Below are 57,671 nucleotides of genomic sequence, written 5' to 3' on the forward strand. Positions count from 1 at the left end.
CACATTAGCTCTGGGGGCTACCTTGACCGTGTCTTCACACGCCTGGCAGGCATACTTTTTCCGGACGTACCGGATGACCTGAAGTTTGGCCGGAATGATCTCCAGTTGCTCACTGCTGTCTTCACCAATCTCACTTAACTGACAGCCACAGGCGCACACCCGTTCGGCTTCCGGCAATTCAATCAGCTTGTGGATGCGGGGCAAATGTGCCGGCAATGGTCGGCGGGCTTTGCGTGTAGTCGTCGCCTGAACCGGGGTGTCTGAGGGTGTGGAACCATCGGTATCGGGTGGCGTCTGGTCACATCGCTCAAGCGTCTCCTCGACCTCATCAAACAGCTCACCTTGTCCGGGTGCTTTTTCACTGGAGGCCCCAAAGCGCTGTTGCCGGGCCAGCCGGATCGCTTCGAATAATGTCTGAACCTGCTTTTGTAAACGCTCAGTGGTACTGCGCTCTGCCAGCAGCAGCGCCTTCAGTGAGGCCACATCATTCGGTAAGGGGTCAGCAGGTCGTTTCATGGTGTGGATTATACCGGAAAACCCTATCCCACTGTGCGGTAGTTCAAGGTTTGATGCGGTTTATTGCGCCAGAGATCAAAGCCGTCCAGCAAGCGGTTGAGCTGCTCACCATCCATCACACAGGTCGGTGTGGTGACCTCATCCGGCCATTTAAACCGCTCCTGCTCCAGACTTTTATACCACAGGCAAAACCCGTTCTTCTCCCAGTACAGGATTTTCACCTTATCCCGGCGCCGGTTGGTAAACACATACAGCGCCGGTGCAAACGGATCCAGCTGCAGAGACTGCTCCACCAGGAGCGACAAGCCGTTAATGGACTTTCTGAAGTCCACGGACTGGGTGCACAGATACACCCGGGGTAATTGGTCCGCCGGACGCATCATGACCGGACACCCGAGAGCAGTGTGGACAACCAATCCGGATCAGGTAATCGATCAAACCGCAACGTGGCGTCACCCAGCACGATTGTCAGCGGGCTACCGGAGACAGTGGTGGATGACACCACCTGCGTAAACTGAGTCTGCGTGGAGGCAGTGACCGACCGGCCTTTGAGTGTGCTGCGCCATTGATATAACGTCTGCGGTTTGAGCTGATTGGCTTTGGCGTAGTCAGCGATACTCAATCCGGAACGCGCTGCGGCATCCCAGGTGAGTCTTCCAGAATTGCTGTTTTTGAGTCAGTGTGTTGTTCATACTTGTCTCCGGTTAATAGAGAGACAGAATGACCGAATAGCTGAGCGGCTGGTAGATGGGGTTTACCTGACGCTTACTTTAGTCGCGCATACTTTTAGAGATGAAGACGAAATAGAAGTGATTCGGATAATCTCGGCCCGACCAGCTACGTCTACGGAGAGAAAACGTTATGACAAAGAAAACAGTAATTTATAAAACAGATGGTAGTGATCAACCAGCGCTAACTGAGCAAGAGAAAGCTGAGTTGGAGGCGTTGTCAAAGTTGTCTGATAACGACATTGATACAAGCGAAATTCCACAGCTTGACGAAGGCTTTTGGAAAGTGGCTGAGCAAGGTGCTTTTTACAAACCTGTTAAAAAGCAAATCACAGTGCGTGTTGATGCTGACGTACTTGCTTGGTTGAAGTCGCAAGGCAGTGGTTATCAAACACGAATGAATGATATTTTGCGTCAGGCTATGATTAAGAAAGTGAGCTGAAGCATAATTTATGATTACCTACCAATCAGGCAATATATTTCACGATCAAGTAGACGCTATTATCAACCCAGTTAATACGGTAGGTGTGATGGGTAAGGGCTTAGCGTTACAGTTTAAAAAGGATTCATCAGCTGAATATCCAGTCCTTCAAAGTCTTTAATATTCCGAGTCACAATAGTCAGATGATGTACCTTAGCCGTACCCGCAATCAAAGAGTCAGCTAAGTGCAGCACTTTGCCTTGTTGTTTCATCATCGCTCGTAACAGTGCCGCTTCCTGAGCTTCTACTTGCCCAACAGGGATAATGTAGTCGCCATAAGTACTGACTAATCCAGAGACCATTTGTTTGATAGCCGCTTTTCTAGCACCATCAGGTATTAACGTTACGCCATACTCAAGCTCATGTAGCGTAATGGTTGATAACCAAGCGATAGGTGTAGAGGCGACAAAATCAACTACGCTTTTTTGTGGCTCAGGTCGACTGAGTTCAGAAATGATGTTTGTATCTAACAGGTAATTGGTCATAGTGCTTTACTGAAAGGGGATTTCACGAGAAGGCTCTTTTCTGTCAGGCAGCTCTAGCTCACCAAGGTTAGCCATGTTCTTGACCAGCCATTCGCCCATTGATTCTTTGGGTTTTGTTAGTGCTTCCCACTGTTCAACTGAAATCAACACATAGGGCTTTCTCGCGCCTATATATTGTGGTCTTTCATCTGCGCATCTAAGTAGCTCTGAAAGCTTTGCTTTTGCTTCAGCGACTGTCCAAGCGTCTTCGGATTGGGTGTTAGGCATCGTTTGATCTCCTAATGAATATATATAGTCTATATTGGACTATATTTATGGGTTTGTCGATAGATGAACTTTTTAGTAGATGTTGATGTTAGAGAAAACACCCATTATTTGTCTAATTGTTGTACCATAACAACCTGTTGTACTGGCTTAAAATACCCCAACAGGAAGCAACCGCATGAACAGAATCTTCGGTGGCGATAAGACCACAGAATTCACCTTCCAAAATGACATGATCCAGCAGATGCTAGCCAATGGCTGGAAGCTGGGTAACCCAAACAAGTACGACCGTGAACTCGCTTTATATTCCGAAGATGTTTTAGGTTTTATCAAAGACACGCAGGACGAGCAGTGGCAAAAGTTTTGTAAGTTGTACCCAAGTAATTCAGAACAAAAACTCTTAGAGCGCGTAGCCTCGCAGCTTAATAAAGCAGACCCCAATGCTGCAAACAAAACGGTTCGCACCTTCGGTACCTTAGGCGTCCTTCGCCATGAGTTACGTGACCGTGGTACACGCTTTAGTTTGTGCCAATTCAAGCCCGAACATGACTTAAACCCTGACACTTTAGCCCGATACAAAAAGAACCGTCTGCGTCTTGTACCAGAGCTGGTGTATAGCCCGTGGGCAACGGATGAGCATGAAGCGGCAACAGGTGTGCGTGCGAAAAAATGGCGTATTGACTTGGTGTTGTTTGTTAACGGTTTACCTGTGGCGACAATGGAGCTTAAGTCTGAGTTTAAGCAGCCCGTGAGTAACGCGGTAAAACAGTATAAAACCACGCGCTTTTCAATTGACCCTGAAACCAAAAAGCCTGAGCCATTGCTGACCTTTAAGCGTGGTGCGCTAGTGCATTTTGCGGTGAGCCAAGATCAGGTTTACATGGCGACGCGTTTAGAAGGCGATGACACGTTCTTTTTGCCGTTTAACAAAGGTACGAAAGAAGGTGGCGCAGGGAATGACATTCCTGAAGACCAAAACGAATATGCATCGGGCTATCTTTGGAATGAGGTGCTACTGCCAGATAATCTTCTGAATATTCTCTCGCGCTTTATGCATTTACAGATCGAGGAAAAGGAAACAGCAGAAGGGCGTCAGTTTAAGAAAGAAACACTGATCTTCCCGCGCTATCATCAGTGGGATGTGGTGCGAAAGTTGATTGAAGCAGCGAAGACTGAAGGGCCCGGTCATAAGTATTTGATTCAACACAGCGCGGGGTCGGGTAAGTCCAATTCGATTGCGTGGTCAGCACATCAGTTGTCAGCGATTCACCAAGATGATGGGAGTAAGTTGTTTGACTCGGTGATCGTGGTGACCGACAGAACGGTACTGGATGACCAGTTACAAGAAACGATTTCACAATACACGTCTGTTGAGGGTGTGGTTGGTCGTGTCAATCGCAAAGAAGGCGAGGGTTCTAAGTCAGAGCAGCTCGCAACGGCCTTAGAAAACTCGCAGCCGATTATCATTGTGACGATTCAGACCTTTCCGTATGTATTAAAAGCGATTGAAAACAGTGTGAGCCTGAAAGAACGTAACTATGTGGTGATCGCGGATGAGGCGCACAGCTCGCAAACGGGTAGTACAGCGCGTCAGCTAAAAGAAGTGTTGATGATAGATACTACTGGCAAGGGCAAAGGTGAGGATGAAGTCTTAAGCACCGAGGATATTCTGGACGCTGCGGTGGCCTCCCGTCGTGTGTCGAGTAACTTGAGCTACCTTGCGTTTACAGCAACGCCTAAGGATAAGACCTTGCAGTTGTTTGGTCGTGTACCCAACCCAGCAGAACCTGCGTCTAAGACCAATATGCCGGAGGCGTACCATGTTTACAGCATGCGCCAAGCGATTGAGGAAGGCTTTATTCTTGATGTGCTCAAGAACTACACCAACTACAAAGTGGCTTATCAGCTTGCGATGAAGATTGCAGGGAGTGATGAAGAGGTTGAGAGTAAGAAGGCCAAGGTTAAGTTGAATCAGTGGGTGCGTTTGCATGATCACAATATTAGCCAGAAAGTGAAGGTGATTATTGAGCACTTTAAAGACAACATCATGGGTTTATTGGCTGGCCAAGCGAAAGCGATGGTGGTGACGAGCAGCCGTAAAGAGGCGGTGCGTTATAAGTTGGGTTTTGATAAGTACATAAAAGAACAAGGCTACGACAGAATCACGGCAATGGTGGCGTTTTCGGGGGAAGTTGAGTTCAACGAGGATGACCCGAATTCGGCTGCGTTACTGGGTGATAAGTTTACCGAAACTGGCATGAACCCTGACCTGAAAGGGCGTGACATGCGTAAGACGTTTAATAGCGATGATTACCAGGTGATGATTGTGGCGAATAAGTTTCAAACAGGTTTTGATCAGCCGAAACTGTGCGCGATGTATGTCGATAAAAAGCTAGGCGGTGTGGAGTGTGTGCAGACGTTGTCGCGCTTGAACCGAACGTATAAGGGAAAAGCAGAGTGCGGCACGTTTGTGTTGGACTTCTTTAATGATCCTGAGGATATTTTGGAGGCGTTCCAGCCTTATTATCAAACCACTGAATTGGCGGATGTCTCTGATCCTGATTTGATTTTTGACTTGCGTGAAAAGCTGGATGCGGTGGGTATTTACCAGTGGCATGAGATCAATCAGTTTTGTGATGCGTTCTTTGTTAAAAGCAAAAGTAATGCGGCGATTTCGAATATCTGTAAGCCAGCGGTGGAGCGTTGGCAGAAGCGTTATAACTCAGCGGTTGAGGCATATCGAAAAGCTAAAGATGAGTTTGAACGCATAAAAGATTTTAACGACCCCGTAGTTACAGCGAATAGAGAGAACCACCTAAAAGAATGTCAGCAAGAGAAGGATACCTTAGAGATATTCAAAAAGGACTTAGGGACGTTTGTACGCTTCTATGAGTTCATGTCGCAGATTGTGGATTACGATGATAAAGACTTGGAAAAACTGAGTCTGTATGCGCGTAATCTTAGACCGCTACTGCGTGAAGCGGTGGTTGATGAAGATGATATTGACTTGAGCAATGTGGAGTTGAGTCACTACCGACTCACGGCGATTCGTCAGCAGCATATTAAGCTAAAAGATGATTCGGCGGATTATGCGCTTGAGCCGGGTGATAGTGTGGGCAGTGCCAAGCCCAAGGATAAGAAAGCGGAGTTTTTGTCGCAGATTATTGAGCGCTTGAATGAGATTTTTGTAACGGATGGTTTGACAGATGATGACTTGGTTAATTATGCACAGACGATTCGGGACAAGATGAGAGAAAACACGGTGGTGATGAATCAGGTCGCGAATAATTCGCCTGAGCAGGCGATGCTGGGTGACTTCCAGAAAGCGGTCGATGACGCGATTATGGATAGCGGCCAAGCGCATGAAAATCAGATGATGCAGTTGTTGTCTAATCCTGATCGGGCGGTGGCGTTTTCGCGGCTTGTGTTTGAGATGTTGAAGATGGGGCGTTAGTTGGCACGCAAGTAATTTAGAAGCATTTTATGTGATGGGATGTAGGTGCTGTTGGCCGTTTAAAGGATTAGAAACTTCTTAAGCTCATTAATCACAGAACCCCATTATCTTGACTATACTCATTTTGGAGATCAAATTTTTCGATATAAAAAGTGAGGGAGAATGATGGCTAGTTCAGATTGGCATCCAAAAGGCTTCGAAGCCTACGCCAAAAGTGATTACACCTACGATGATGCTGCGATGCTTGCATCACTGTGGAATATACCGATTGTTGAGGCAAAACAAGTACTCGGTCATAAGATTATCAATAATATTCAGGATCTGTTACCAGAAGGCTTACAAACACCGAGTGGTGCGAAAGCGGACCCAAAACTGGATCCGAAAGCCGAACCAAATGGTACTGATGTGAAGTTTCAGGCCTACGTTCACAGTCGTTATGACTACACTGATGCAGAACTTTTAGCGTCACTCTGGAATATGAGTATTATCGAAGCTAAGCATGAAATCGGTTATAAAGTTAAGCATGGTCTTGAGCAGAATTTGCCAGATAAACTACGTGAGAATGACCACGTATCACCCCACCTGAGTCCTGAAGATAAAGCATATGAAGCATATCGGCAGAGTCATTATGACTATGATGATGCTGAACTACTGTCTGGTGTTTGGGGATTATCGATCGTTGAAGCCAAGCATATGATTGGTGTGACCGTGGCCACTAAAATGGAAACCTTGTTACCCGGCAAAATATATCGTGAGAGCTGATGGATAAGTTTGTATGACAGCACACTTATGTTTGGTCAAATCAGAGAGTGTTAATGCATTGTCAATAGATGCTGCCGAAACACTGCCGAACTGTCCTGAGAAGTATGGGGTGGAGGTGGAATTGCTGGCACCCTCTGGTTCAGACCGACGCGCCTTAGCACAAGCAATTGCGACGAAGCTCAATGGCGTGGTTGAGCCTTTTTTTCATCTTGATTCTGAGCCAAGTCGTGTTAAAGACAAACCGGTGTTTTACCACCTGACACAAGCGTTTAAGGTGTTGAATGTCTCCGGGGATGTATTGCTGCAATGTCTGGATGATATTACGCTGCAGCAGGGCTTAGTCAAAAGCACAGAGGCTAAAGCGGGTTGGTATCGCATTCTCAGCGATGACATTCGTTTGTTGCGCTTAGCCAGACAGCAGGTCAATCCTCATGATTCTATAGAGCAGTCACTCACTGGTATCGCCAGTTTATTCGGTGTAGATGTTGATGCGGCTAAAGGTGGCGTATACCGTGTAGCAGACCAAGCAGGCGCATCGATTGCTCTGGCGGCACCCCTACCGGGTGAGCGTGAACGACCCTGTGAGATGGTCACTGCACCACTGGCTGCTCATGACACTGAGTCGTTACGCGTCTATTTGGATACTGCTAATGAGTTAGGTTTTGAAATCCCCGAAGAAGGAGCGACTCATCTTCATTTTGATGGCGCATTCTTTTCAGAGCCATCGATGTTTCTTAAGATAGCCAGATTTCTTCACCAGTATCGCTTAGTGTTACGGCGGATTATGAATACCAATCTGAATTGTCGTCGTATTGGTGATTGGCCTCATGAGTTTCTGGAGCTGATCAAAACCGACGAGTTATTAGCATTAGATTGGCAAGCATGTCGCGAACGAGTTGCACAGACGGGAATCACAAAATACTGTGATTTTAATTTGAGAAATCTGATTTTTAATTCGCCGGATAAACATACCTTAGAGATCCGCATGCTGCCGTCTGTGTTAGACAGCGAATATCTATTCAGAATGCTACGCTGCTTCAATCAAATATTTATCTATCTGCATGGTTTGGTATCGTTTGACTATCAACGGTTTATGGAACCAACGCCAGAAAATGCGCAGACTTTGCTAGAGGCTTTAGGGCTGGATGAGGAAGACCGTATCGAACTGATGGCGGCATTTGATGGCTAAGTCGTTCAATCATCATTCCGGCTTGTTACCCGAAAACGCTTAAATATAACCTTCCAGAAAATCTTTTTTTACGTATACTCAGGAGTACACTTACTTTTGAGTTTACAGCCTTATGTTTGAGACGCTACCCCATCCAAAACCTGATGCCATTCTTGCGCAAATGGCGCCATTCAAAGTTGATACTCGTCCCGATAAAATGAATCTGGGCGTGGGTGTTTATATGAATGATAAGGGTGAAACCATCATTCTGGACTCTGTAAAAGAAGCGGAGCGTCGCTTACTGGAGCAAGAAACGACCAAGACTTATGTCGGGTTAGCCGGTGATGTAGCTTATAACGAAGCGATGAAAGAAATCGTGTTTGGTGATGCAGCACCTGCGGGACGTGTGTATGGTTTGCAGGCTCCTGGTGGCAGTGGCTCGCTGCGGGTGTTGGCTGAGTTGATGGCACGTATGCGTCCAAATGCCAAAGTATGGGTGAGTACTCCGACTTGGCCTAATCACTATGCATTGCTAAAAACAGGCAATATTGAAATCGCTGAATACCCTTACTTCGACCCTGAGACCTGCTCGGTTGATTTTGATGCGATGACTGCAAAGCTTCGCACATTGGGCTCTGACGATGTCGTCATTCTTCACGGGTGTTGCCATAACCCAACCGGTGCCAACTTAAGTCCTGCGCAGTGGGATGAAGTGGCTGAAATAGCCGTTGAGACAGGCTTCTTGCCGTTTTTTGATATCGCATACCAAGGTTTTGGTGACGGTTTAGAAGAAGATGCTTACGGGGTTCGTAAGTTTGCTTCAACCGTTAAGGAAATGCTGGTTGCTGTGTCGTGCTCAAAGAACTTTGGTATCTACCGCGACCGTGTGGGCTGTGCATTTGTCATGGGTGGTACTGAAGAAACAGCGACACTGGCCAATGAAAATATCCAGAATATTGCACGCGGAATGTACTCCATGCCACCAGATCACGGTGCATCTGTCGTGAGGATTATTTGGCAAGATCCGGAATTGCGTCAGCAGTGGATGGATGAGTTAAAAACAATGTGTACACGCATGACGTCTCTGCGTAATTTACTTGCTGAGAGCTTCCGCAAACAAGGTGGTGGCGATCGCTTTGATTTCGTCGCAGTGCATCGCGGTATGTTCTCTCTGTTAGGGCTTACGCCGGAGCAGGTTGATAAGCTTCGTCAAGATCATGCGATTTATATGATCGGTGACTCACGCGTCAATATTGCAGGTATGCAGGAGCAAAACATCGATCGTTTTGTGGCTGCGGTATTGGAAGTGACACAGGGTTAATAGGTTTTGTAGCGACCTAACCTCGCTAAGGAAACCACTTAGCAATTGTTAATATGCTTTGAGTTCAGCTCGATTGAACTATGAAATATCCGGCGCAGAGTGACCGGATATTTTTTTGCATGATATTTAATGACCATTGGTCGGACTTGTCCTGTGGTGCTTACTACTTGACTGTTAAACTAACACTACAAAAAAAATTAACAGATTCCATGGTTGTCTCCTCATGAGCTTTATTTCTGATCGACTGTCTCTTTCAGCGCGCTGCTTTGTGCCAGTGCTGATAATTATTCTTGCTTCACTGCCTGTCTCTCTCAGTCTGGCTGAGGAGATCAAATCAGCTATTGTGGTGAATCAGGCGGGATATCATCCTGACTGGCCCAAGCGTGCCATGCTGATTAATAAAACAGAAGAGGATTCTATTGCCTTGATTGATGCGCAGTCAGGGGATTTAGTCAAAATGATTAATCCAGAGTCGGAAGTTGAGGGGCCACAACAGAGCAAATTACAGTTCCTGGATTTCTCAGACGTTGTAAATACCGGTCGTTTTTATCTTGAAGGCGGTGATCTGAAGTCCGTTACGTTTAGCATAGCGGAAGAGCCCTATAAGGAAGCTACGCGCTTATTACTGCGCAGTTATTATTTGCAACGATGTGGTGAAGAGTTGCTTGATCCTGAGACAGGACTGTCGCATCAGGCGTGTCATTTGGATGACGGTATTTATGCTCGCGATGATGAGCTCAATAAAGAAGGGGTGCATCATCATGCCAGCGGTGGATGGCATGATGCCGGCGATTACGGAAAATACATTGCGCCTGCCTCGGTGACCGTGAATCGCTTGATGAGCTTGTATTTAATGGCGCCATCGCGTTATCCGGACTCTGCTTTATCCATACCTGAGTCGGGTAATGGTCGTTCAGATCTGCTGGATGAATTAATCGTTGAGTTGGACTGGATGCTAAAAATGCAGCGCGCGGATGGTGCTGTTTATCGTAAATTGTCCGGCGCCAAATGGCCCAGCGTCATTACGCCTGATGAAGATACGCAAGTGCGTTACGTCTATGGGGTGTCATCACCCGAGACTGGTAAGTTTATTTCCAGTATGGCGATGGCGTCGCGTACTTATAAAAATATTGATGAAGCCCGTTCGGAGCGCTATCTGGAAGCCGCTGAAAAATCCTGGAACTGGTTGAAATTCCAGTCAGAGCAAACGGTGGATTGGCAAAAGAAAGATGACTCTGGCTCAGGTTCCTATTTAAGTTCGGACACGGATACAGAGGTGCAGTTAGATACAGACCGTGATGACCGACTGACCGCTGCCATAGAGCTGTTTTTGGCGACGAGAAAAGATGAGTATCGGGATTATATATTGGCTTTTGAGCCTGAGAAAACTTATTCCTTATATGAATGGAAAGATGCTTCTGCATTGTCATTACTTCACTTGATGGAGCAGGATAAATCCCCGGAGATGGCAGCGATTCGTGAGGATATCCAACGTAAATTAATGCAGCGTGCTGATCAGCTTTATGCGCAAGTCATGGACTCGCCTTTTAATGTGGCGAATACCAAAATCATCTGGGGTTCCAATAAAATGACCGCAGAGGAGGGCATTACACTCGCACATGCCTGGAGACTTAGTGGTCAGAAAAAGTATCTTCACGCGGCTATTGATCAGCTGGATTATGTGATGGGGAGAAATCCTTTCAATCTCTCATTCGTAACGGCGGTGGGTGAAAAAGCAGTGAAAAACCCGGTGCATATCTTTGGTCGTTCTCTAAAGCGTACCTTGCCTGGTTTATTAGTGGGTGGTCCAAATGAATCAGCTCAGGATGGCATTGCGCCTAAGGGTAAAGGGTTGATGAGCTATGTGGATCATGAACGTGCTTACTCGGTTAATGAGTACGCGATTGATTACAATGCGGCATTGATTGGGTTACTGGAGATTTTAGCGATTTACGATGAGGGGACTGATGTAACTTCTGAAGTTTATGCGAAGCCTTCTTCAGCGGCTTCAGTGGATGTGGTGCGCGCAGACGCTCTTATAAGTGATCAGGATATAGCCAGCGCTTTACAGTCTGCCAGTATCACATCAGCACCATCTGACGTTCCTCAGAAGGTATTGTTTATTGGTAACAGCTTCACGTATTACAACAATAGTTTGCATTATCATGTGGAGCAGTTGAGGCGTTATGCTATGAAACCTGCGGACTTTTCGCCTTATAATTTCAGAGCGGCGACTATTGCGGGTGGTTATTGGTATGAGCAACAAGCGGGTGTGGATAGTTTGACCGCTGGAAAAGGCTGGGACGTTGTTGCGCTTCAAGGTCATAGTCGGGAAGCGATTGATGATGATAAAAAACTAATTTTTAAAGCGAGTCTGAGAGAGTCAATCGAGTTACTTCAACAGCGAGGTGCTAGGCCCATGTTGTTTATGACCTGGGCCTACAAACACCAGCCGGATATGATTCAACAGCTTGAGCCTGCTTACATTGAGCTGGCCAGAGAGTTAGAAGTCACTTTGGTACCCGTAGGAAGCGCATTTGATCGTGCGCTCGCGGCAAGACCTACTCTTAACTTACACGCACCTGATGGTATACACCCTAGTCGTGAAGGAACCTACTTAGCTGCTTGTGTGTTTTATAAAATGTTATACAAGCAATCACCCGTAGGCCTGTTTTATAAAATGGGGCTTGAGCCGGAAACGGCTGAGTTTTTACAAAGGATTGCGGAGCAAACAGTCTCTGAGTTTAGCAAGCATGAACTCAACCACACCTTAGCCTCGAGTGTGGTGGTTGCTCCACAGTAACTTTAATTGGGAATAGCTTGGCTTCACACATTGACTTTATTCCTGCTTTTCAAATGTTAATGAAAACGAGATCAATGAAGCATAAGCGAAAGGGTCGGCATTTAAGGAACGGTTGCTTAGTGCCAGTACACTTTGAATGCGTTGGTTCATGAGTTTTCCGCCCAGCATTGCACTTGCTTCCAGTAGCAATGTTTCCGGTGAAGTGATTGGCGTGTCTGCGATATGACTTTGTGCCACGCTGTTGGGTAATAAGGATTTACTGGTTTCTGACCATGCCAGGTTGTTGTAAAAGAGGTGCCAGGTTTGGTCAATAATGCTGGCTGCGACAGCAGCGTAACGCGGCTCACAACTGGCATTTGACCATTCTAATAAGCCTTTAGCTACCGCGGCATAGTCCTGAAAAGTACCGATCTGCTGTGAGGCGGCAGAGCGTTTGAGTCGTTCACCATCCCAGAGGCTTAACAAAAAAGCTGCTAGCTGATCTCCTGACTGACGCAATGCAGGCTTGTGTGGTAACGCAGCGGCTAGTGATGATAATACAAGCCCATTCCAGCCGGATAATTGCTTGTTGTCTTTTGGTAAGCTGCGATTTGCTTGTCGATATTGTTGGAGTTTGAGTTTAAGTTCGTCGATTGCTTTTCCTGTCTCGGCTTCAGTCATCTGCAAATCTTTCGCAAGAGATGCAATACTGTCACTCTGAATGGGCAAGTTTCCAGAGACTTGTTCCGGTGGGCGTTTTAAATCCCAAACGGCAAATGCGATGGCCTGTTCTTTTTTGTTTAACGCGGCTCGTATGTCATCTTCGGTATACAGATAATAAGCCCCTTCATTACCCTCATTATCAACTGCGGACAGGCTCGCAATAAAAGCATCTCTGCCGCGCATCTCGCGTTGCATAAAGTCGATCGTTTCTAGGGCAACATCCCGATATGGTTTGTGGTTGAAATAGTCTGCCGCTTTAAATAATAAAATAGGTAATTGGGCATTGGTATACAGCATCTTTTCGTAATGCGGTGTTTTCCAGCCGGGGTCAACGGTGTAACGAAAGAAGCCACCGCCAATAGCATCATGCAAGCCTTTGGTGCTGATCGCATCTATGGTAAGCCTCAGGAACTCATCGATCTCCGGATTAGGCTTTTTAGCGTTTATTTCCAGCAGTGCGTGAATTTGCGGGAAGTTGGGAAACTTTTGATTGCTGAAACCACCCTGTAAATCATCAGCTTCTTCCATGGCTTTTTCAAGAAACAACGCTGCTTGACTGGCAATGCTAATTTTTTGTGTCGTCAGCTCTAAAATGCCCAGCATGCCTGATAGTTGCTTACTCAGGTCTTTTGCTTTTTCCATGACTAACGCTGAGTCCTTAGACCAGCGTTGATTGATGGTTTCCAGTACTCCGGAAAAATGATCGCGGGGCATGTAAGTACTACCAACTAAGGGGTAACCTTCTGGTGTGATGAATACATTCAATGGCCAACCAGCAACGCCATTGGTCACCTGTACAAATTCAATCAGTCGTTTGTCGAGTACCGGATTTAATTCACGATCAACTTTGATTGGTATATAGTTTTCATTAAGCTGTTTGGCAATGCTTGGGTCGACAAAGCTTTCCTGATGCATGACATGACACCAGTGGCAGGCAAAATAGCCGATGGATACATAGAGTAGTTTGTTTTCTTTACGGGCTTTTGCCAGGGCTTCATCACCCCAGCTGTGCCAGGCGATTGGGTCATCACCGTGCATGGCCAAATACGGTGAGTGATGACCCTTAAGCTCATTCGCAAATGCGGGAAGAAAAACGCTACTGCTCAGGCTGGCTGCTAAGGTAAGGCGAAGCATCAGTTGTGATAGGGGCATGCTTGCCTCCGGTATTAATAGTGCTTATCAATACGGGTGATATGGCTGCTTGGTTGCTTAAACACAGAATTTACTGGAACGATTGATGAGACTGTTATCGATTTTTATGGCACTTAAGTTGCGGGCAAGGCCTCAAATATCACAGGCCTGACACTCATACACATCCATGACTGATTTAAGTTCTGAGTACACATAGTCTCGCTCTTGCAAGGTTAAAGAGGCCAGTGATTCAACGGTTTCCTCTCGCTCCATCGAGTGCAGGAGTTTATTGACTTTCATACAGCCTTCCAGCGCTAAAGTTTCAACGATTTCGTCCAGTTTATGAGTGTCTAAATCAGCATTCATGGTTGCCTGTGGAAATGCTGCACCACCAAACCAGAACTCCAGGCCTTTGTCTAAAAACTCGTCGTAATTTAGATAGTGAGTACCATCACAGGAAAAATTAAGCCCCACTTTGCCATTCACAATGTTGAATGATGCGGAGCGTAAATAGATGGTTTCATCGGCAAACCGCAACGCTTTGAATTGCCTTAGTATCTTGCCCACTAGTTCTTTTGGCACCGTTGCCCTGTCAAAATACTGACGTCTCGGATACGCTAAACAGATATTCGTATTTGAAAGTTCGTCCATTGTCAGTAGACGATAAACATACGGATCATCAGTATGCCAGATGGTTGAGCGACTACTGGAGAAGTGGGTTTGAATATGATGAACACCCTGATCAACAATAAGTGCTTCATGAACAGACAACACGTGATCGATATGTTTGTCCATCAGGCTTTCTACCCGTTCTTGCGTAAACAAGCCTTGACGGATAGCGGGATCACCTTTGATTTGTCGCCATTGGCTAGGCTCTTCATATATCACATCAGAATGAGGCAGTTCACGCAGATCGAAATCAACCCCTAAATAGCCGAGGCGTTGTCCGTCCTTATTTCGAATGGTTTGCGTCGCAGTGACAGACGGCCGCTTTTTATTTCGGCTTATATATGCCTGCGACAGATTAAAGTTAATCGATTCGTCATACATGTGTTGCATGTAAGGACGTTGGGAGCGATCACGTTTGATCGCTTCACTGTCTGCACCAAAGCGGTTGATGGTTGAGCTTAGCTGAATGCCCTTGTCATCAAGCACATAGACATATTTTGAGTGATCCAATGAGTTGAAGATATAACGCAGATGCTTGTCGAGCAGATCGATATCATCCATTAATGGTGGAATGAACTGCGCATGGTGGTTTAATTCGTTAGCCAGTAGATCTTTAAGAATGACCCGTTGAGCATGAATAGAGTGCTTGAGCGTGTTAGGCATTACTTCCTCCGGCAATAGAATAGGTTGTGCCGATATTAGTATGTGCCTGCTGTTTAAGCCTGACCATATCCATTTTTGTGAGATGAAATACTACGGAGTGGGGAGTGATATGCATGATAAATATAAAAAAAGGCTACCCATTTGGATAGCCCCTTGCGCCTGTCTACGAACTGAAGTTTAAGCCGTTAACAAACTCTCCTTACTGAGAGCCATTGCTTAAACTGATTACTGTCCATATTAGTTCGCATCTTTTGCCGCGCCATGCTCATGCTTCATGTCGTCATGTTTCATCTCGCCCATCTCAGAGTGATCCATCTCCTTGTGGTCATGTTTATTCTCATCCGCAGCAGAATGATCCATTGTTTCCTCACCGTGCTTCATATCGGTCATTGCGGAGTGATCCATCATTTTTGCGATGTCTTTTACAAGGAATTCAATTTCAATATCGCCGGCTTTTTCAAATTTCACCAAACCTTTACGACGCTCATCTGGCTTTAATTGCTCTTGTAAGCCGATAAACATAATGTGGTAGCTGCCTGGCTTTAGCTCGACAGTTTTTCCCGCAGGAATTTCCAAGCCATCTTCGATTTGGTTCATTTTCATCACACCATCGACCATGATCATTTCGTGGATTTCAACCGTGTCCGCAAAAGTACTCGTGCCTGCGATCAGACGATCCGCCTCAGTACCATTATTGGTAATCGTCATAAAGCCACCTCCGACAGGAGATGACGGTGGCGTGCTGCGTGCGTATGGATGATCAATCGTCAGAGAGCCGACTTTGTATTCGTGTGCAGATACGCTTACGCCCAATGTCGTTAAAGCGAGTAGTGTTGAAAGTATTACATTTTTCATGTCTGTATTTCCTGAATCTGTTTTGTCGAGTGAGTGCTATGAACAGTAGCTATTTTTTATTAATCAGTAAGCCACAATAATTCTTAACCAGATGTATTTCTGGCAGTGCTTAAGAGGGCTTAAATACTACAAATAGACGGGAGGTGCGCGACTGGAATACAGAGAGAGATGAGGAACTCGATAGACGTATGATGTGTATATCGTGTTTTGCTGAAAAGGCGTGGGCGTGAACGCTGGAATGCCAGGTGTGGGCAATGGGCTGCTACCCAATGCATCTGCTAATTGCAATACCGCACAGTAGTCGGACACTTCCTCAAGTGTCAGGTGTGCTTTCAGCGTGACTGATTTGAAGCCATTAACTGTACAGACAATCACCGTTTCGCCTTTAGCATTGCTGCTAATCAGCGGAGTCGTCCAGAAATTAAGCCATGGGGTCATCGTAATGACCAGAATTAATATCCAGAGCGAAATGGTTTTATGTGTAAGTCTTTTGATCAAGTCAGGTTTCTATAAATTTCGGTTATACGATTCTGTGGTTTTTCGCTGGCGTATGTCAAGCTTGATAAACTAAACATATCACGGATGAAACTGCGTCACGTATAGTCTTTGAGGTTGACTGACACATCAGCGGCTGCTTCTTTTGGTATATTCTTGCCGGCTGCCAGTATTTTACGCCCCATGCTGTAGGCAATAGGATCATTCATCGCATCGACGGCGAGGAATTGCTGATCTTTGTAGTACCAAATTGACAGAGAACCTTCGCGCTTACCGGGGCGTGTGACTGTATCGTTATATCCTTGATTTAAGCCAGCAATCTGAAGTTTGGTTTTATACTGGTCTGACCAGAACCAGGGAATAGGCTGATACTGAACTGGCTCACCAAGGATATGCATTGCTGCATTTTCAGCTTGTTCCACGGCATTTTGCACCGACTCCAACCTAATGCGTTGTCCCTGGTATTCAAAGCTTGCGCAGTCACCGGCTGAATAGATCGATACATCGCTGGTTTGGCTCTGCAAATTCACCGCAATACCATTATCAATAGTCAGGCCGGCATCCTCTGCGAGTTGAGTGTTGGGTGCTACTCCAATACCAGTGATGACGAAGTCTACCGCTATCTCGCTGCCGTCACTTAACAATGCTGAACGGACATGCCCCTCTTTGTCGGTAAAGCTTTTGAGGCCGGTATTTTCCAGTATGGTGATATTGTTGAGTTGATGAATGGTTCTGAAATACTCAGAGGTTGCTGGTGAGGCAACGCGTTGCAAAATACGGTCGGCTAATTCCACCACGGTTACTTGTAAACCTAAATCGGATGCAACAGCAGCGGCTTCTAGGCCGATATATCCGCCACCTACAATTAGTAGCTTTTTACCCTCAGTAAATTCGTGCTTCATTTGATCCACGTCGTTGAGGCCTCGCAGCGTGTAAATACCACTGAGTCGTCCACCAATTGCTTCCGGAAGCCAATGGGGTGTTGAGCCGGTACAGAGCATCAATTGACTGTAATTCAGGGTTTCGCTATTGCTAAGGGATACACTTTTATCTTGTCGGTTAATACTTTCTACTCGTGTGTTAAGTTTAAGCTCAACCTTGTGATCCTCATACCAGTCTTGGGGACGAAGCAATAAACGCGACAGGTCCATTTGTCCAAGCAGGTACCTCTTAGACAGTGGAGGACGTTGATAGGGTAGGTATGCCTCATCACCTATCATAATGATTCTTCCTTCGTACTCATGACTGCGCAGTGTTGCAACAAATGACGCGGCAGCTTGTCCTGCTCCTATAACAATAATGGGATTTGACATGTCGATGAGTTCCTTGCTTTTTGTGGTAATGGTTGAGCCGGTATGAGCCTGAACTTTAGCAGTTTAGTGAGAATACAGGAAAGTGCCAGATGTGAATTTTACAGTAATCCGGGCGTATGGATTTGAAGGCGGGTTAATTGGGTTCGGATTACTTCCCAGTTATCAGTTAAACACTACCGCAGTCCTTTTGCTTGCTTGCTTAAACTTATTGCCAACATAAAATCAATTGTATTAATCGTGAATTGTTGGTGTATCAGGCAGGGTAGCCGCAGACCAATATAGATTACAAAATAACCCGTCATAAGGAGTTTGGTGTGGGCTATTCTTTAGATAATCAGATAAATGATTCAACGCAGTTCAAAGCACCGGATCCGCTATTTATTGCAACGGTACAGGCCTTATCGCAAGGATTCCCGTGGGAGAGGTTTGAGCGTTTTTTTGACTCTCGTCCTTTAATCAATGCAAGTGCGGTTGATCAGGTCTTTCTAATGCGTGTCCTCGCACTGCAGGAAATGTTGTGCCTGAATGATGCTGATGTTCTGAAGTGGGTGAAAAACCAGCTCTATTTATTTGCATTTGTATCGCCTCACTATAAACCAAGATTACCGAATGAAACCGTTCTGGAAAACTTTCGCCAAAGGCTCGATGAGTTAAAAATGCTTCAGCCATTCCGCCTGCGTTGCCAGCAGTTGATATTGAAATATGGTGAAATGCCGGATTCATTAGAGTCGCCTGCTGTGCCTGGGCAGTCAGTCGAGTTTGATGCTTATCTCTACAGTGATTCCAAGCTTGAATCATCTGCTGAAGAGTCGATAGATTTTCCTGAAATCGAAGAGCGTTGGGTGACTTGCCCGTTGTGCGATAGCTCTGAATTAGGTGCTTATGCTCCTGCAAGTTTAGACATACCCAATGCTGATCCATGGGCTGACTGTCAGCAGTGTGGTCATAAATTCAAAGTAGGATAACGCTGTCGTTTTATAAGCACATCTGTCAAAATTATCGGGAGCTTCTTTTGATTACTAAAGTTTTGACAGGATATTGCTATGGATAACAACTCACTGGCTTTGCAAGGTAAGGTCGCTCTGGTCACGGGTGCTGCCAAGCGCATCGGTGCCAACATTGCAAGAACACTTCACTCTCAAGGCGCCTGTGTCGTCATTCATTATGGTCATTCAGCCGAAGCAGCAGAAAGGCTGGTTCGCGAACTTAATGAAATCCGTAATAATTCATCCCTTAGCTATCAAGCCAGTCTTGGAGATGTGTCTGCACTTAAAAATATGATTGCTGAGGTGACTTCATTAACCGGAGGTTTGGATGTTTTGGTAAATAATGCTTCTTCATTTTACCCAACTCCCATTGGTAAAGTGACTGAGACTGACTGGACGACGTTGTTTGATAGTAACCTGAAAGGGCCGCTCTTTTTGTCACAGGCTGCTGCGCCATATTTGAGGGAAGCCGGGGGGTGTATTGTGAATATGGTAGATATACATGCCAAACGTCCCCTACATGAGCATAGTGTTTATTGTGCGGCTAAGGCTGGTTTAATTATGTTAACGCAGTCATTGGCTCAGGAGCTGGGGCCTGAGATTAGGGTAAACGCTGTTGCGCCGGGGATCATTCTTTGGCCTGAAGTTGATCAAAATAGTGATGCACAGAATGAGCTGGTTTCCCGAACGGCACTCAAGCAAGAAGGCTGCCCGAATGATATTGCCCGGACCGTTTTATTTCTGGTAAAAGATGCGAATTACATTACCGGACAAGTCATCGCGGTAGATGGTGGCCGGACCTTGTTCCAATAAGGTCAATAATTATTAATAGATCGTCATGCAGTCCGTCATGGTAGACGTAGTGATTCAGGTTTCATTGATGGTATACTCTGCATAAGCCATGATTATCAGATATTTCTGGGGGAGTGGTATGAACACAATAACTATAGTTGAAGTTGATGATATCTGAATTCAAAACATATAAAAGCGGCCTAAAAGTAATTACTTTAAGTGCTGCTTTTTTTCTGGGGAGCGCTACGACGTGTTTCGCTGCGGGTTACAATCTAAATCTGCGTGATGCTGATTTACAGGCTCTTGTTACAACAATCTCTGCTGCGACAGGTAAGAATTTTGTTTTAGATAAGCAAGTTCGTGGCCAGAAAGTTACCATTATAACCGGAAGTGAAATCGATGAGGATAAGTTGTATGCCACTTTCCTGTCAGTCCTTCAAATGCATGGTTTATCTGCTATTGATTCCGATGGAATCATCAAGATAATCCCCGCCAACAAAGGCAAGTATCAATCAGTGCCAGTGATCAAGGATCCGACGGGTATCCCTGAAATCGATAGAAAGACAAAGAAAAAAGAACCTGATGCTTTGTATACGAAAGTTATCAAAGCATCGCATGTACCTGTTGCGAACATGGTACCCATTCTTCGGCCAATGATCTCACCAACGGGTCACTTACAAGGTTATCCACCGAGTAATAGTATTGTGGTAACAGATACGGCGGCCAATATTTCCAAAGTAACTGATTTGGTTCGAAATATGGACCGTCCTGATGAGGACGAGATGGAAGTGGTAACGCTTCGCTTCGCCTCAGCTGTTGAGTTGGTTAAAACCATTCAGGGATTACAGGGTGCTGCGACGCAAAAGGGTGCTGTTGCAAAATATAAAGTTTCACCGGATGTACGCACGAATAGTGTTCTGGTAAGCGGCAGTAAATCGGGTCGTTCACAGGTTAAAGATATCATCCGCCGTTTAGATCGCCCTAAAATCAAAACAGAAGAAGAATCTACCAGGGTGGTTTACCTTCGATATGCAAAGGCTGAAGACCTTGCAAAAGTATTACAGTCTACAACTGCCAACGCTGTCAGTGCCAAGGCCTCTGCAGAAGGTGGGGCCGGTACTCAAAAAGCGAAGGTCACAATCTCTGCTGATGCATCTACCAATACCTTGGTTATCACTGCAGAGCCAGAAGTACATCGAAACATACTTGAAGTGGTTAAGCGACTGGATATTCGTCGCGCGCAAGTCATGGTTGAAGCAGTAATTGCTGAAGTATCAATGGACTTGTCTAAAGAGTTAGGCATGCAAATTGGTGCTTATGATGCGACGGGCGGGTCTCCTTTGGTATCCACCTCATTTAGTGGGAGCTCATTCTCACTGGCAAACATTGTCAGCGGTGCCTTGCCTACCGGTACAGGTATGCTGTTGGGTATTGGGGGGGGGAGTGAAGGTAACACGCAGTGGGGTGCTGTAATGAATGCACTGGCTAGTGACGCTGCGACCAATATTCTCTCAACACCCACCATTGTGACAATGGACAATGTTGAAGCAAATATGGTGGTTGGTCAAAACGTTCCGTTTGTGACTGGTACAACAACCAACGACACGAATACTAATCCTTTCCAGACGATTGAACGTCAGGATATTGGTATTACTTTGAAAGTTACTCCACAAATAAATTCTGGCAGAAGCATCATGCTCAAGTTGGAGCAGGAAGTGTCTAGCTTGGCGGCAAGTAGTGCCAGCGCCTCTGATTTGATTACCAATAAGCGCTCTTTCTCTACTCAAGTAATGGTAGAAGACGGGCAGATGTTGGTGATCGGTGGTTTGATTGAAGATACCTTCCGTGATACGGAGCAAAAAGTGCCTATTCTTGGGGATCTGCCGTTTATTGGTAAGGCATTCCGCAACACTGTTACGGAGAAAAGTAAGCAGAACTTAATGGTCTTCATACACCCTATGATTATGCGGGATGTGTTGACTGCTGATAGCTTTACCATGCAGAAGTATAACGACTTGCGTGGTGCTCAAATGCAGAGTCGTGTGAATCAACGTGGTTCAGGCTCACGTATGGCGGCTGAATTCCCTAATGACCCGAATGTATTGCTTACCGAGAATCCGAGTATTATCCGGCAGGAGCAGCTACAACGTCACATTCAGGTGAACCAGCAACAAGCTAATACGCAGACCCATCGATATGATACCAATGCGCCTGCAAGACCGTCAAGACCATTAACAGTTCAGCAGCGTCAGCAGATAGCTAAGCAGCGCGAAGCGCAGCAGAAACATCAAAATGAGATGAAGCGTCGTCAGGCCAGGCAGGCTGAGCAGGCCAGAAGAGAAGAAATTCAACGTCGTAGGAATCAGGTTCTTCAGCGAGACAGAGAGCTGAAACTACTTCATCAGCAGAAATTGAATGGCCAGAATGGTAATCGAGGCACCTATTGATGCACTGTTGTTATGAGTGAAATAATGGATCAAATTGATGTGCCAGAGGATGAGTTAGTTGCCGAATTGGTAGACTTTCCTTATATGTTCGCCAAGCGCAATGGCGTCGTACTGGATCAGGATGAAACAGGTGAGCAAGTTGCCTATTTTCGTTCTAAACTCACTCCTTCTGTTGCCAATGAGGTGTGTCGTTTCCTCGGTCAGAAGATTTCTTTTAAGCCTCTGGAGAACGAAGCATTTGACTCATTGTTAGCACGTCACTACGATCGTAGTGGTGATGGCGCCCGTGCGATGATGGACGACTTGGGCGATGAGTTCGATTTGCATGATATTGCAGACTCTATGCCTGAGCCAGAGGATCTTTTAGAAGCTGAAGATGATGCGCCCATCATCCGCTTAATCAATGCTTTGTTAAGTCAGGCGATTAAAGAGGGCGCTTCAGATATTCACGTTGAGACCTACGAAAACCGTATGTTGGTCCGAATGCGTGTTGATGGCACGTTAAGAGAAGTGTTGGAGCCGCCTAAGGCGATGGCTCCATTGATTATTTCCCGTCTCAAAGTAATGGCAAAGCTGGATATCGCTGAAAAGCGCGTCCCTCAGGACGGACGGATCTCGCTAAAGCTTGCAGGTCGTCCGGTAGATGTGCGTGTATCCACACTCCCATCGGGTTATAACGAACGCATTGTATTGCGTTTATTAGATAAACAAGCGGGGCGTCTGAATCTTAAGCACCTCGGCATGGATCAGGAGACCGAGGCCAGGCTCAAAGTCCTGATACAAAAGCCACATGGAATTATTCTTGTTACCGGACCTACCGGTTCTGGTAAGACAACCACACTGTATGCCTCATTGACGGATCTCAATGAGACTAGCCGTAATATTTTAACGGTTGAAGATCCAATCGAATATTACTTGGATGGTATTGGCCAGACTCAGGTCAACAGCAAGGTCGATATGAGTTTTGCCAGAGGCTTGCGTGCCATTCTCCGTCAGGACCCTGATGTAGTGATGGTGGGTGAAATCCGTGATGTTGAAACTGCTGAAATTGCGGTTCAGGCATCATTGACAGGTCATTTAGTCTTTTCAACATTGCATACCAATACAGCGGTTGGTGCGGTGACACGTCTAAGGGACATGGGGGTTGAGCCTTATCTGTTATCGTCAAGTTTGATTGGTGTCATTGCTCAGCGACTGGTTCGCTTGTTGTGTGACGAGTGCAAAATTCCTTACTTACCCAGTGAGCAGGAGTCTGAGATTTTGGGTCTTGAACCGGGTCACAGTCATTCTATCTATCGTGGCGGTGGCTGTCCTGCGTGTGGTCAGTCCGGATATGTCGGTCGAAACGGTATCTATGAGCTGATTGAAATCGATGACGCTGTTCGTAATCTGATTCATTCAGGCTCAAGCGAAGTTGCAATGGAGCGAGAGGCTCGTAAGAAATCACCTAGTATCAGACAAGATGGGGCGCGACTCGTATTAGCTGGGAAGACCTCTTTGGAAGAAGTGCTCAGAGTCACTCGTGAGGAGTTACAGGACTAAATGCCTGCATTTGAATATAAGGCTCTAAACGCAAAAGGGCAGGAAGAAACCGGTATTCTTGAGGCTGATACGCCTAAGCAAATTCGTCAGGTACTGAGAGAAGGGAGTTTAACGCCTCTAAGTGTTGAGCGTGTCGAGAAACGAGAAAGTGGTACTGACAGCTTAAAGACTCGCAGAGCAGGTACTGTAAAGCCTTCTGATCTCGCGCTAGTGACACGACAGCTGGCTACGTTAGTTTCATCCGGTTCTCCGCTTGAAGAAGCACTGGCAATGACTGCTAAACAAAGCGAGCGCCGCAGCCTGCGTCATGTGATGTCTACGGTTAGGTCCCGTGTTATGGAAGGGCATAGTCTGGCCTCAGGTTTGGCAACATTTCCTTCTGTCTTCTCAAGTATGTACGTTGCAACGGTTGCTGCCGGTGAGCAGTCGGGGCATTTGGATGCAGTGTTAGATCGGCTGGCGGATTACACGGAATCGCGTCAGGAAATTCAGCAAAAAATGAGTTCCGCATTGGTCTATCCAGTGATTCTGGTTGTGGTATCCATTGCGATTGTCGCAGGGCTGTTGGTGTTCATTGTTCCAAAAATTGTTCGTGTTTTTGAAAGTATGAACAAAGATATCCCTCCATTGACTCAATTTATGATCAATGCCAGTGACTTCCTGAGTGCCTATGGGCTCTATCTGCTTGTCGGGGTTATCCTTGCTTTCTTCTTGTTCAGGCAGTTGCTCAAAATCGATACGTGGAAATTTCGTTGGCATAAATTATTACTCAAACTTCCGCTGATAAAAAAGCTTGTCAGAAGTGCCAATACCGGTCGGTTTGCCAGAACGCTCAGTATTTTGGCATCCAGTGGTGTGCCTATTCTCGATGCAATGTCAATTTCATCCAAGGTTGTTGAAAACTTACCGATGCGCAAAGCAGTGGAAGACGCTGCCATTAAGGTGCGCGAGGGTACGCCGATTCATAAAGCCCTAGAGCAGTCAGGTTACTTCCCGCCTATGACCGTTTACCTGATCGCCAGTGGTGAAAAAAGTGGAAAGCTGGACGACATGCTGGAGCGTTCGGCAGTACAACAGGAACGAGAGACGGATACCTTGGTATCTTCCATGCTGAGCTTGTTTGAACCGATATTAATATTGGTGATGGGAGGCGTTGTATTGCTGATTGTCATGTCCATTATGCTACCTATTCTTAATATGAACGATCTTGGTCGTTAAGCACACTAAGTAGCTCATAAAACTAAATATTTTTTGCGGAGAAGATAAATGAAATCCTTTTTAACGGCTTTGTGCCTTGTTATTGCAGTGATGGGGGCAAGCGGGACTGCGTTAGCTAAAGACAGCGCAAGCTCTGCTAAGTCAGCACAGGTAGATAAATCTAAAGCCCTGGTGAATATTAATAAGGCAGACGAGAATACCCTGATTTACTATTTAAAAGGTATCGGAGAGGTCAAAGCTAAAGCTATCGTTGATTATCGTAAGGAGAACGGCTCTTTCAAAAGTGTCGATGACCTATTGAAAGTAACGGGTATCGGTCAGGCAACATTCACCGGTTTAAAGAAGAATGTATCCACGAGCCGTGGCGAAGTCACGGCGCCTAAAGTTGCATCAACAGGGTCGAAGAAAAGTACTGGCAGCAGTAGTACATCATCATCTAAGAAAACAACAGCTTCAAAGTCAACATCTGCTAGTGATTCTGTTTCTTCGAAAGAGACTAAATCCAAGTCTTCGTTGTTGTCCTCGTCTGACAGTAAACCAAAGTCATCGGCTTCGAAAGATAAAGACTCATCAGATAAAAAGTCTAAGTCTGTTGTTGAGAAGTCCGGTAAAACATCTTCGTCGGGAAAATCAAGTTCGAAAAAGACCGCGATAGACTGTAAAGACTCTGCTAATAAGAATAATAAGGCGTGTAAGTCTACCAGCAAGAAAAAAGCCACGACGTCTTCTAAGTCCAGTAAAAAGACCACATCAAGCAAGACCAAGTCGAAAGCGAAGTCGTCTAAATCAAAGCCAAAAACTAAGAAGAAAACCGAAAAGAAATAATAAATCGGTTTTAGTCGGAAAAATATGACTGACTAGCCAGATACGGTACGCTGCATCTGGCTTTTTTTTGCCTGACTGATTAAGCTACACTCAAGCATTCTCCAATTTAAAATAAGCAGATCATATTATGAAAATATTAGTAACGGGTGGTGCAGGCTACATTGGCTCACATACTTGTGTCGAATTGATTGAGTCAGGCTATACCCCAATTGTTTATGACAATCTGTCAAACAGCTCTACGGTCGCACTTGATCGCGTGAAAACTATCACCGGGCAAGATGTTACTTTTGTTGAAGGTGATATCCGTGATTCCGAGACTTTACAAGCAGTAATTAAGTCTCATGACATTGAAGCGGTCATTCATTTTGCTGGTTTGAAAGCCGTCGGTGAGTCTGTCGATAAGCCGATTAAATATTACGATAACAATGTGTCAGGCTCTGTGAAATTGCTGGAGGCTATGCAGGCTTGTAATGTTAAGAAGATCATCTTTAGTTCGTCGGCAACTGTGTATGGCGACCCTGCAACTGTGCCTATTCTGGAAAATTTTCCAATCAGTGCAACAAACCCCTATGGCCAATCTAAGTTGATGGTCGAAGAAATTATGCGTGATGTATACGCCTCTGATAATAGTTGGAATATCTCATTACTTCGCTACTTCAATCCGGTTGGTGCGCATGAGAGTGGTCTGATTGGTGAAGACCCCAGCGATATCCCTAATAACCTGATGCCTTATATTTCAGGTGTTGCAGTTGGTCGTTACGAAAAGCTTTCAGTATTTGGCAGTGATTATCCGACGCCGGACGGAACGGGTGTGCGTGACTACATCCACGTTGTTGATCTGGCTAAAGGCCATGTAAAAGCACTACAGGCTTTTTCTAATCCAGCCGTTGATGGTTTGTTTACGGTTAACTTGGGTACGGGTATTGGTTACTCTGTGTTGGACATGGTTAATGCTTTTGCGAGTGCTTCTTCTAAGGAAGTCGCATACCAAATTGTTGATCGCCGCCCGGGTGATGTAGCTTGTTGTTATGCTGACCCATCATTGGCTGACAAGTTACTGGGCTGGAAAGCAGAGAAAGATATTAAGGCGATGTGTGAGGATACTTGGCGTTGGCAAAGTAATAATCCAAATGGCTACCGCTAGTTAAAAGCAGACAAGGCCATAGCCCTAATCAGTAAGGGCTATGGCTGTTAGACCTGATAATAAATAAACGATAAAAACAAAAGAATAAACAGGAAAGTTTTTTATGAAAATATCTAACCTAGTGGTTTTGTCACTTGTGCTTGCTTTGGCTGGCTGTAGTGCAATTACTCAGAAAAAAGATAAAGATACAACCAATGCTGAAGACGTACGTGCAATACGTGCTCTCAATCAGGATTTTGCCACACGTCCGGGTATTAGCTCTGCCGATACTTTTGGTGTGCCTCAGGCTTCTCAATCAAGCGCTAATAGTCCGGCGGCGGCTTTTGCGGCGTTGTCTAATGTTCAAAGCACCATTATTAGCGAGCAGGACAAGCTAGATGTGACTGTCTTCAAGGTACCTGAATTATCTGCTACAGACCTCACGGTTGAAACGAATGGCGCTATCTCCTTGCCATTACTCGGTGGTGTCGTGGTGCGTGGTTTGAGTATTCCTCAGGCGGAGCAAAAGATTGCGGGTTTGTTAAGTCGTAATTACATGCAAGACCCAAAAGTAACGGTCACTCGCAAAGAGCAGGCGTTTAAGCGAGTTACTGTTGAAGGTGCTGTCAGAACACCGGGTGTATTCCCAATCACCGGGCGCATGACGTTCTTGCAAGCAATCGCGCTGGCACAAGGCCTAACAGACTTGGCTAATGATAAGAGTGTGGTTGTATTCAGAAACGGGCGTCAGTATGGCGTTAATCTTGATCTAATCAGAAACGGTAAGGCACCGGACCCAATCCTGCAAAATGATGATCGTATTGTTGTATTGAAATCGGATAATAAAGTACTTGAGCAAAAAGTTATTAACTACTTGCCTGCCTTGTTATCTCCATTCTCATTACTGCAGTAATCTGAAGTAGGGCATACTCGAGCTCACTCACATTATTCCTGAGTGAGCTCGATATTGTTTTATTCTACATTGATATGAATTTCATGACGTCTCAACATCGGAACAGTCCAGGGAGAGTCATAGATGACTGAGCGCGCAGCAGACCTTGGTTTTAAATCATTTTGATTAACCCATTGTGTCAGCATATCCGCTTTCTTGCTGATCATTCGTTCACTGCGGTATCCCATATAGCTTATAACTGCGACTTTCATTCTTGGTAACACCTTAAATGTGATGCCACTATCTGATGGTATTGGGAGTGTTTTTAGTGTGTATGACTCCGGCATAGCAACTGATGTTAGCCAAGTTCCATCCAAGTACTCTTCGTAATATGGCACAGTCAATTCTACCTTTGGTTTCTTTGATCCGGCACTCACGGTGATTGGTGGATTCACAGAAATTGTTTGACCAGCAAGATTACTACCTGAAACATAATCAGTAAGACGTTGGTAGCCTGCTCTAGTTGCCGCCATGTAACTGCCTTCCGAGGCAACTTGAGCGATAATTAAAGGCTCATACAAGCGAATCTCAAAATTCTCATCAACAGCAAGTGTTGAGTAAAGTGCCTCTTCACCAGTACGTTGTCCCAAGAAGCTGCAGCCCCCGACCAATACCGATGTCATTGCGACGATAAGTAAGTTCTTCATAATCATAAGGATGAGTAATCACTATAAATCTTGCGGTTGTTGTTGACGCTGATGGTAAATAACCAGCCCCTTTAAAAATTGTCTTAGTGTATGGTCATTGCACTCTCTAAAGTGTTTATGGCCATTTGCCCTGAAAAGCGCGCTGAGCTTGTGTCTGGAAAGCTTAATATCACCGAAGTCGAATATAGCGAGCATTTCATCTTCATAAAGCTCCAATGCTATTCTCAATTTTTTCAGGATCTTGTTGTTATCGATGTGCTCATCGGGTGCTACACCAGCACTCTCGCCACCACGTCGATACACAATTAAACCATTCAAAAAATGAGCAAAAACGGTATCAGGCAGTTCGTAGTCAGCTTTATCAGGATCTTTTTTGGAGAACTTACTGATGTCTTCAACCGAGCAGTCGTATTGACCAGCCTCAAAGATCTTCACAGTGCTTGTGTCATCAAGTTCAAGTGCGTATCGAATTCGACGAAACGCTTCATTGTTTTGCATAATCTATCCTGATAATTGTTCAGTTCCGGATGTTATCACATAACCACAAAATGCGACTGCACCGGATCAATAGATTTACAGTAAATTACAAACTATCGTTGAGATTATTATTTTCACATCGCGAGTCGATGCTATAGACTTACAGGCTTGTTAATGGGTTATGACAGGACGCCTTTTGGGACATTTAATTGCGATTATGTTAGGTGGTGCAATCGGTGCTGTGTCTCGTTACGGTGTGTCTCACTTTGTTTATGTATTAATGGGGCGAGGCTTTCCCTACGGCACATTAGTTGTTAATGTGCTGGGCTCATTTCTAATGGGATACCTTAGTGTGTATCTGTTGGCAAAAGTGAATCTTGATCCAGCCTTGCGTTTTGCAATTCTGGTCGGCTTTTTAGGCTCTTTCACGACCTTTTCAACCTTCTCAATGGATACGCTGTCATTGCTGGAGTCAGGCTTCATAGCCAAAGCGTTTACAAATATAGTCATTAGTGTGGGAGCCAGCCTGACAGCAGTCTGGCTCGGAGTCATTCTGGCTCGTGCAATGAAATTCTGAAATTACGGTTTAAAATAGATAATCATGTTAGATATCAAACAGCTAAGAAATAATATGGATGAAGTTGCGGCTCAGTTATTGCGTCGTGGTTTCAAGCTTGATGTGCAAGCATTTAATGAGTTAGAGGCTGAGCGTAAATCGATTCAGACTGAAACTCAGACACTGCAGAACGACCGGAATACACGCTCCAAGGCTATTGGTAAAGCACGTGCGAACGGTGAAGATATCCAACCGTTGCTGGATGAAGTGGCGAGCTTTGGTGATCAACTTAAGACTGCAGAGCAAAAGCTATCTGATATTCAGGCCAAGATTGATGGCATGGTAACAGCCATTCCTAACCTCCTGGATGAGTCTGTTCCAGCGGGTAAAGATGAGAGTGACAATGTTGAGGTTTCAACATGGGGGGAGCCTGCCGCGTTTGATTTTGAGCCTTTAGATCATGTAGCGCTAGGGGAGCGTCATCAATGGATGGACTTCGCTGCTGCCAGTAAGCTTACCGGTTCACGTTTCATGGTACTTCATCAGCAGATGGCTCGTCTGCACCGTGCGTTGATCCAGTTTATGTTGGATACGCATACGGCGGAGCATGGTTATCAGGAAGTGTATGTTCCGTATATTGTGAATCAAGACAGTTTGTTCGGGACAGGGCAGCTGCCAAAGTTTGCTGAGGATTTATTTAAACTTGAAGGTGATCAGAATTATTACCTTATCCCGACATCAGAAGTACCCGTTACGAATTTACTGCGTGACGAAATTATTGATGAGTCTCTGTTGCCTTTGCAATTCACCGCACATACGCCTTGTTTTCGCTCTGAAGCAGGATCTTATGGGCGAGACACTCGTGGCTTAATTCGCCAGCATCAATTTGAAAAAGTTGAGATGCTGCACTTCGTTAAGCCTGATGATTCATGGGATGCTTTGGAGCGTTTGCGGAGTCATGCAGAGGCGATTTTACAAAAGCTGGAGCTGCCTTATCGGGTAGTGACGCTATGTAGTGGTGATACCGGTTTCTCTGCTGCCAAAACTTATGATCTTGAAGTTTGGTTGCCGGGGCAGCAGGCTTACCGTGAAATTTCTTCATGCTCAAATACGCTCGATTTTCAGGCACGCAGAATGCAAGCGCGTTTCCGAAATGCTGAGACCGGAAAGCCGGAGTTATTGCACACCTTGAATGGTTCAGGATTAGCAGTTGGTCGCACCTTAGTGGCTGTTGTTGAGAACTACCAACAAGCCGATGGCAGTATCAAAATTCCAGAGGCCCTGAAGCCTTATATGGGTGGCCTTGAATTGATGAGTTAATCCCGTGAATGCTGCACAGTGAGTCGCTTCACTGTGCAGTATGCATGAAAGTAATACATAAAAATAATTATAAAACAAAGATTTACAGCGGTTTGAAAATGCCCATTGGTCGGATAAACACTGATGGTCGTTGAATAGTTTACAAGCAACGTTTATATTAATATCCATATAAAAATAATAGGAGAGGTTATTAAGATCCTCTCAATAGGATAGTCAAATGGTATCAAAACCACTGTATCGCACACAGCGTGGTTTCTCCCTGATGGAAGTGCTCGTTTCAGTCATCGTCTTATCAATAGGTTTGTTAGGATTAGGCGGATTGCAAATGACATCTCTGAAAGGCTCGAATAATGCTCATTTCAGAACAGTGGCCAGCCTTGCTGCCACGGATTTGGCAGACCGAATGCGTGCTAACCCCATAGCAGTTGCTGCTGCACATTATGAGTCAGCGTACGTTCTGGCGACTTGCAAGAATCCACCTGAAAAACTTTGTGAGTCGACAGTCTTATGTACACCAGAAGAGTTAGCTGACTACGACGTTTTTCGCGTAAATTGTGGTGTGTCGGATGATGGCTTCCAAACCGGTGGCGCTCAATATGACTTACCAGAAGCCTTTATGTCTGTGAGCTGCGCCAGTGCAACGTGTACTAGCGGAATCGAGCATACAATTGAAGTGCGTTGGAATGAAGCAGACGATAGTGATGCAGATAATAAAGTTCAGCAGCGTACCTACGAGTTAGATTTTGTCCCATAAATAATAACAATAACAGTCGGAGTTAGCTGCTATGCGTAAGCAGACGGGCATCCCTAAAATTGATGGTTTATCACTCATTGAACTCATGGTGACGATGGTTGTTGCGATGTTTCTGATGGGGGGTGTAATCAATGTTTACATTAGTACTAAGTCAAACGACAAAGTCAGAAATGAAATCAGTGAGATGGAAGATAATGGACGTACAGCATTGATGCTGATGCGAGGAATCATTAGTCATGCCGGTTATCAGTCAATCAATGACTTGCCTCTGGACGAGCCGTTCTATGCTGGGGCTGATGATATGGATAATCCTGATTGTCGTGGCGGTACTGATAAGCTGATTTCCTATAACCCCATATTGGATGAGAAGACACTCAACTCGGATGTTGCTAAGAGAGATACATTAGTCGCTGTACATATTGCCGACAGTCCCTTAGCAGCAGGTGGCACAACAGGGCTCTTGGTTGCGGATTGTCAGTCAGGGACGATACCTGCTGAATGTAGTTCTGATCCGGTAGATGGCCTTTACACTTCTGCGGACTCCAAAATTTACAACTACTTATATATCAACACTCCAGATGGTCGCCGGGCCCTGACTTGTATGGGGTCAAGAGGAGGTTCGCAGCCACTCGCAGAAAACATTGAAAACCTACAATTTCTTTATGGCGTGTCAATTGGCGATGATTTGGTTTATCGCAATGCCGAAGATGTTACCACCAACGGCGAGTGGAGCAGTGTCGTTACTGTGCAGGTGGGTATTCTTGTGAGATCAGAAAACGAAGTGCTTGATGAGGAGGAGTCCAAAGTATTCCTTCTGTTAGATGAAAAGATTACAACCCCCAAAGATCGAAGAATCTATAAAACTTATACCACTACCATTGTATTACCCAATCGCCTGGATCGTGAGTTTGAATCATGAAAATAAAAATATTAAAAAAACAATCAGGTATCACACTGATTACATCCCTCATTATGTTAATGGTGATGACCGTTATCGGCTTAACAGCCATTCGTTTATCGACCATCGATTTGGTGGTAGCGAAGAACTATCAGCATCAATTAACGGTATATCAAGCAGCTGAAACGGCCCTGAGAAGGGATGTAAATTTCTACCATTTGTATGAATGGATGCTCGACAATACAAAACATCCCGGTGAGACAGAGAATGAAGGTGTCGTGAGTGAGACCTTAGTTGTTGATCTTGAGAAAGACTATATCTGCAAAGGTCGTCAGAATCAGGCAACGAGTATCGGGCCTGACTCGCCATCGTGTAAATTGTTTATGTTTACTATTGATTCGCACTTAGAGGGAACCGGTGCAAAAGATCGTCATTACCAAGGTGCAGGAAAACAGGTGCCTAATGCTTCCAGAGGTAGCTATCTATAAAAGTACCGCTAAAGCAGTACCAGCAATAATAAAAAGTATAATTTGAGTGCCTGTTATGAAAATTAATAAATTCTATAAAACGTCCAGTGCTGCTTTATTAGCAGCCTCTTGTATCTTTGCGACGGCTGTTGCCGATGATACAGAAATCTTCTTTTCTGAAAACCTGAAAGACATCCGTCAAAACATCATGTTTATCATTGATGGTTCAGGCTCTATGGACATTAAAGTATCTGAAGGCGGAGATTCGCGTTTAGATGTCATGAAAAAAGCGTTGTCTACGGTACTAAAGAGTGCGCCGGATAATCTCAATGTTGGCCTGATGAATTATGGCGAGGACCCATACCGAATTCGTGGTCATGGTGTTAAGTTTCCTACAACGCCGATTAACGATAAAGCATTGCCCGTGGTGAGTGCAAAAATTCCTGTGGATGCCTGGGGTAATAAAGAATGGTGGTATAGCAGTATTCCTGAACCCGATGAGACTGTTACTGTTCGTGAATATTTATCTCAAATCACTGACTGGTACTGGAAGGATAACTGGTACTCTGAGGCATATGATGGTGCGACTCCTGTCGATATGCCAAGACAGGGCGCGACACCTATTGTTGATGCGATTTACGAAGCAGCGCTTTATTTCCGTGGTGATAGTGTCGGATTCGGTTTAGGTGATGCTGGTTACTGGAATCGTTGGGCAGCACATCCCTCAACCTATGAGGGTGGCATTGTTAAGTGGGATAACACGTCTTGTAGTACGACTTATGAGAAAACGGTAACACCTGCCATCGACTTTTCAAACAATGAATATCCTTGGCTAAAATGTAAAGGTAAAGAGCTTAACTATTGGGAAAGATGGTGGTATCTCTATAACGGTATCCCTATTCCCGATAGCACGCCAAGTTATGAAAATTGTCAGAAAACGGAGTCTTGTCAGACACTCAAATACAAAATTTGTGATGAAAAAGTAGCAGGGTACTGTTCTAATCCTCAGGTCACTGAGTTAGGCACAACCTGTCCTGACGGTGCTTGGGTCGATAGTTATTGTAAAAATGATAAGTACCACTACGAGTATGTCGAAAAGTGTAGCTATGATGTGTGTGAAGGTGACTACACACCTAAGTCAAATTATGTAAGCCCGATCTCACAGGAATGTCAAAATAATTATATTGTACTGCTATCAGATGGTAAGCCGGGTAACTATGACTCGCTTACACCTAATGAAACGTATTTAGGATTAAAGTCTGGTGCGTTACCAACGCTAACGAATAAAGCGGACTCATCAGATACCTTCAGTCATACAAGTTGTGACAGCAACCCATCGCCTAGTGGCTTCCGCCATGGAGTGTGTGGTCCTGAGTTGGCACGTTTCTTAGCTGATTCTGACAGTAGTGATCTTAAAGGCAAGCAAGGTATTCAGATGTACACAATTGGTTTCGGTTTAGGTGGTGAGCCTGAGTCTGAAGACTATCTGAAAAGCTTGGTTACAGCTGATAATCCTGAAACTGAAATAGTAGAAGGTTACTTCTCGGCAAGTGATGAGAAGCAGCTGTCAAGCGCCTTTAGCACTATTCTTAACGAAATCAGTTCTACGACAACGTCATTTGCTGCTCCTGGTTACAGTGTAAATACTAGTACCGGTTTGTCTAATGAGAAGGTGGTTTATATCCCCGTGTTTGATAAGCAGTTGACGCCGAGATGGAACGGTAATCTGAAGAAATTCAAACTGGATGATGATGGTAATGGTCTTCATGTCATCAAAGGAAAGAACAATAAAATTGCTGTATCTGAGTTAGGCGTGTTTGAAGAAGATGCGTTGGATCTTTGGTCTAATTCAACATCTGCAGACGGACGCGAGGTTAGCCGTGGTGGTGCAGCTTCCTTGATTGATCCGAATAACCGGTTGGCAGTGACAGACTTAGCCTGTTCTTCTTATCCTTGTGATTTGACGACAGATAGGAACCTCATCGTGCCAGAAAATGCTAAGGATTCAGGTGCTATTACGAATGCTGTACTGGGACTTCCTGATGCCACTGATGAGTCATTGCGACTAACACTCGTTAACTTTGCACGTGGACGTGTGTGGAACGATCGGACTGAGGTTTATGATCTGGAACCTCATATGGGCGATATGTTGCACACAGAACCCGTTGTTGTGACTTATGACAAGACTTATATGCAAGATAGTTTTGATGGTGATTCTAGTCCGGGTCAGGTTGTGTTTGCTGCCACTAACGAAGGTTATCTGCACGCGTTCAACTCTGTGACAGGAAAAGAACTGTTCGCCTATATGCCGTCAGATCTAATGAAAAATATCAATGTGCAATATGAGAATACTGACTCAGGCAATCACGCTTATGGCATCGATGGCTACATTACGACATGGTTCTTAGATAAAAATAAGGATGGCATTATTGACGCCAGTAGCGGAGATCGTGTGTATTTATACTTCGGCCTACGCCGTGGTGGCCGTGCTTATTATGCATTGGATGTTACCAATGTCTCTGCACCTAAGTTGATGTGGAAAATCTCTGGTAACTCCAGCCAGTTCAGTAATCTTGGTCAGAGCTGGTCAATGCCGTACTTAGCCAGAATTCGCACTAGCGATACCGAGATGAAAGAAGCGGTGATTTTCACTGGTGGATATGATGTTAATCAGGATGAAGAAGATCTTAGCAGCCGGAAGCCAACAGACAGTATGGGTAATGATCTGTTCATTGTAGATGCAATGACGGGTGACTACATTTGGTCTCTGCAGGGAGGCTCTCTGGGTGGGTCACCGGATATCAATGTGGACAATTTAACCCATAGTATTCCTGGTGGTGCCAGAATGCTGGACATGAATCGTGATGGTGCAATTGATCGTTTGTATTTTGCTGACACTGCCGGGCAGTTATGGCGATTAGAACTCCCAACGGGCCCTAGCTATGATCTGTCAGATTCAAAATTGATTTTGTTTGCTGAACTGGGTGATTCAGAAGGCACTGGCGTAAAAGATGCCCGTATGTTCTTTAATGAGCCGGATGTTGCCTTGTTGAAGAACGGAAAAGGTAATTGGCTGACGGTTTCAATTGGTAGTGGTTATCGTGCGCACCCTGCGAATGAGAATACTAGCGATAACTTCTATGTGTTGCTTGATAATGCGGTCAACGTGCCTCTTGAGAAAACACTTGATGGTGAGGATGACTTTAAGACGCTAAAAGCATCTGATCTGGTTAAACTCAGCTACAGTGATGGTGAAATCAATAAAGGCGAAATGAACGATAAAACGATTCTGAATATTGATGGTAAAGCGGGATGGTATTTAGCCTTGCCTGAAACTGGTGAGAAAGTATTGTCTAATAGTATCACCACAACAGGCTCGGTCATGTTCACAACATTGGTACCGGGTAGTGGAGCAGCCGCTGCAGTTGCTGACCCTTGTACCGCACCGGCGACTCAGGGACGTTTCTACTCTTTGAATTTACTGACAGGTGATGCCGGTAGTGACCTGAATAAAGACGGTATCATTACGGATTCTGACTTGTATGCCGTTGTTTCATCTAATGAAATCCCCGGTTCTCCACAACGTGTATTTAATGATCCGGTTTGTGAAGGTGAGGACTGTGAGCAGATGGTTGATATTCGTGTCGGTAAGAAGAGTTCTCCTGTGACCGATTACGATTCAGCCTTTCTGGAAAGTGTTTTTTGGACGAACCCTGCAAGTAATTAGTCAATTTGAATCAAGTGATGTGTTTTCTCAAGAAATGATCATATAGGGATTGCACATTGCTGATTCAGCGGGTAAGATTCACAACCTCTTTAGGCGCGTAGCTCAGTTGGTTAGAGCACCACCTTGACATGGTGGGGGTCGGTGGTTCGAATCCACTCGCGCCTACCAGTATTTATTACTGGTGCAAGATTTAGAAAGCCGGATATCAGATCCGGCTTTTTTGCGTCTGCGATTTATCTTTTCCCATCCTAAGTTTTCCTTTTTTACATCATCCGGTGAGGAGTCACCATCTCTCCTATCTAAGTTCACTTATTGTTTGCTAATAGTGTGAATGTTGCTATGCTTAAAGCAAACAAAAGGCAAACTAATAATGAAGTCACTACATTGGGACAGGATGATAGCCTTAGTGGATATGAATGCGTTTTTTGCATCGGTAGAACAGGGTGATCATCCGGAATGGCAGGCATTACCTGTCGCTATAACAAATGGGGTTGTTGGAAGCACGATCATTACCTGCTCATACGAGGCGCGGGCATGGGGTGTTAAAACAGGCATGCGGTTAAAGCAAGCTCGCCAGTTATGTCCGGGGCTAATACAAGCGCCTGCCAGACCTGAGCGATACGCAGAAGTATCTACCAATATTATGCACGCACTGACTGACATTACACCGGATATCGAAGTCTTTTCTGTAGATGAGGCTTTTTTAGATCTGACGGGTTGTCAAAATCTTTGGGACTCTGCTTTTGATGTTGGCATGATGATCAAAACCTGTGTCAATGAGGCATCCGGCGTACTCTGCTCTGTCGGTATCAGCGGTGACAAGACAACATCGAAGTACGCAGCCAAGCTTAGAAAGCCTGATGGCTTGACGGTCATTCCGCCTTGGGATGCTGAGAAAAAGTTGTCGGAGGTACCTGTAAAAGAGCTCTGTGGTATTAATCACGGTATTGGCAACTTTCTGGCGGAGCGTGGGGTGTTTGTGTGTGGCGATATGAAAAAAATTCCGGTGTCAGTATTGGGACAACGGTTTGGTAATCCGGGCCGGCGTATTTGGCTAATGGCTCAAGGTAAAGATCCTGAACCTCTGGCACTTAGTGTGCCTGAGCCCAAAAGCATCGGGCATGGAAAAGTGATTCCTCTTAACACGAAAGATAGAAAGACGGTTGAATTATTTTATCAACACATGAGTGAAAAAGTGGCGGCGCGTTTACGCAAACATCAGTTAAGTTCGCAACATTTTTATATTGCCCTATATACCGAGAAGGGATGGTTGAAAGATACTCTCAAAACAGCGATTGCTAGTTGTGATGGTGCCGAGATTTATGCGCTGTGTAAGACTTTTTTATCACGGTATTGGAAAAATGAAATCGGTTGTTTTCAGGTACAGGTCACTGCGACCAGACCGTTACCCGCAAAAGGGCAAATGGACTTCTTGATGCAAACGGATTCTAAAAAAGAAGCCGTTAATGCAGCAATGGATAAGATTAATCAGCGCTATGGTGAGTTTTGTATCGCGCCAGCACCTTTGCTGAATCGTTCATCCATGCCAAATGTGATTGCCCCAGCCTGGAAGCCGACAGGTCATCGACAAACCATTGAGAAGACCGGAGGGAGAGAATAATGTGCGGAGGTGTATTTTATGTACATGAAGGAGAAGAATATCGCTATTACTTCCCTAATCCCAGTGCAGTATTACCGGTAAAAACCAAATCAAATGTTGTTCTGATGCCATGGGGGAGACGTAAGGAGCAAGTAGGGAAACTGCCGGCAGGTGGTTGGGCCAGACTAGATTCTATCTATGCCGGACGATGGGAAAGATTTTTTCCTGTTTCTGTGAAGATTCCTGTGTCTCAGTTTATGGAGAAAGATATTGAAGGTGCTTCAAATTGGTTTGATATTACGAAAGGGAAATGGATTCAGGGCTTAGTGGCCAGAGAGGGGGCTGAGCAACGTGTTTATATTGTAACAGTCGTGCCGGAGATGCCTGAGGCAATTCATGATCGTTGGCCCAGAATCCTGTCCGGATAGCTGGCTAAGTGTCGGCCCTTTTTGAGTATCTAAGACATTGATTTTTAATCTTGCAAATGCAAAAATTAGAAACTTTAGGTTTTGTACACATTTCTTCCATTTAAGTGGTCACTGAAGAGGTAACAAAGCTTTATAGCCGACGCTTTGCTAGTCTGGCAAGGGGCATGAATTAGCAAGGCTTTAACAATAAAAACAAGCGGGAGTTATCATGAAAGGTATTATATTCACAGAGTTTCTGGAAATGGTTGAGGATAAATTTTCTCCGGAAGTAGCGGACAAAATTATTGAAGCTTCCAATCTGAGTAATGATGGTGCTTATACCTCTGTCGGGACTTATCATCACAGTGAGTTGATCGAGATGGTTGGCCACCTAAGTGAAGAATCAGATATTGATGTAGTACCTTTAGTGAAGGTATTTGGGGAGCATCTATTTGGGCGTTTCGTAGATCTTTATCCTGAGTTTTTTGAAGGCATAGACTCTTGTTTCGGCTTCCTCAACCTGATCGAAAACCATGTGCATGTTGAAGTACGTAAATTGTATCCTGACGCGGAATTGCCAACGTTTGCTACCGAACAGCCCGAGCCACAGAGACTCGAAATGACGTATGAATCTAAACGACCATTTGCTCCGGTAGCAGAGGGCTTGATTAAAGGGTGTATTGCACACTTTGGCGAAGATATTAGTGTACGCTCAGAGGATTTGTCAGATGGCGCGAATACTCATGTACGATTTATCATGGAAAAATCACCGGCCTAATCCGTGAGTGATGAAATAGATTTATACAAGCGACGACTAAAGAGAGAGCGGTCGGCGAGAAAGCAAGCGGAGAGTTTGCTGGAAAAGAAAAGCCGACAGCTTTACGAAGCAAACCTTGAGCTTAAGGGTTTGGCGGATTCGTTAGAAGAGCAAATCCTGGAGCGTACCAGTGAACTCGAAATCGCCCGGGATAACGCGCTAGCAGCAAATCGTTCGAAGACGACTTTTCTCAGCACAATGAGTCATGAGATCCGAACGCCAATGAATGGCATCATTGGTATGTCTCATTTGTTGTTGGATACCAAGCTGACACCTGAGCAGCAGCGGCAAGCGTCGATTATTCGGTCTTCATCAGAGTCATTACTCAGAATCATCAATGATATTTTGGACTTATCCAAGCTTGAGGCGGGTAAGTTTGAGATACACGATGAGCCGTTCAATCTCAATGACTTGCTGGATGATATCTTTGGCTCGATGGCGATCACTGCCGCGAATAAAGGGTTAGAGTTGTTATGTCAGACCGATAAGGATGTGCCGCGCCTTTTAGTTGGTGACCCGTTACGTTTAAGACAAATACTTATCAACCTGCTGGGTAATGCGCTGAAATTTACTGACAGTGGCTATGTTGAGTTACGTGTCAGTAAACTGGCACAGCTTGATCAGTCGATTAATATTCGTTTTGAAATTAATGATACCGGTGATGGTATCGATGAAGAGTCTCAAAAAACACTTTTCACCCCATTCTCGCAAGGCAAATACGAGCGCACCAATCCGCAGGGGACAGGTTTAGGCTTGTCGATCTGTCGACGATTGGCGGATCTGATGGAAGGGCAAGTAGGCGTCCGAAGTGTGGTGAAGGAAGGTAGTTCTTTCTGGATAGAAATTCCGTTTAAACCGCAAGAAACTGATTTGTGTAATAAGTCGTTGGGCGGCACCTATTTGTTGTATCAGGCAAAAGACGTCGTTGTTCCTATTATGACACGCCAATTTGAAGCATTGGGTAGTCGGTTAGAAGCCACCTCTAGCCTGCGGGAGTTGATCCAACGCCATAAGAGTGATTCGGCGTCGGAAGTAACACGGTTTGTGGTCGATGTTGAAAACCTGACGCAGCCTGATAAGAGTGAATTGGCAGATTATTTGAGTAATAACGATTATTCGGAAAATTGGTTATTTATCAGGAGTATTAACGAGGCGCACTCTACATTGACTGAGCAGATGCAGCGATATACTAAAGATAGTATTACCAAGCCTATTACTCAGTTGAAATTTAGAGAGGGCCTGGACGCTGGCGGAAGTCGCTCGCCAGCTGCTGATATCACAGATACGGATGTTGCGGCTGAGCCGTGGTACAAAAAACTAAAGTCGTCTCCCAAAGTGTTGTTGGTGGAAGATAATAAAGTTAACCAAATGGTTGCAATGGCCTTATTGAAAAAGCGCGGCCTTGATATTACGGTGGCTAACGACGGCCTTGAGGGGGTAGATAAAGGCTCTAACAGTCACTTTGATTTGATACTCATGGACATACAGATGCCCAAAATGGGGGGTATCGAAGCAATGCAGCTTCTGAAAAAGCATTATGATGAAATGAGTAAACCCAATACGCCTATTGTTGCTCTGACGGCGAATGCGATGGAAGGTGCTGCGGAAGAGTACTTCAGGGAAGGTATGGATGACTACCTGACCAAGCCCATTAATCTGGATAGTTTAGATCGGGTGTTGAAGCGTTTCTTATTGGTAAAGGCACAGGGTGTAGAGTAAGCCTGTTGAAGTAGGTCAGTTACAGTTTAGCTCGCACTAAGTACTTGTAAGTATATAACCACGAACCAGCAGAAGGGTAACGCTGGTTCGTAGCCTCTGTTTAAATCAATTTCAAATCGCTGGTTAGTCAATATAACCAAGGGTTATTTTGAGCATACGACGCACAGGCTCTGCTGCTCCCCACAATAACTGATCACCTACCGTAAAGGCGGTTAAGTATTCAGGGCCAATATTCATTTTTCGAATACGACCAACAGGAATAGTGAGCGTGCCTGAGGTTTTCATCGGTGTCAGGTCTTGCAGTGTTGATTCCTTATCATTCGGAACGACTTTCACCCACTCATTGTGCCTGGCGATAATCGATTCGATTTCTTCAATTGCTAAATCTTGCTTTAACTTGATCGTGAAAGCCTGAGAGTGACAACGCATGGAGCCGATCCGCACACATTGGCCGTCAACCGGAATACTGTTGTCGTCTGTGTTGCCCAGAATTTTGTTGGTTTCAACCAGTCCTTTCCATTCTTCTTTGGTCTGACCTTTGTCGACTGCTTTGTCGATCCATGGAATCAGACTACCGGCTAATGGAACCCCCCAGTTCTGTTTGCTCAAATCATCCGAATTCATTTTGGCAGTGACTTTGCTGTCGATGTCTAAAATCGCTGAATAAGGATCTGCTAATAGCTCGCTGACTTCAGTTTCAAGTTCGCCCATTTGAGTTAACAGCTCGCGCATATTCTTTGCACCGGCACCACTAGCGGCTTGATAAGTCATTGAGCTGACCCATTCGATCAAGTCTTTTTCGAATAGACCACCCAGCGCCAGCATCATCAAAGAAACCGTGCAGTTACCACCGATGTAGTTTTTGATACCATTTTGTAGTCCGGCATTAATGACGTCACGGTTAACAGGGTCCAGTACGATAATACTGTCTTCAGCCATGCGTAAGCTTGAGGCTGCGTCAATCCAATAACCATCCCAGCGGGCACGAAGTTTTTCATAAACCGTTGTGGTGTAGTCACCACCTTGGCAAGACAGGATAATATCCATCTCAGCAAGTTTATCGATGTTCATTGCGTCTTCTAACGGTTTGGTGCCGGTACCGATATCCGGGCCTGGTTTACCTGCTTGAGAGGTGGTGAAAAAAACGGGTTCAAAACCATTAAAGTCATTTTCAGCGCGCATGCGCTCCATTAATACTGAACCAACCATGCCGCGCCATCCGACGAAACCAACCTTGCGCATTATAAACTCCTAAAAATGCTGCACTTGCTAAACAAATAATTGTATCACCCCCCGTCATTTTGTTCATCGCTAAATCGTGAGACTGATGATTTAACGAAAATGACTAACCATTACTCAATACCAAATGCCATTGGAGGTAGAGTGAAAGTTGAAGTCACTGCACGAAAAAGCCAATTGCATGATAAAGTCCGCTCCATGAATCAAATTGTTTTAACAACGCTGAATGCTCGTTATATCCACGCCGCGTTTGGCTTGAGGTATATATTTGCCAACTTAGCTGAGCTGCAGGCGCAGACGGTGGTCAGAGAGTTTACTATCCACGAAACGGCACTGAATATCGCTGAAAAAATACTAGCGGAACAACCTAAAATTGTTGGGATTAGTGTGTACATCTGGAATGTGAGTGAGGTCACCGAACTGGTTGGTGTGCTGAAGCAAATCTCGCCGGAGCTTGTCATTGTATTGGGTGGTCCTGAAGTGAGTCACCCACCGGATTTACCCGCTGTGTGCGAGCTAGCTGACTATGTAGTGACCGGTGCAGGGGAAAAAAGCTTTTATGATTTATGCACGCAGCTACTTCAGAGACAAACGCCTTTAAATAGGATGATTGAAGGTGTATCAGTGCCGCTGCCGCAACTAGCGTCGCCATATCAATATTATGATGCCGAAGATATTCAAAATCGTATTTGTTATGTCGAAGCTTCAAGAGGCTGTCCGTTTAAATGTGAGTTTTGTTTGTCTGCGCTGGATAAAACAGCCAAGCCGTTTGAGTTGGGTGCGTTTCTGGATGAGATGGATAATCTCTATCAAAAAGGTGCGAGAAACTTTAAGTTTATTGATCGCACCTTTAACTTGAAAGTGAAAACCTCCGTTGCAATTCTGGAGTTCTTTTTAGCGCGAATGGATGATGAGTTATATCTGCATTTTGAGGTAATCCCGGACAATTTGCCTGATGACCTGAAAGAAGTTTTAAAGCGCTTTCCGGATAACCGATTACAGTTTGAAATAGGGGTGCAGACGTTCGATCCTGAGATTCAGGAGTTAATTAGCCGCCGTCAGGATAACCAAAAGACGATTGAAAATCTGCGTTGGCTAAGAGAACACACTGGCGCGCATCTGCATACGGATCTGATTTTTGGCCTTCCAGGAGATACGTTAGAAAATTTTGCGGAAAGTTTTGATCAGCTGGTAGCGCTGAATCCTCAGGAAATTCAGCTGGGCATACTTAAAAGGCTTCGTGGCGCACCGATAAACCGTCATACCGATGAGTATCAATTGCGCTATAATCCAGTGCCTCCTTACAACATATTAAGCACACGGGATATTAGCTTTTCGGATATGCAGCGCGTCAACCGGTTTGCGCGTTATTGGGATATGATTGGTAATTCCGGACGCTTCAAAATAACGCTCCCCACTATATTGGGCGATCGACCATTTGAGCGCTTTCTTACACTCTCGGATGCCTTGTTTAATGCCTCTGGCAGTACCTGGAAAATTGCATTAAAAAGATTATTTGAATTGGTATATGAGGTGATGGTGGGGACGTTGCTGGTTGACTCTGAGCAAAGCCAGACAGTACTTCGGGAGGATTTTCTTCGAAGTGAGTTGAAAGGTCGACTGGCGTTTGAAGAAACGAAACCCCTTACCAAGCAGAAAGTGGGTAAGGGGATCGCTAATAAACGACAAAAAATGCATCAGTAGCAATGCATAAATAATCTGACTAGAGAATGTTACACAGAGATGCAGAGGTATTTTGTTTCTACGTACTCTTCAATGCCCATATGAGATCCTTCACGACCAAGTCCGGACGCTTTAATACCACCAAACGGGGCGACTTCTGTTGAGATTAATCCTGTATTGATGCCGACCATTCCGTAGTCGAGTGCTTCAGCGACTTGCCATACACGTGAAATATCACGGGCGTAAAAGTATGAAGCCAGACCAAACTCAGTGTCATTTGCCTGTTCAATAACATCTTCAACACTGTCAAAACGGAATAAAGGCGCTAATGGCCCAAAGGTTTCCTCGCGCGCTACCGTCATACTTTGGTCAACATTGGTAACAACCGTTGGCTGGTAGAATGTACCGCCCAGCGAATGGGACTCACCACCTGTAATGATCTTTGCACCTTTAGAGATAGCGTCCTGAAGATGGTTTTCTACTTTCTCAACAGCTGCCTGACTGATCAATGGACCTGTTGTGGTTCCTTCATCCATACCGTTGCCGACATTAAGTTTTTCAACGGCTGCAGCCAGCTTCTGCGAGAATTCCTCGTAAACACCATCCTGCACATAAATACGATTAGCACAGACACAGGTTTGGCCGTTATTGCGATATTTTGAAATCATTGCGCCATCAACGGCAGCGTCGATATCAGCATCGTCAAAGACAATGAAAGGGGCATTTCCACCGAGCTCTAAAGACAGTTTCTTTACCGTAGGTGCGCATTGCTCCATCAACTTAATTCCAACAGCTGTTGAGCCGGTGAATGATAATTTTCTTACAATGGGGCTGCCAGTCAGAACGCCGCCAATAGCAACAGCATCACCCGTTACAATATTGAGTACACCTGCCGGTATTCCGGCACGCTCCGCCAGCTCTGCCAATGCAAATGCTGAATAAGGTGTCTCTGCCGCAGGTTTGATTACCATCGTGCAACCAGCCGCTAGTGCTGCGCCTGCTTTGCGTGTGATCATCGCTGCCGGAAAGTTCCACGGTGTAATGGCTGCTGTAACCCCTATGGGTTGTTTGATAACGACGATGCGTTTATCTTGCATGTGGCCAGGGATTGTGTCGCCATAAATACGCTTGGCTTCTTCACCAAACCACTCGATAAATGAGGCTGCATAAGCGACTTCACCTTTGGCCTCCGCTAAGGGTTTACCTTGCTCAAGGGTCATTATCTTCGCGAGGTCATCTTGATTCTCCATCATCAAATCAAACCATTTGCGTAATTTAACCGCGCGTTCTTTAGCGGTGAGAGCACGCCACGCTGGCAGAGCAGTATTAGCAGCATCAATAGCCGCTTGTGTTTCATCTGCCCCCATATCCGGCGTTGAGCCTAATGTTTCACCAGTCGCCGGGTTTGTGACTTCAATAATGGCCGCATTATTTGCATCTAACCATTGTCCATTGATGTAGCATTGTTGGCGTAATAGGGTTGGATCCTGTAATTGCATAACGTGCTCCTGTGAAAAATGCAATTGAACGAGTAGTGAAAGGCATATGCTTTCAGTCGTTTATTAAAACACAAAATTACTAATATATTAGAGGATATGTCATTTTGTGATGACAGGCAACGTAGCGAACGGGTATAGATCTGAGTCGCTCATAGACTAAGCGAGAGGAAATTGTTGTTAGTTAAAAAAATGCCGAATGTAAAAACATCCGGCATAGGCTGGTAAACACTCAGTGAGTATTACTCGATAGCCGATAGATATTCAGAAATCGCTTCGATTTCTTCATCAGTAAGTGTTGCCACCATGGCTTTCATCGCAGCGGTTAATCCACCCGCTCTGGTGCCGTCTTTAATCATCTTGATTTGGGCGGCAGTGTATTCTTTACTCTGGCCATTTACCTTGGGGTACAAAGGCATGATTGGCTCTTTGCCTTCAGTACCATGGCACGTCATACAAAGCTTTTCTGTGTAAAGTTTTTCACCATCTGCAGCAAATACTGACTGGCTACTGACTGCAGCTGACATGATTAAGCCAAGTATTGCAGTTTTAACTATGTATCCGGATTTCATTAATTGTTACCTCTCCACATAAAAGATGATCGGACTTATTTAACATCCGAATAACTATCATCGTAGCATGCCCCGACTGAGTCAATACCGCTAAGGTAATGATTTGTTCAGGGCATGGATAAGAATAGTGATGGCTATGAGTGTATTAATTGATCCATATCAAAGCACAATCGGATTTACTCCGTATCCAGCGCTTCATTGTAGAGGTCCAGTACTTGTGACGCATAGCGTTGCGATAGCGTGAGGTAGCTAACTCCGTCGGTTGTGTTGCCGTTATTCAGTGGTGCCGAATCAAATACGATCGCAGTAGCGCCAATGGCTTGAACCTTAGAGATTAAATCTTGTAAGCGTACTTTGTATTCCTCTTGAGTAACGTCCTGATAATAGTCATTGATACTGCTGTTAATCCATACATATTTTGGTGTTTCTGATGGTACATCTGTGTCAAAGCGATCGAGTAAATCACACAATGTATTACCACCAATTCCTTTATTGACGATAGTGGCTTGTGGGTATCTTAGTGAAATACGCTCTTCAAAGCCTGGTAAGCTGAACCAGCTATCACCCAGTAATACGTGTGTGGCTCCAGCCTCAATGCTGGATGCAGTAGATCTGTAGGCATAGTCAGCAAATGCGTTAAAGCCTACGAGGTTGGGGTGAGTGGGTTCGTCATAGAAGTTCCACAACTTTTGACCACTGGTAATGCCTGATACTACTGGTGTTCTCTCATCGAGTGTTAATAAGTTACCGTCTATGCTGCTAATGATGGCTGCGTAGTAATCAAAGTTAACAGCGTGGTAGGTGATCAACTGGCCTGGTACCAGCGATACACTTGAATCCACTTCAAGAACCAGGTCACCGGCAGCTGCGTCGGTAGTTAATGTCAGAGGTAATAAGCCACCGGTTTCACCAGTAACGTGTGGTTGTCCCGCCAATAATCCGTAATGTGTTCCGACACGAATGAAGGGCTCAATCGGATTTGCAGTAGCTTCACAATCAGCTATAACAGGTGTGCCCTCTCCGTCATCTACTTCATCATCTTTTTTGTCATCATCGCTTGGGGTAGGAATGATAATGGTGGGTGCATGTGAATGCTTTTTGTTATCGCTATCGTCATCATTGTCATGATGACAGGCGGCTAAAGTAAACATGCTGGCGATTATCAGCCCTAACATGAATAGTCTATTCATTTCTAAGTCCTTTTGAATTGTTATGTCCTTATGACATCATCTCAATTTTTTTGGCAGGTATGACTTGGATCTCGGTTAATTCCGAGTAAGGGCGGAGAATTCTTGATAAGGGGTTAGAGTGTTAAGTTGGTTGTGCTTGGAGGGCGTGGGCCACTTCGTCGGTAATCTATAGATTTTCTTATGTGTTGCGGCAGTTGCATGCTAGTGTTGCTGTATAAATACTACTCCTGAGCCGATTACCCCACGAGCTATGAGAGTGAATACGATAATAAATAATAATAAAAATATGGCCGTTTCCCCAGAATCTACATCTGTGTTGCTCAAGCAACCCGACACGAAGCTTAATATACTGAAGCAGCAGATTGCCCTGCAAAAAAGCGAGATAGAGCAGCTGGAAGCAAAGCTGGCACTCGCAGAGCGGGAAATAGATAAGCGAAGTCAGGATAAGATGGCGTTGTTGGGTAATATGAATCATGAAATTCGTACCCCCATGAACGGAATCATTGGTATGGCGGCTTTGCTAGCCGAATCCTCACTGACTCCAAAGCAACAACAACATACCAAAATCATTCTTGAGTCATCGCGTAGCTTATTTCAGGTACTGTCCGACACAATGGACTTGGCTGAGTTAGAAAATGGCCGCGTTTCCGTTGTGACTAATCATTTTAAATTTCTCGATTTTGTCAACAAAGTGCTTAATCAAATGGCTCCGCAGGCGGCAGCCAAGGGCGTTGAGCTAGTCTGTGCCATGTCCAAGGACATTCCTGAGGCCCTCAAGACGGACGAGCAGAAGCTCTCTAAGCTTCTTTGTGCATTAATCAGTGACGCAATAAAGCTAACCAAAAAACAACATATATTCATTCAGGCAGACCTGACAAACGCGAGAAATGACTGGGGCACTTTGCATTTTGAAATCAGTCATTGTGGCTTCGGCTCATCACAAAAGTACCTCGATAATATCGTGTCCGGTGCTGCGATTAAGAATCAGGAAAACGATTATGGCCAGCATGGTATTGGTACCAGTCTGGCTATTAGCCGTCACCTCGTTACATTATTAAGTGGTGATATCGGAGGAAAACGTGATGATCATTCTAATACCCATTGCTGGGTAGATATTCCAGTCAATTCACTCAAAGGAACGATTCCCCGGCAAAGCAATGCAGGGCATTGTGCCTATTTTCAGCTAGGAGATAATCTGTATCTGGAGCATCAGATACTGAGCCTAAATGGTAGCGTAGAGCGGATTGACTCCTTAGAAAGTCTGTTTAGCACTTACCAGAGGCGCAAGGATGATTTTAATAAGTTCATTGTAGATACAGATGGAATGTCTGATGAGCAGCTAAATCCCTTGATTGAATACCTGAAAGAGTCCGTTTCAGATGATAAAAGTTGGGTCATTATTCGCGCTGAAAATGATGCCCGGTTAGATCAGCTAACAGATTCAAAACTGAATGGCTGGAGTGAAATTAGTAAGCCATGGTCGCAGTTTAAACTAAAGCTAGCGGTGACAGGCAGATCAGCAGATGCGGACGATACAGAACATAATGAAACGTTATCTTCAGAGGCTAATAAAATTCATATCTTGTTAGTTGAAGATAATCGTGTGAACCAGATGGTCGCTAAGGCCTTACTGTCAAAGCTGGGCTATCAGGTAACTATTGCGAATGATGGTGTGGAGGCGATTGAAAAATACCTCAAGCATGATTTTGAGTTAGTTCTGATGGACATTCGCATGCCAAGAATGGACGGTGTCGAGGCAACTCAAGAGCTTAAAAAGATGATGAATAACACGGGACATCCAGTCCCGGTGATTGCATTAACCGCGAATGCCACTATCGGCGCAAAAGAAAAATACTTAGAACTTGGTCTTGATGACTATCTGCCCAAGCCTGTACAGGCACCACAACTCAGTCGAATTCTCAATAAATGGCTAGGTGCTGAGATTAATAGCTAGTCGTGATGGCTCAATATTCTTCGACATATCAGTCCATAGACAAATAGATAATATTATTTAAAAAAAATAATGATCCCGTATAGTGAGATGATATACCATATTGTGAAATAGGTATTAAATTTCAGGAGCGGGACATGACAAACAGAATTCAGCAAGGTGGCTTACAAATCGCAGAGTCACTGCACACATTAGTTGACCAACAAATCCTTCCGGGCACGGGTATTGACAGCGATACCTACTGGCAACGTTTCGAGGCAATCCTGGATGAATTAGCCCCGCAAAATAAAGCGCTGTTAGAAAAGCGCGACGCTATTCAGGCAAAAATGGATGGCTGGTATCAGGAAAACCCCGGACCTGTTAAGGACATGCAGCAATACAAAGCATTTCTGACAGAGATCGGTTATCTGGTAGAAGAGGGTGCTGAGTTTGATATCACCACCAGCAATGTCGATGCAGAAATAGCAACAGTGGCAGGCCCACAGTTGGTAGTGCCTGTAAACAATGCACGTTTTGCACTGAATGCGGCCAATGCGCGTTGGGGAAGCCTGTTTGATGCATTTTACGGTACCGATGCAATTTCAGAAGAAGACGGTGCTGAGAAAACCGCAGCGTTCAACACGGTACGTGGTACAAAAGTTATTGCGGAGTCACAAGCATTTCTGGACAGCGCAATCCCACTTACGACAGGCAGTCATAGCGATGTTGCTGAGTACACTCTCAAGGGCGACAGCACAAAATCGTTATTAGCAGTTTTGCAAAATGGTGAGACCGCAACGCTGAAAGCGCCTGAGCAATTAGTAGCTTATAAGGAAGAGGGTGCCGTCACAAAGCTGTTATTTGCGAATAACGGTTTGCATATTGAAATCAGTCTGGATCATGACTCGGCAGTAGGTAAATTACATCCTGCAGGCCTGACCGATGTGGTACTGGAGTCTGCCATGAGCACCATCATGGACTGTGAAGACTCGGTCGCGGCAGTGGATGCTGAAGACAAGACATTGGTCTACAGCAACTGGTTAGGTCTGATGAAAGGCGACCTTGCTGAAAGTTTTGAGAAAGGCGGCAAGCAATTGACCCGTACCATGAATAAGGACCGCAGCTACACCGCTGTCGATGGTAGTGATCTTACCCTGCACGGTCGCAGTTTGCTATTAGTGCGTAATGTTGGTCACTTGATGACGAATGATGCTGTATTGGATAAAGAAGGTAATGAAGTACCGGAAGGTATTCTTGACGCCATGGTTACAGCAGCTTGCTTCCTGCATGATGGCAAGAGCGACAACGGCATCTCGAATAGTCGTCAGGGCAGTATGTACATTGTTAAACCTAAGATGCATGGCCCCGAAGAGGTGGCGTTTGCCAATACAATCTTTACGCGTGTTGAAGAAGCCTTGGGCATGGCGGTAAATACCATGAAAATTGGTGTGATGGACGAAGAGCGTCGCACCACTGTGAATTTGAAGGAATGTATTCGTCAGGTTAAAGAGCGTATTGTATTTATCAATACAGGATTCCTTGACCGTACTGGTGATGAGATTCATACCAGCATGGAAGCAGGGCCGTTCTTACCAAAAGATGCCATTAAAGAGCAGCCGTGGATTGGTGCGTATGAGAACTGGAATGTTGATATCGGTTTAGAGTGTGGCTTTAGCGGTCATGCACAAATTGGTAAAGGTATGTGGGCAATGCCAGATGAAATGGCAGCCATGTTAACAGCGAAAATTGGCCATCCAACGTCCGGTGCAAACTGCGCATGGGTCCCATCACCAACAGCAGCAACGTTGCATGCAACTCACTATCATCAGGTGAATGTATTTGCCAAGCAGGAAGAGCTGGCAGGTCGTGATCGTGCGAATCTAGATGACATTCTGACTGTGCCGCAATTGGGTGATGTGTCATTGACGGCTGAACAGATTCAGGCAGAGTTAGATAATAATGCTCAGGGCTTGTTAGGCTATGTCGTGCGCTGGATTAATCAAGGCGTGGGTTGTTCAAAAGTTCCTGATATCAACAATGTTGGCCTCATGGAAGATCGTGCGACGCTGCGTATTTCAAGTCAGCATATCGCTAATTGGTTACGCCATGATATCCTCAACAAAGCACAAGTAATGGAAACATTGGAACGTATGGCCAAGGTGGTTGATGAGCAAAACGCAGGTGATGCAGCCTACATTCCAATGACGCCGGATACTGCTAACAGTATTGCATTCAAAGCCGCTTGTGACTTGATTTTTGATGGGACTGCGCAGCCCAATGGCTACACAGAACCACGTCTGCATGCACGTCGCCGGGAGTTCAAACAATCGCACGCTTAAACACAGACAGCAAAGCTAAAACAGGAGGCTCGGTTCAGTCACTGGACCGGGCTTTCCTGCTTTTGAATGAATTAGCCGCCTCTGATGCCGACCCCGGCATGAGTCTGGCAGAGTTGGCAGAGGCGTCATCGCTGGCCAACTCTACGGCACATCGCTTGCTAGTTAGTATGAAGCATCTTGGCTATGTGGAATATGATGAGGGTAGTGGCTTGTGGAGCATTGGTATCAAAGCTTTCTCAGTGGGTAATGCTTATCTTAGAAAACGAGACTTTGTGGCACAGGCACGTCCGTATATGCGCGAACTGGTGTTCGAAGTAGGCGAAACGTCCAATATTGCCATTCTTAAAGGCGATCGCCATGTATTTGTCGGTCAAGTCGAGTGCAAAGAAGTCATGCGCATGGTGGTACAGATCGGTAGTGAAGGGCACGTTCACGCAGCAGGTGTTGGCAAAACATTACTGTCTGTGTTGCCTGAAAATGAAGTGTTGGCGATTATTGAGAGTACGGGACTGCCAAAGCTGTCGGACAAAACCATCACCACCAAACAAGCCTTTTTGAAAGAACTAAAGAAAGTCAGAGAGTGTGGTTATGCGCTGGATGACGAAGAACAAACACCGGGCTTACGTTGTATTGCCAGTAATATCTACGATGAGTATGGAGAGGCTGTTGCAGCCGTATCAATCTCGGGACCGTCGGTTAGAATTCCTGATGAGCGTATCGCTGAAATTGCGGAGCAAGTCATGAAAAAAGCGAAGGCAATCACCCATGCGATCGGTGGGGTTCATCCCCGTAGCTGATAGTCATCAGGCCACGGGAATGAGAACAGCAGATTAGTCCTGACGCTGAGTCACTTCTAATAAGTGGTAGCCGAACTGAGTCTTTACCGGACCCTGAACCGTGCCAACTTCAGCACTGAATACTACTTTGTCAAATTCAGGAACCATCTGACCCGGACCAAATGTCCCTAAGTCGCCGCCGTTGCGGCTAGATGGACAGCTTGAGTGTTCTTTGGCAACTGCGCCAAAGTCAGCGCCGCCTTCGATTTCTTGCTTTAGTTTCAGGCATGCTTCTTCTGAAGAAACGAGGATATGACGCGCATTTGCACTAGCCATAGTAAAATCCTTACAAGGGTTTAAAAACGTGCAAACTAACCGCTTTTTGAAGATCATGCAAGTTACCGGATTTACAAGCTTGCTATGCTGATTTGTTAGGATATAGTGGACGGTTGAAGTATCCCTCAATATAAGGAGTTATTCATGGCGACAATCACACTGCAAGGCAATCCAATCAACACCAACGGTGATTTACCGGCAGTTGGTGCAACGGCTCCTGACTTCACACTGACCAATGGCGAGTTAGCTGAAGTGAGTCTGAGCGACTTTGATGGTAAAAAGAAGGTTCTGAATATCTTCCCAAGTATCGACACGGGCATTTGTGCTTTATCCACTAAAGCATTTAATGAAGCGGCTAAGAGTCATCCTGACACAATGTTCCTGACAGTATCTGCGGATCTTCCGTTTGCATTGGGCCGTTTTTGTGGTGCAGAAGGTTTAGAGACTGTACAGCCTCTGTCCATGATGAAAAACCGCCAATTCGCAGAAGATTATGGTGTCAGCATCGTTGATGGCCCGCTGGCAAGTCTCGCAGCGCGTGCGGTGGTGATTTTGAATGAGAAAAACGAAATTATTTACACTGAGCTAGTTCCTGAAATCGCCCAAGAGCCTGACTACAATAGTGCGATAGCAGCGCTTTAGTTGAGCTGGCAGGCTAAGCGTGATTGCTTGACGATTAGCCTGCTTGTACCAACCCCTGATTCACTAAAACCTCAGAACATATACACACATAATAGTTAAAAATACTGCCGATTGGTGTGGTAGATACCATGATTTTATTACACAGAACCATCGAGTTTTTACTGTATCCTCCCGGCAATCTGCTGCTGTTCTTACTGTTGGGTCTACTGTTTTACAAATATCGAAAAATACGTATAACGCTTGCTTTTGTTGCAGTTACTCAGCTGTTATTGTTTAGTCTTCCGGTAGTGTCTAATGCTTTGATGGCATCCCTGGAAAATCAATACCCACCGCAAAAAACACTTTGGAAACAACAGACCGCTCAAGCCATCGTGGTGCTGGGTGGTGGACGAAATGATCGTGCTATCGAATACGGTGGGATTACCGTCAGTAGTGCAGAAATGGATCGCCTGCGTTATGCCGCCTTACTTCACCGAAAAACGGGCGCGCCAATCTTACTAACCGGTGGTGATCCCATCGAGAGCGGTATCAGTGAAGCACAGTTAATGCAGCAGGTTCTCAAAGATGAGTTAGGCGTTTCTGCAAGGTGGATTGAAGGCAACAGTCACACCACGTGGGAAAACGCCGTCTACAGTGACAAAATGCTTCAGGCCGATGGCATTGAAACTGCCTGGCTGGTCACACATGCCTGGCATATGCCTCGGAGCATGCAGGTGTTTGAGGGGCGCTCTGTAAAATATCTCGCCGCGTCACACTCTTATGGCGCAGGTTCATGGGATAAGTTGTGGTTTAAGTGGATGCCACAAGCCAGCGCACTAGGCACTAGCAATGTGGCGTTGCATGAATGGTTAGGCTATCTCTGGTATAAAATTAAATGACGGTACTGGGCTAAGCTTCCATTCGGCCGAAAAACATGCCGTATGCAGGTAGTACACATTCACCATTCAACCACTCACTACCAAAGAACTCACTATTGAGTGCTTCAATATCAGTCAAGCCGGTGTCAAAATGAAAAACACTGTTCTCTAGATGGAACACGCAGAGTAACTTTTCCTGTTGGTATTCACGCACAAAAGCTAGTACCCCTTCTGGTGCATCGAGAAAGCGAATAGTCCCTTTGAGTAGAGCAGGGTATTGTTTTCTCCAATGCAGGAAATGTCGGGTGCGTTGCAATACTGCTCCTTCGCCTTGTTGTTCGCTTACAGCCAGTGCTAAATGTTCCTCAGGCACGGGCAACCAACTTTGTTCAGCAGAAGAAAACCCTCCTAGATGCTCATCCTTTTGCCATGGCATTGGTGTACGGCAGCCATCACGTCCTTTATAACCTGGCCAGAAGCGGATACCGAATGGGTCTTGCAGGTCTTCAAAAGCGACTTCGGCCTCTGGTAAACCTAGCTCCTCACCCTGATACAAACAGGCCGTGCCACCCAGACATGTCGACAGCGCAGTGAGCATAGGAGCGGCTTCACGGTCAACCCCCCAGCGACTGATGACACGTTCAACATCATGATTGCTGAATGCCCAACACGGCCAGCCAGAGCCTATGTGTTGAATAGTTCGTTCAACGACTGAACGCAAGTGCGCTGCATTAAAGGTGTTTGTCATAAAGTCAAAGCTATACGCTTTATGCAATCGCTTACCTTCCTCGGTATAAGCAGCCACAGTCTGGTACATATCAACAGTAGCCCCCAGTTCGCCTACCGATGTGACTGCTGGATATTCATCTAAAACTTTGCGAAAACGCTCCATAAATCCCAGCGTTTCCGGACGGGAAATATTATATTTTGGCTCCTGCATAGAGTAGGGGTTCACGGGATCAACACCATTGACTACCATTCCCTCTGCGACGGGAGGATTGTCGCGTAGCTCTGCATCATGAAAATACATATTAGCAGTATCCAGACGGAAGCCATCAACTCCCAAGTCGAGCCAAAACCGGACAACATCTAATAGAGCATCCTGTACATCGGGGTTATGAAAGTTCAGATCAGGCTGACAGGTCAGAAAGTTGTGCATAAAGTACTGACGGCGTACTGAGTCCCATTCCCATGCTGATCCACCAAAAATTGATAGCCAGTTAGTTGGCGGTGAACCGTCAGGTTTAGGATCTTCCCAGACATACCAGTCCGCTTTTTCATTATCACGTGACTGCCGGCTGGTTTTGTACCACTCATGCTGATCAGAGGTGTGTGATAGTACCAAGTCAATCAACACTCTAATGCCTAGTGAGTGTGCTTTTTCCAGTAGCGTCGCAAAGTCACTGTGAGAGCCAAACATTGGATCGATGCCACGATAGTCAGAAACATCGTAACCAAAATCTTTCATGGGTGAGGTAAAAAATGGCGATATCCAAATGGCATCCACACCCAGCTCGGCAAGGTAATCCAACTTTTGGGTGATACCCGCCAGATCACCAATACCATCGCCATTGGTATCCAGATAGGAGCAAGGGTAGATTTGGTAGATTACGGCACCGCGCCACCAGTCACTGTCTCCCCCCAACTGTCGATTGTCCCTAATATCTTGTTTGCTTTGCCTGTTTGGCATCTATGGCTCCTTTAAACTCACTTTCAGTTAGAAAATCACAGCACAAAACAAAGCGCTTTGGATAACTGTAGATCTCTATAATTCTTCAAAAATGTAACCGATTTTTGAGCAGATAACGTTACTGAGTTAATCATCTAATTTACGAAGAGTACAATAAAGATTTTCCCTCTGAAAATAACTGAATCTTCGACGGATTCGCTGACAGACGCATTGTATTATTGCGTACATTGCGATGGATGCCCGGCAACTTTGCAATGATAGGATTATCACCCTCTGTTGGCTTGGTAAAATACACTTGCGTTACCTCACCTAGTGCCTCAGATATTTCAATAGTGCCTTCAAAAGCATAGTTCTCTGAGTCGGTAGGCAGCATATCCTCTGGTCGAATACCCACATTCACAGCAATACCTTGTTGGTTAGACTGAGTGGGAATATTCGCTTCAATGACGCCGCCACCTGCATGGACTTTAACTTTAGTCACCTCTCCTGTTTCTACTATTTCTCCTGGCATCAGGTTCATTGCCGGAGAACCGATAAACTGAGCAACAAACTCATTTTCAGGGCGTTCATACAAGTCCAGGGGGCTTCCCACCTGTGCAATTCCTTTGTTCGCCAAAACCACAATACGTGTCGCTAACGTCATTGCTTCAACCTGATCATGCGTCACATAGATCATTGTGGAATTAGGCATAGTTTCTTTAAGTTGGGCAATTTCAATACGGGTGGCCACCCGCAGTGCTGCATCAAGATTCGATAATGGTTCATCAAACAGATACACTTTGGGATCTCGCACGATCGAGCGTCCAATGGCAACCCTCTGCCGCTGTCCTCCGGATAGCGCTTTAGGCAATCGGTCAAGATACTCATCCAGTTGAAGAATCTTAGCGGCTTTACTAACAGCTGTATCTATTTCTTTAGGTGTTTTCTTTGCCAGTTTCAGTGCAAAGGACATATTCTCACGCACGGTCATGTGAGGATACAAGGCATAGGACTGGAATACCATTGCAATCCCACGTTGTGCCGGTGGCACATTATTCATGTGCTCTCCGTCAATATAAAAATCACCTTCAGTGATCGTTTCCAATCCTGCAATCATCCGCAATAGCGTTGATTTACCACAACCAGACGGGCCAACAAATACAATCAGCTCGCCTGTTTCAATATCAAGATTAATATCCTTAAGTACATTAATCTTGCTACCATATGTTTTTCCAACATTAGTAAGTTTCAGATCTGCCATGAGTGACTTTCCTTCATCCAATTCGTTTTGTGTATGCGATAGGTAAAAGTTTTGAATACCTGCCACTTATTTGACTGAGCCAGCCAGTAAGCCACGCACAAGATATTTTTGCATCATAAAGAACATCAGTATCGGTACGGCAATTGAGACAAATGCCGAAGTAGCCAGTATTTCCCAATTTCCTCCCCGCGTACCCAGCAATTCAACGATTTGCTTGGTCATTACAGTGGTTTCCCCAGTTGAATCAATCAGAAATACCATGGCGACTAATAGGTCATTCCACGTCCATAAAAACTGAAAAATAGCAAAGGAAGCTAACGCGGGGAAAGACAGGGGCAGAATGATTTTGACGAAAATCTGAAAGTCTGTCGCACCATCCACTCGGGCATTTTCAATAATATCCTTTGGCAATCCCACCATATAATTACGCAATAAATAGATAGCCAGCGGGAGTCCAAACCCAGTGTGAGCGAGCCACACACCGATATAGCCTTTACCCAAACCAATTTCATTGTGAAGCTTCAAAAGAGGGATTAAAGCAAGTTGTAATGGTACAACCAGTAATCCCACTACCGCAGCGATGAGTAAAGCCCTACC

Annotated in this window: 49 protein-coding genes, 1 tRNA gene and 1 pseudogene (1 of these 51 running past the window's edge); 31 read left to right on the forward strand and 20 right to left on the reverse strand. The window is 45.2% G+C overall.

All coding sequences use genetic code 11. The annotated features are described in order from the left end of the window. The 3 genes and pseudogenes from DKW60_RS07520 to tnpA form a co-directional block, all read right to left on the reverse strand. On the reverse strand, positions 1 to 516 hold a 516-nt coding region (locus DKW60_RS07520; protein ID WP_181389618.1), incomplete at its 3' end, for an IS66 family transposase zinc-finger binding domain-containing protein. 23 nt (positions 517 to 539) lie between these two features. After that, positions 540 to 899, reverse strand: coding sequence for an IS66 family insertion sequence element accessory protein TnpB (gene tnpB / locus DKW60_RS07525; protein WP_109837047.1), 360 nt, complete (start codon positions 897 to 899; stop codon positions 540 to 542). Then, positions 896 to 1,144: pseudogene (gene tnpA, locus DKW60_RS07530) on the reverse strand (IS66 family insertion sequence element accessory protein TnpA); the annotation flags it as partial. The gene tnpB and the pseudogene tnpA, both read right to left, overlap by 4 nt. Positions 1,145 to 1,377: 233 nt before the next feature. Between tnpA and DKW60_RS07540 the strand changes: the two are divergent. Then, a complete protein-coding gene (locus DKW60_RS07540) occupies positions 1,378 to 1,686 on the forward strand; it encodes a BrnA antitoxin family protein (RefSeq protein ID WP_109837050.1) in 309 nt (102 codons plus the stop codon). Between the two features lie 113 nt (positions 1,687 to 1,799). On the opposite strand, the gene DKW60_RS07550 is transcribed toward DKW60_RS07540, so the two are convergent. Together DKW60_RS07550 and DKW60_RS07555 are read right to left on the reverse strand one after the other, a co-directional pair. Then, positions 1,800 to 2,210: a type II toxin-antitoxin system VapC family toxin gene (locus DKW60_RS07550; RefSeq protein WP_109837051.1), complete on the reverse strand. Its 411-nt coding sequence runs from the start codon at positions 2,208 to 2,210 to the stop codon at positions 1,800 to 1,802. Positions 2,211 to 2,216: 6 nt separating this feature from the next. Then, positions 2,217 to 2,477 (reverse strand): type II toxin-antitoxin system prevent-host-death family antitoxin, encoded by a 261-nt coding sequence (locus DKW60_RS07555; RefSeq protein ID WP_109837052.1) that lies wholly within the window; start codon positions 2,475 to 2,477, stop codon positions 2,217 to 2,219. A gap of 175 nt (positions 2,478 to 2,652) precedes the next feature. Between DKW60_RS07555 and DKW60_RS07560 the strand changes: the two genes are divergently transcribed. From DKW60_RS07560 to DKW60_RS07580, 5 genes are all read left to right on the forward strand, one after another. Then, the gene (locus tag DKW60_RS07560) at positions 2,653 to 5,928 is read left to right on the forward strand and encodes a type I restriction endonuclease subunit R (protein ID WP_109837053.1); all 3,276 of its coding nucleotides are present in this window, start codon (positions 2,653 to 2,655) and stop codon (positions 5,926 to 5,928) included. 162 nt (positions 5,929 to 6,090) lie between these two features. After that, a complete protein-coding gene (locus DKW60_RS07565; protein ID WP_109837054.1) occupies positions 6,091 to 6,690 on the forward strand; it encodes a hypothetical protein in 600 nt (199 codons plus the stop codon). A gap of 13 nt (positions 6,691 to 6,703) precedes the next feature. Further along, the gene (locus DKW60_RS07570) at positions 6,704 to 7,879 is read left to right on the forward strand and encodes an amidoligase family protein (RefSeq protein WP_109837055.1); all 1,176 of its coding nucleotides are present in this window, start codon (positions 6,704 to 6,706) and stop codon (positions 7,877 to 7,879) included. Between the two features lie 112 nt (positions 7,880 to 7,991). Next, complete coding sequence (locus DKW60_RS07575; protein WP_109837056.1) at positions 7,992 to 9,179, forward strand: amino acid aminotransferase; 1,188 nt, start codon at positions 7,992 to 7,994, stop codon at positions 9,177 to 9,179. A gap of 223 nt (positions 9,180 to 9,402) precedes the next feature. After that, a complete protein-coding gene (locus tag DKW60_RS07580; protein WP_109837057.1) occupies positions 9,403 to 11,982 on the forward strand; it encodes a glycoside hydrolase family 9 protein in 2,580 nt (859 codons plus the stop codon). 36 nt (positions 11,983 to 12,018) lie between these two features. On the opposite strand, the gene DKW60_RS07585 is transcribed toward DKW60_RS07580, so the two are convergent. The 5 genes from DKW60_RS07585 to DKW60_RS07605 all read right to left on the reverse strand — a co-directional run bounded on the left by DKW60_RS07585 (position 12,019) and on the right by DKW60_RS07605 (position 17,810). Next, entirely contained in the window at positions 12,019 to 13,836 is a 1,818-nt protein-coding gene (locus DKW60_RS07585) for a thioredoxin domain-containing protein (RefSeq protein WP_109837058.1), read from the reverse strand. A gap of 132 nt (positions 13,837 to 13,968) precedes the next feature. Next, entirely contained in the window at positions 13,969 to 15,147 is a 1,179-nt protein-coding gene (locus DKW60_RS07590; protein ID WP_181389619.1) for a PDC sensor domain-containing protein, read from the reverse strand. A gap of 237 nt (positions 15,148 to 15,384) precedes the next feature. Continuing rightward, positions 15,385 to 16,002 carry a copper chaperone PCu(A)C gene (locus DKW60_RS07595; RefSeq protein ID WP_109837059.1) on the reverse strand — a complete coding sequence of 206 codons (618 nt, stop codon included), beginning with the start codon at positions 16,000 to 16,002 and terminating at the stop codon, positions 15,385 to 15,387. Positions 16,003 to 16,128: 126 nt separating this feature from the next. Beyond that, positions 16,129 to 16,440, reverse strand: coding sequence for a hypothetical protein (locus DKW60_RS07600; protein ID WP_109837060.1), 312 nt, complete (start codon positions 16,438 to 16,440; stop codon positions 16,129 to 16,131). Between the two features lie 155 nt (positions 16,441 to 16,595). Then, a complete protein-coding gene (locus tag DKW60_RS07605; protein ID WP_109837061.1) occupies positions 16,596 to 17,810 on the reverse strand; it encodes an NAD(P)/FAD-dependent oxidoreductase in 1,215 nt (404 codons plus the stop codon). A gap of 314 nt (positions 17,811 to 18,124) precedes the next feature. On the opposite strand from DKW60_RS07605, the gene DKW60_RS07610 reads away from it, so the two are divergent. The 8 genes from DKW60_RS07610 (at position 18,125) to DKW60_RS07645 (ending at position 27,656) form a co-directional block, all read left to right on the forward strand. Beyond that, positions 18,125 to 18,775: a hypothetical protein gene (locus DKW60_RS07610; RefSeq protein ID WP_109837062.1), complete on the forward strand. Its 651-nt coding sequence runs from the start codon at positions 18,125 to 18,127 to the stop codon at positions 18,773 to 18,775. Between the two features lie 78 nt (positions 18,776 to 18,853). After that, positions 18,854 to 19,609, forward strand: coding sequence for a pteridine reductase (locus tag DKW60_RS07615; RefSeq protein ID WP_109837063.1), 756 nt, complete (start codon positions 18,854 to 18,856; stop codon positions 19,607 to 19,609). Positions 19,610 to 19,755: 146 nt separating this feature from the next. Then, a complete protein-coding gene (gene gspD / locus DKW60_RS07620) occupies positions 19,756 to 22,035 on the forward strand; it encodes a type II secretion system secretin GspD (RefSeq protein WP_109837064.1) in 2,280 nt (759 codons plus the stop codon). A 24-nt stretch (positions 22,036 to 22,059) separates the two neighbouring features. Further along, entirely contained in the window at positions 22,060 to 23,577 is a 1,518-nt protein-coding gene (gene gspE, locus DKW60_RS07625; protein ID WP_245929624.1) for a type II secretion system ATPase GspE, read from the forward strand. Then, positions 23,578 to 24,795 carry a type II secretion system inner membrane protein GspF gene (gene gspF, locus DKW60_RS07630; protein WP_109837066.1) on the forward strand — a complete coding sequence of 406 codons (1,218 nt, stop codon included), beginning with the start codon at positions 23,578 to 23,580 and terminating at the stop codon, positions 24,793 to 24,795. 48 nt (positions 24,796 to 24,843) lie between these two features. Beyond that, positions 24,844 to 25,620, forward strand: coding sequence for a ComEA family DNA-binding protein (locus DKW60_RS07635; RefSeq protein ID WP_109837067.1), 777 nt, complete (start codon positions 24,844 to 24,846; stop codon positions 25,618 to 25,620). A 127-nt stretch (positions 25,621 to 25,747) separates the two neighbouring features. Continuing rightward, a complete protein-coding gene (gene galE, locus DKW60_RS07640; RefSeq protein WP_109837068.1) occupies positions 25,748 to 26,764 on the forward strand; it encodes a UDP-glucose 4-epimerase GalE in 1,017 nt (338 codons plus the stop codon). Positions 26,765 to 26,867: 103 nt separating this feature from the next. After that, positions 26,868 to 27,656: a polysaccharide biosynthesis/export family protein gene (locus tag DKW60_RS07645; protein WP_109837069.1), complete on the forward strand. Its 789-nt coding sequence runs from the start codon at positions 26,868 to 26,870 to the stop codon at positions 27,654 to 27,656. 59 nt (positions 27,657 to 27,715) lie between these two features. Here the strand turns inward: DKW60_RS07645 and DKW60_RS07650 are convergent, their stop codons facing one another. Together DKW60_RS07650 and DKW60_RS07655 are read right to left on the reverse strand one after the other, a co-directional pair. Further along, entirely contained in the window at positions 27,716 to 28,342 is a 627-nt protein-coding gene (locus tag DKW60_RS07650) for an SOUL family heme-binding protein (protein WP_181389620.1), read from the reverse strand. 21 nt (positions 28,343 to 28,363) lie between these two features. After that, positions 28,364 to 28,840, reverse strand: coding sequence for a YehS family protein (locus tag DKW60_RS07655; protein WP_109837071.1), 477 nt, complete (start codon positions 28,838 to 28,840; stop codon positions 28,364 to 28,366). 175 nt (positions 28,841 to 29,015) lie between these two features. On the opposite strand from DKW60_RS07655, the gene crcB reads away from it, so the two are divergent. The 11 genes from crcB (at position 29,016) to DKW60_RS07710 (ending at position 41,084) form a co-directional block, all read left to right on the forward strand. Continuing rightward, positions 29,016 to 29,396 carry a fluoride efflux transporter CrcB gene (gene crcB, locus DKW60_RS07660; protein WP_219988664.1) on the forward strand — a complete coding sequence of 127 codons (381 nt, stop codon included), beginning with the start codon at positions 29,016 to 29,018 and terminating at the stop codon, positions 29,394 to 29,396. Between the two features lie 24 nt (positions 29,397 to 29,420). Beyond that, the gene (gene serS / locus DKW60_RS07665) at positions 29,421 to 30,695 is read left to right on the forward strand and encodes a serine--tRNA ligase (RefSeq protein ID WP_109837073.1); all 1,275 of its coding nucleotides are present in this window, start codon (positions 29,421 to 29,423) and stop codon (positions 30,693 to 30,695) included. Positions 30,696 to 30,912: 217 nt separating this feature from the next. Beyond that, entirely contained in the window at positions 30,913 to 31,449 is a 537-nt protein-coding gene (gene pilV / locus DKW60_RS07670; protein ID WP_109837074.1) for a type IV pilus modification protein PilV, read from the forward strand. Positions 31,450 to 31,480: 31 nt separating this feature from the next. Beyond that, positions 31,481 to 32,368, forward strand: a complete 888-nt coding sequence (locus DKW60_RS07675; RefSeq protein WP_109837075.1) for a PilW family protein — start codon at positions 31,481 to 31,483, stop codon at positions 32,366 to 32,368. After that, complete coding sequence (locus tag DKW60_RS07680; RefSeq protein WP_109837076.1) at positions 32,365 to 32,835, forward strand: pilus assembly PilX family protein; 471 nt, start codon at positions 32,365 to 32,367, stop codon at positions 32,833 to 32,835. The genes DKW60_RS07675 and DKW60_RS07680 overlap by 4 nt, the downstream gene beginning before the upstream one ends. Positions 32,836 to 32,890: 55 nt before the next feature. Next, positions 32,891 to 36,541 carry a PilC/PilY family type IV pilus protein gene (locus DKW60_RS07685; RefSeq protein ID WP_109837077.1) on the forward strand — a complete coding sequence of 1,217 codons (3,651 nt, stop codon included), beginning with the start codon at positions 32,891 to 32,893 and terminating at the stop codon, positions 36,539 to 36,541. 91 nt (positions 36,542 to 36,632) lie between these two features. After that, positions 36,633 to 36,709 (forward strand) — tRNA-Val (locus tag DKW60_RS07690). A 202-nt stretch (positions 36,710 to 36,911) separates the two neighbouring features. After that, the gene (locus DKW60_RS07695) at positions 36,912 to 38,162 is read left to right on the forward strand and encodes a DNA polymerase Y family protein (RefSeq protein WP_245929626.1); all 1,251 of its coding nucleotides are present in this window, start codon (positions 36,912 to 36,914) and stop codon (positions 38,160 to 38,162) included. Next, positions 38,162 to 38,569: a hypothetical protein gene (locus DKW60_RS07700; protein ID WP_109837078.1), complete on the forward strand. Its 408-nt coding sequence runs from the start codon at positions 38,162 to 38,164 to the stop codon at positions 38,567 to 38,569. Before DKW60_RS07695 ends, DKW60_RS07700 begins: the two co-directional genes overlap by 1 nt. 208 nt (positions 38,570 to 38,777) lie before the next feature. Next, the gene (locus tag DKW60_RS07705) at positions 38,778 to 39,326 is read left to right on the forward strand and encodes a heme NO-binding domain-containing protein (protein WP_109837079.1); all 549 of its coding nucleotides are present in this window, start codon (positions 38,778 to 38,780) and stop codon (positions 39,324 to 39,326) included. A gap of 3 nt (positions 39,327 to 39,329) precedes the next feature. Then, on the forward strand, positions 39,330 to 41,084 hold the full coding sequence (locus DKW60_RS07710; RefSeq protein ID WP_146203448.1) for an ATP-binding protein: 1,755 nt from the start codon (positions 39,330 to 39,332) through the stop codon (positions 41,082 to 41,084). Between the two features lie 123 nt (positions 41,085 to 41,207). On the opposite strand, the gene asd is transcribed toward DKW60_RS07710, so the two are convergent. Next, entirely contained in the window at positions 41,208 to 42,326 is a 1,119-nt protein-coding gene (asd, locus tag DKW60_RS07715) for an aspartate-semialdehyde dehydrogenase (protein ID WP_109837081.1), read from the reverse strand. A 141-nt stretch (positions 42,327 to 42,467) separates the two neighbouring features. Between asd and DKW60_RS07720 the strand changes: the two genes are divergently transcribed. Next, positions 42,468 to 44,027, forward strand: coding sequence for a B12-binding domain-containing radical SAM protein (locus tag DKW60_RS07720; protein ID WP_342767112.1), 1,560 nt, complete (start codon positions 42,468 to 42,470; stop codon positions 44,025 to 44,027). Positions 44,028 to 44,056: 29 nt separating this feature from the next. On the opposite strand, the gene gabD is transcribed toward DKW60_RS07720, so the two are convergent. The 3 genes from gabD to DKW60_RS07735 all read right to left on the reverse strand — a co-directional run bounded on the left by gabD (position 44,057) and on the right by DKW60_RS07735 (position 47,264). Then, entirely contained in the window at positions 44,057 to 45,505 is a 1,449-nt protein-coding gene (gene gabD, locus DKW60_RS07725) for an NADP-dependent succinate-semialdehyde dehydrogenase (protein ID WP_109837082.1), read from the reverse strand. A 239-nt stretch (positions 45,506 to 45,744) separates the two neighbouring features. Continuing rightward, complete coding sequence (locus tag DKW60_RS07730; RefSeq protein ID WP_109837083.1) at positions 45,745 to 46,074, reverse strand: c-type cytochrome; 330 nt, start codon at positions 46,072 to 46,074, stop codon at positions 45,745 to 45,747. Between the two features lie 176 nt (positions 46,075 to 46,250). Continuing rightward, complete coding sequence (locus DKW60_RS07735) at positions 46,251 to 47,264, reverse strand: SGNH/GDSL hydrolase family protein (protein ID WP_109837084.1); 1,014 nt, start codon at positions 47,262 to 47,264, stop codon at positions 46,251 to 46,253. A 286-nt stretch (positions 47,265 to 47,550) separates the two neighbouring features. Here DKW60_RS07735 and DKW60_RS07740 point away from each other — a divergent pair, with 286 nt between their 5' ends. From DKW60_RS07740 to DKW60_RS07750, 3 genes are all read left to right on the forward strand, one after another. Beyond that, a complete protein-coding gene (locus DKW60_RS07740) occupies positions 47,551 to 49,218 on the forward strand; it encodes a response regulator (RefSeq protein ID WP_181389621.1) in 1,668 nt (555 codons plus the stop codon). A 134-nt stretch (positions 49,219 to 49,352) separates the two neighbouring features. Next, complete coding sequence (locus DKW60_RS07745) at positions 49,353 to 51,533, forward strand: malate synthase G (protein WP_109837086.1); 2,181 nt, start codon at positions 49,353 to 49,355, stop codon at positions 51,531 to 51,533. A gap of 41 nt (positions 51,534 to 51,574) precedes the next feature. Continuing rightward, positions 51,575 to 52,330 carry an IclR family transcriptional regulator gene (locus tag DKW60_RS07750; RefSeq protein WP_281271830.1) on the forward strand — a complete coding sequence of 252 codons (756 nt, stop codon included), beginning with the start codon at positions 51,575 to 51,577 and terminating at the stop codon, positions 52,328 to 52,330. A gap of 33 nt (positions 52,331 to 52,363) precedes the next feature. On the opposite strand, the gene DKW60_RS07755 is transcribed toward DKW60_RS07750, so the two are convergent. Continuing rightward, on the reverse strand, positions 52,364 to 52,645 hold the full coding sequence (locus DKW60_RS07755; protein ID WP_109837087.1) for a peptidylprolyl isomerase: 282 nt from the start codon (positions 52,643 to 52,645) through the stop codon (positions 52,364 to 52,366). A gap of 144 nt (positions 52,646 to 52,789) precedes the next feature. On the opposite strand from DKW60_RS07755, the gene tpx reads away from it, so the two are divergent. Next, complete coding sequence (gene tpx, locus DKW60_RS07760) at positions 52,790 to 53,287, forward strand: thiol peroxidase (RefSeq protein ID WP_109837088.1); 498 nt, start codon at positions 52,790 to 52,792, stop codon at positions 53,285 to 53,287. Between the two features lie 128 nt (positions 53,288 to 53,415). Then, the gene (locus DKW60_RS07765; RefSeq protein WP_109837089.1) at positions 53,416 to 54,165 is read left to right on the forward strand and encodes a YdcF family protein; all 750 of its coding nucleotides are present in this window, start codon (positions 53,416 to 53,418) and stop codon (positions 54,163 to 54,165) included. A 10-nt stretch (positions 54,166 to 54,175) separates the two neighbouring features. On the opposite strand, the gene DKW60_RS07770 is transcribed toward DKW60_RS07765, so the two are convergent. The 3 genes from DKW60_RS07770 to DKW60_RS07780 all read right to left on the reverse strand — a co-directional run. Further along, positions 54,176 to 55,834: an alpha-glucosidase gene (locus DKW60_RS07770; RefSeq protein WP_109837090.1), complete on the reverse strand. Its 1,659-nt coding sequence runs from the start codon at positions 55,832 to 55,834 to the stop codon at positions 54,176 to 54,178. Between the two features lie 139 nt (positions 55,835 to 55,973). Then, positions 55,974 to 57,074 carry an ABC transporter ATP-binding protein gene (locus DKW60_RS07775; protein ID WP_109837091.1) on the reverse strand — a complete coding sequence of 367 codons (1,101 nt, stop codon included), beginning with the start codon at positions 57,072 to 57,074 and terminating at the stop codon, positions 55,974 to 55,976. Between the two features lie 66 nt (positions 57,075 to 57,140). Then, positions 57,141 to 57,671 carry the 3' portion of a carbohydrate ABC transporter permease gene (locus DKW60_RS07780; RefSeq protein ID WP_219988666.1) on the reverse strand. It continues 231 nt past the right edge of the window, so 531 of the gene's 762 nt are visible here — the last part of the coding sequence; its start codon lies off the right edge, out of view — the gene reads right to left on this strand; its stop codon occupies positions 57,141 to 57,143.

Source organism: Leucothrix pacifica, from assembly GCF_003172875.1.
GTDB classification, from domain to species: Bacteria; Pseudomonadota; Gammaproteobacteria; order Thiotrichales; family Thiotrichaceae; genus Leucothrix; species Leucothrix pacifica.

What these genes read in the sequence shown, in the direction of transcription:
- tnpB (WP_109837047.1), bottom strand. Translation starts at nt 899, where the DNA reads ATGATGCGTCCGGCGGACCAATTACCCCGGGTGTATCTGTGCACCCAG.
- DKW60_RS07540 (WP_109837050.1), top strand. Translation starts at nt 1,378, where the DNA reads ATGACAAAGAAAACAGTAATTTATAAAACAGATGGTAGTGATCAACCA.
- DKW60_RS07550 (WP_109837051.1), bottom strand. Translation starts at nt 2,210, where the DNA reads ATGACCAATTACCTGTTAGATACAAACATCATTTCTGAACTCAGTCGA.
- DKW60_RS07555 (WP_109837052.1), bottom strand. Translation starts at nt 2,477, where the DNA reads ATGCCTAACACCCAATCCGAAGACGCTTGGACAGTCGCTGAAGCAAAA.
- DKW60_RS07560 (WP_109837053.1), top strand. Translation starts at nt 2,653, where the DNA reads ATGAACAGAATCTTCGGTGGCGATAAGACCACAGAATTCACCTTCCAA.
- DKW60_RS07565 (WP_109837054.1), top strand. Translation starts at nt 6,091, where the DNA reads ATGATGGCTAGTTCAGATTGGCATCCAAAAGGCTTCGAAGCCTACGCC.
- DKW60_RS07570 (WP_109837055.1), top strand. Translation starts at nt 6,704, where the DNA reads ATGACAGCACACTTATGTTTGGTCAAATCAGAGAGTGTTAATGCATTG.
- DKW60_RS07575 (WP_109837056.1), top strand. Translation starts at nt 7,992, where the DNA reads ATGTTTGAGACGCTACCCCATCCAAAACCTGATGCCATTCTTGCGCAA.
- DKW60_RS07580 (WP_109837057.1), top strand. Translation starts at nt 9,403, where the DNA reads ATGAGCTTTATTTCTGATCGACTGTCTCTTTCAGCGCGCTGCTTTGTG.
- DKW60_RS07585 (WP_109837058.1), bottom strand. Translation starts at nt 13,836, where the DNA reads ATGCCCCTATCACAACTGATGCTTCGCCTTACCTTAGCAGCCAGCCTG.
- DKW60_RS07590 (WP_181389619.1), bottom strand. Translation starts at nt 15,147, where the DNA reads ATGCCTAACACGCTCAAGCACTCTATTCATGCTCAACGGGTCATTCTT.
- DKW60_RS07595 (WP_109837059.1), bottom strand. Translation starts at nt 16,002, where the DNA reads ATGAAAAATGTAATACTTTCAACACTACTCGCTTTAACGACATTGGGC.
- DKW60_RS07600 (WP_109837060.1), bottom strand. Translation starts at nt 16,440, where the DNA reads ATGACCCCATGGCTTAATTTCTGGACGACTCCGCTGATTAGCAGCAAT.
- DKW60_RS07605 (WP_109837061.1), bottom strand. Translation starts at nt 17,810, where the DNA reads ATGTCAAATCCCATTATTGTTATAGGAGCAGGACAAGCTGCCGCGTCA.
- DKW60_RS07615 (WP_109837063.1), top strand. Translation starts at nt 18,854, where the DNA reads ATGGATAACAACTCACTGGCTTTGCAAGGTAAGGTCGCTCTGGTCACG.
- gspD (WP_109837064.1), top strand. Translation starts at nt 19,756, where the DNA reads ATGATATCTGAATTCAAAACATATAAAAGCGGCCTAAAAGTAATTACT.
- gspE (WP_245929624.1), top strand. Translation starts at nt 22,060, where the DNA reads ATGGATCAAATTGATGTGCCAGAGGATGAGTTAGTTGCCGAATTGGTA.
- gspF (WP_109837066.1), top strand. Translation starts at nt 23,578, where the DNA reads ATGCCTGCATTTGAATATAAGGCTCTAAACGCAAAAGGGCAGGAAGAA.
- DKW60_RS07635 (WP_109837067.1), top strand. Translation starts at nt 24,844, where the DNA reads ATGAAATCCTTTTTAACGGCTTTGTGCCTTGTTATTGCAGTGATGGGG.
- galE (WP_109837068.1), top strand. Translation starts at nt 25,748, where the DNA reads ATGAAAATATTAGTAACGGGTGGTGCAGGCTACATTGGCTCACATACT.
- DKW60_RS07645 (WP_109837069.1), top strand. Translation starts at nt 26,868, where the DNA reads ATGAAAATATCTAACCTAGTGGTTTTGTCACTTGTGCTTGCTTTGGCT.
- DKW60_RS07650 (WP_181389620.1), bottom strand. Translation starts at nt 28,342, where the DNA reads ATGAAGAACTTACTTATCGTCGCAATGACATCGGTATTGGTCGGGGGC.
- DKW60_RS07655 (WP_109837071.1), bottom strand. Translation starts at nt 28,840, where the DNA reads ATGCAAAACAATGAAGCGTTTCGTCGAATTCGATACGCACTTGAACTT.
- serS (WP_109837073.1), top strand. Translation starts at nt 29,421, where the DNA reads ATGTTAGATATCAAACAGCTAAGAAATAATATGGATGAAGTTGCGGCT.
- pilV (WP_109837074.1), top strand. Translation starts at nt 30,913, where the DNA reads ATGGTATCAAAACCACTGTATCGCACACAGCGTGGTTTCTCCCTGATG.
- DKW60_RS07675 (WP_109837075.1), top strand. Translation starts at nt 31,481, where the DNA reads ATGCGTAAGCAGACGGGCATCCCTAAAATTGATGGTTTATCACTCATT.
- DKW60_RS07680 (WP_109837076.1), top strand. Translation starts at nt 32,365, where the DNA reads ATGAAAATAAAAATATTAAAAAAACAATCAGGTATCACACTGATTACA.
- DKW60_RS07685 (WP_109837077.1), top strand. Translation starts at nt 32,891, where the DNA reads ATGAAAATTAATAAATTCTATAAAACGTCCAGTGCTGCTTTATTAGCA.
- DKW60_RS07695 (WP_245929626.1), top strand. Translation starts at nt 36,912, where the DNA reads ATGAAGTCACTACATTGGGACAGGATGATAGCCTTAGTGGATATGAAT.
- DKW60_RS07700 (WP_109837078.1), top strand. Translation starts at nt 38,162, where the DNA reads ATGTGCGGAGGTGTATTTTATGTACATGAAGGAGAAGAATATCGCTAT.
- DKW60_RS07705 (WP_109837079.1), top strand. Translation starts at nt 38,778, where the DNA reads ATGAAAGGTATTATATTCACAGAGTTTCTGGAAATGGTTGAGGATAAA.
- asd (WP_109837081.1), bottom strand. Translation starts at nt 42,326, where the DNA reads ATGCGCAAGGTTGGTTTCGTCGGATGGCGCGGCATGGTTGGTTCAGTA.
- gabD (WP_109837082.1), bottom strand. Translation starts at nt 45,505, where the DNA reads ATGCAATTACAGGATCCAACCCTATTACGCCAACAATGCTACATCAAT.
- DKW60_RS07730 (WP_109837083.1), bottom strand. Translation starts at nt 46,074, where the DNA reads ATGAAATCCGGATACATAGTTAAAACTGCAATACTTGGCTTAATCATG.
- DKW60_RS07735 (WP_109837084.1), bottom strand. Translation starts at nt 47,264, where the DNA reads ATGAATAGACTATTCATGTTAGGGCTGATAATCGCCAGCATGTTTACT.
- DKW60_RS07740 (WP_181389621.1), top strand. Translation starts at nt 47,551, where the DNA reads ATGGCCGTTTCCCCAGAATCTACATCTGTGTTGCTCAAGCAACCCGAC.
- DKW60_RS07745 (WP_109837086.1), top strand. Translation starts at nt 49,353, where the DNA reads ATGACAAACAGAATTCAGCAAGGTGGCTTACAAATCGCAGAGTCACTG.
- DKW60_RS07755 (WP_109837087.1), bottom strand. Translation starts at nt 52,645, where the DNA reads ATGGCTAGTGCAAATGCGCGTCATATCCTCGTTTCTTCAGAAGAAGCA.
- tpx (WP_109837088.1), top strand. Translation starts at nt 52,790, where the DNA reads ATGGCGACAATCACACTGCAAGGCAATCCAATCAACACCAACGGTGAT.
- DKW60_RS07765 (WP_109837089.1), top strand. Translation starts at nt 53,416, where the DNA reads ATGATTTTATTACACAGAACCATCGAGTTTTTACTGTATCCTCCCGGC.
- DKW60_RS07770 (WP_109837090.1), bottom strand. Translation starts at nt 55,834, where the DNA reads ATGCCAAACAGGCAAAGCAAACAAGATATTAGGGACAATCGACAGTTG.
- DKW60_RS07775 (WP_109837091.1), bottom strand. Translation starts at nt 57,074, where the DNA reads ATGGCAGATCTGAAACTTACTAATGTTGGAAAAACATATGGTAGCAAG.